Consider the following 57671-nt stretch of genomic DNA (forward strand, 5'->3'; position numbering starts at 1 on the left):
GCACTCGGTAAAGAAGCGGCGGCACATGCAATTAACGCGGCTCGTAAATCGGTTGCAGAGAAAAACAGAGATGGTTCTATTGGTGAAGCAAATGCAGTACAAGACGAAAGATCACAAGTTGCTGCGGCAAACGCACAAGCCGTAGAAGGAGAAAATACCGCAAAAATTGCCGTAGCAAACTCAGACTCTAAAAGAAGACAACGTGAAGCAGAAGCAGAACGTGTGGCAATTGCATCTGAAAAAGTACAATCGGCAAAAGCTCTAGAAGAATCATATGCAGCAGAACGTGAAGCGGAAGTTGCAAGAGCTGAAAGAGAACGATCTTCTCAAATGGCAGATATTATTGTTCCTGCGGAAATTGACAAAAAGAAAGTTGAAATTGATGCAGAAGCAGAAGCAGAACGCATCCGTAGAAAAGCAAAAGGAGAAGCAGATGCCATCCTATTTAAAGCACAAGCAGAAGCACAAGGTCAGTTTGAAGTATTAACCAAGCAGGCATCTGGTTTAGAGCAAATTGTAAAAGCGGCAGGTGATAGTGCAAAAGATGCGGTATTGCTATTAGTAGCTGATAAATTACCAGAATTGGTAAAAACACAAGCAGAAGCAATTAAAAATATTAAAATTGATAAAGTTACCGTTTGGGAAAATGGCGGCGGAAAAGATGGTAAAACATCTACATCAAACTTCATTTCAGGGATGTACAAAGCAGTTCCACCATTACAGGAAATGTTTAACATGGCAGGTATGGAGTTGCCAGAATACCTAAAAGGAAAAGATGTAACGAAAGAACTTCCAACTTCTGACGGAACGACATCAACGGAAACTGAAGAAAAATAAAACTTCATTACATAAAAAAATCCGCCATCGTGCGGATTTTTTTTATACAATTCAATATTTCTTTAATCAAAAACGTAGTATACATCATTTATAAAATGCCTTTATGAGTAATGACAAAATAGAATTCAAGCGAAAACCTCCAATCATAAAAACTATTTTTGGGGTTTTTATTTTTTCTATTGGAGCACTTTCAATACTTGTAGGCGGCTATTATGGATTTATAGTTTGTGGGATTTCCGTATTTTTTCTACACAAGGATGGAACCGAGATTGATCTAAAAATAGAAAAATACAGAACATTTATTGAAGTCTTAGGATTTCGATTTGGAAAATGGGAAGATTTACCTGAAATAGAATATGTTTCAGTATTTAGTACAACAGAAACAATAACTGTACGTTCTAGAACTGCGGAAGCAAATGTAAAAAGTGATGTTATAGTATTGAACTTATTTTACAATGGAAATCATCGCATCAAAGCATACACAACAAAAAACAAAGAAGACGCCTTCAAAGTAGCAAAACAAATGGCCGAAGTATTAAAAATTGATATTTTAGACGCAACAGAAGGAGAATCTAAATGGTTATAACTATTTTTGTCATCAAACTAACTTTTTTATGAACAACATTCGACACAATTGGACTAAAGAAGAAATCATAGCTATCTATAACAAGCCAATGATGGAATTGTTATACGAAGCCGCTACTGTGCACAGGTTACATCACGATCCAAACACAGTGCAAGTGTCTACATTACTCTCTATAAAAACTGGCGGATGCCCTGAAGATTGTGGCTATTGTCCACAAGCGGCACGTTACCACACAGATATTGAAGGAAACGATTTAATGTCGGTTTCACAGGTAAAAGCTCAAGCATTGCGCGCAAAATCATCAGGAAGCTCACGTGTATGTATGGGAGCCGCTTGGCGAAATGTAAAAGACGGACCAGAATTTGATCAAGTATTAGAAATGGTACGTACAATCAATAAACTAGATATGGAAGTTTGTTGTACCTTAGGAATGGTGACGGAAAATCAGGCAAAACGTTTGGCGGAAGCTGGATTATACGCATACAATCACAACTTAGACTCTTCAGAAGAATACTATAAAGAAGTAATCTCAACACGTGGATATGAAGATCGTTTAGAAACGATTGACAATGTTCGAAAAACAAATGTAACCGTTTGTAGTGGTGGAATTATTGGAATGGGAGAATCAGTAGCAGACAGAGCCGGAATGGTGGTTGCATTAGCTACACTAAATCCACAACCAGAATCTGTACCAATCAATGCATTAGTTGCTGTTGATGGAACGCCATTAGAAGATGAAAAACCCGTAGAAATTTGGGAAATGATTCGTATGGTAGCAACAACCAGAATTGTAATGCCCGAAACGCAAGTACGTTTATCCGCAGGAAGAACTAGCATGAGTAGAGAAGGACAAGCTATGTGTTTCTTTGCAGGTGCAAACTCAATATTTGCTGGAGACAAATTGCTAACAACGCCGAACCCAGATGTAAATGAAGACATGAAAATGTTTGAAATGTTAGGGTTAAATCCTCAAAAACCATTTACCAAAAAAGTACAACCGCAAACGGTAGAAGCTAAAGACTCTGAATATGAATCGTTAGGTGAAAAGCCAAAATGGTCAAGACCTGACCATAAAATTGATCGAAATGAACAAGCAAAAGAAAAAATGAAAGCGGCGGTATTAGAAAAAAAACAATAAAGAGTACCAAAATAGTAACATAAAAAGGGCTCAGAAATGAGCTCTTTTTTTAGCTTTAAAATATTTTTTCATAACAATTTATTAACTTAGCTAGAATAAACGTTAGAATTTTGAATTTGAATCTGCAAGAAATTCCAAGGGTTAAAACAATTACCAAAGAAGACTTTATCAAAAATTACTTTAAACCACAAAAACCTGTGGTTATAGAGAATTTTATTGAAGATTGGCCTGCGTATCAAAAATGGAGTTTAGACTACATGAAAGAAATTGCGGGCGACAAAGAAGTGCCTTTGTATGATGATAGACCTGTAGATTACAAAGACGGTTTTAACGAGCCGCACGCAAAAATGAAAATGGCTGCGTATGTAGATTTACTCAAAACTGCACCTACAAAATACCGTATCTTTCTTTGGAATATACTAAAAGAAGTACCGTCACTTCAAAATGATTTCTCATATCCAGATTTTGGTCTAAAACTAATGAAATCGTTGCCAATGTTGTTTTTTGGAGGAACCGATTCGCATACATTTATGCACTATGATATTGACTTGGCAAACATATTTCACTTTCACTTTGAAGGAAAAAAACAATGCATTCTATTTGATCAAAAACAAAACGACTTTATATATAAAATTCCACATTCATTAATCGTTCGTGAAGACATTGATTTCTCGAATCCCAACTTTAAAAAATGGCCTGCGTTGCAGAAAGCGAAAGGCTATATTACAGAATTAGAGCATGGAAATATACTATACATGCCTGAAGGATATTGGCATTATATGAAATACATAACGCCAGGTTTTTCAATGAGTTTACGATCAATTGCTAAAAACCCAAAAAACTTAGGGAAAGCAGTTTACAACTTATTTGTAATGCGAAACTATGACAACATGATGCGAAGAATGAAAGGTCAAAAGTGGATTGATTGGAAAAATGAACAAGCTATTTTGAGAACGCATAGAAAAAACAAAATATTTTGAAACCTTGGAGAAAATTTATAAAAAGTCATTTGGTTTTAATTTTCTCTCAAAAACAAAATGGAATTTACTTTACGAGTTCATTAATCTTCTCATACACCAAGTGTGATTCCCAACCTCTATAAAACAAATAATCGGCAATTTTTTTCTTTCGCTTAAACGAATTTGTCTCTTTCACAGCATTCGCACGCTTTCTAGCAAGTTCATCCAACGTATTCAAATAATCAGTTTCATCAATTTCTTTCAATGCGGAATCAATATTGTACTTAGAAATATGACGAAGTTTTAACTCTCTTACAATGCGCAAACGTCCCCATTTCTTAATCCGAAACTTGCCGCGCGCAAAACTTTTTGAAAAGCGTTCTTCATTCAAAAAATTATCTTGAATCAATTCAGAAACAATCAAATCAATTGCTTTCGGGATCATATGCATCTGCTTCAACTTATCCACAACTTCTTTATGACATCGATCTTGATAAGCACAATACTGCTGTAGTTTTTGGGTAGCTTCCTTAAGAGAATAAGATTTGTTTTCCATCGAGTTTACAAAAGAATAACTATTTGTTGATAGAAACAAATTTTCAGGTTCTTGATAATTAATCTTTTATCCGTTATATTAGTAGGCTTTAAAAAATGTAACGGTATGAAAAAAAAAATAACAACCCTAGTTTGCTTTTTTCTAATGTGTTTTGTTGGATACAGTCAAATATTGACTTTTGAATTCAATGGATTAGTAGGAAATGAAGCTTCAGCAACATCCAACTCAAATGACGCTAACTTATCAAATTCAACCATAACAAGAGGAAGTGGACTAACAGCTTCTAACAACGGAAATAGATTTAATGCCACTTCTTGGGCATCAACAAGCATTGCAAATGCAATTTCTGGAAACGACTACATGGAATTTACCATAACACCAAATATAGGTTTTGAATTTAGTGTCACAACAATGGTTTTTAATGTACAACGTTCTAATACTGGACTTCGTGGAATTGCTTTGCGAAGCTCCATTGATAGCTATGCTGCAAATATTGATACAGAAATGGCTATTGCCGATAATACAAGTGTACAAACGATTACATTCACGGTAAATCAAACAGGAAATACGGCTGCTGTAACGTATAGAATATATGGTTGGGCAGAAGGTGGAGCTGGATCTGGAGGATTTGAAGGTACTGGAGATGATATTACTGTAAATGGTACAGTAGTTTCTTCATGTACTGACGCTATGAATTTTACCAACGTACAATTCCCAACAACATCACAAACCATTACTTTTGGTGATAATTTTACGGTTTTCGCTCAAGGATACGAACCTGGAGTTACCGAAGCGGCAGGCGCTGGAACAGGTGTAGAAGCTTGGATTGGGTACAATACTATAAACAATGACCCAAGTGTAGACGCAGGCTGGACTTGGATTCCTGCAACATTTAACGTGCAAGCTGGAAATAATGATGAATTCAGTGCCGAAATTGGCTCTGGTTTAGCAACAGGAACTCACTATTACGCAAGTCGTTTTAGACTCAACAATTGCCTATTTACCTATGGAGGTTCTGGAGGTGATTGGAATAACGATTCTATTCAACTTACCGTAAATCCAGATATTGCCGATTTTTGTAATGTAGATTTTCCAAAAACAGCTACAACAACAGAAGGCGACACATTTAATGTATATGCACATGTGTATGAACCAGGAATTACAGATGCCGCCGGACAAGGCGCTAATGTAGAAGCTTGGATTGGGTACAACACAACTGACAATGATCCAAGTGTTGGAGCTGGTTGGACATGGGTAGCTGCTACATACGATACAGATGTTGGAAACAATGATCAATATACAGCAGAAATTGGCTCTGCAAGAACACCAGGAACATATTACTATGCATCACGTTTTAGAATAAACGGTAGCGATTTTACCTATGGAGGAATCTTAGCAGACAACATGGGGAATTTTTGGGATGCTGTCACATACAATTCAGGGATCTTAACGGTGAATGCACCACCAACGGCAAATGTTGTCATTACTGAAATCATGTACAACTCTACTGGTACAGATGATGAATGGGTAGAAATATGTAATAACTCTGGAAGTACACAAAGTTTAAGTTTATACACATTAGATGCTAACGGCTCCACGTTATATACGTTTTCGGGAGGACAAACCATTGCTGATGGCACATGTATTACCATTGGTGTTGGAAGTAATGGAGATGGAAACTTCAATCCAGGATGTAATTTTACACCAGATTTTGGCTTGAATGGAAGCATAAACAACTCAAACAACTTAGCAAACACAACGCGAACCATTACGCTATTTGCTGCTGACGGAACAACGGTAGCTGATGCAGTAACCTACGATAATGGAGATGGCGCTGACGGAAACGGAAGTTCGCTACATGTGACAGATATTACAATGGATAACTCTGATACAGGAACCAACTGGCAAGAAGTTACCGATGGTGGTTCGCCAGGAACAAATTCGTTAGTATCACCTTGTGCAACTACAGAAGTAGCATTTGTAGCAACAAGCTCAACACTAGCTGAAGATGGTTTATTTATAGATGTCTGTGTAGCAATTACAAATCCAAGTGGTTCAACAGCAACCACCGTTGAAATTGCCCTCGATGGCGCAAGTACAGCAACCAACGGAACAGATTACGACGATGGCGCAGGAATACCTGCGGCGATCTCATTTCCAGTGACACTTACATTTCCTGCAGGATCGACAGCAAATCAATGTTTAACAATATTTATATCTAACGATGACGCGGTTGTAGAACCAAGTGAAACGGTGATTCTAAACTTACAAAATGTTGCAGGTGGAACAACAGCGGCTATCGGAACAAATACAACACATACACTTACCATTACGGATAATGATGGCGCTGGTTCTAGTGATATTATGATTACACAATATTACGAAGGTACAATGACCAACAAATGGATTGAAGTAAAAAATATAAGTGGTGCAATAATTCCAGCAAATACCTATTACATTGTTGTATTAAATAATGCAGATGCAGATACTCCAGCTACGGCAGATCCGTCAGATAGTGGTTCATTATCATTCAATAATAATGTGTTAATTTCAACAGACATGGCTATTGATGAAGTCAGAAGATACAAACACGATACAGCTGTATTGCCAGCATATGCTTCTCCTGGAGAAACTGGATATGACGGAAATCCTACCACCGAATTCCCATCAAGCGCAAGCTTATTTAATGGAGATGATTTGGTAATTATTACCACAACAGTTGATAGTAATTCATGGGCAAATAGAGTAGATGTAATTGGTGATGGAACTTCTTGGGGATTGAATAGAACTTTTGTAAGAAACTCGTGTGTATCATCAGGGCCATCTGTTATTTGGAGCCCAGGTGATTGGGTAGAGTTTACAAATTCTGAAGTAGAAAATGCAGTTGTAGGAACAAATCCATACTTAGGTGAACATGAAGAAGGAGTTACCTCTTGGAACGGTTCTGCATGGAGTAACGGAACGCCAGAAAGATCAAGAATAGTTTCCTTAGCGGGAAATTACAATGCAACAACAGATGGTGATTTAGTTGTTTGTTCGTTAACCGTTGATAGTGGCGTTACACTCACAATTCCAAGTGGAGCTTACATTGATATTGAGAATGATTTAACAGTAAATACAACCGGAATTGTAAATATAAACCATGAAGGTTCACTTATTATGGTTGAAGATGCTGGAAGCGTAACACTAAACGGTACAGGAATTATAAATGTAGAAAAAACAACAACGCCATACGAACAATACGATTATACCTATTGGTCGTCACCAGTTGCAAGTACAACCTTTGCGGCAGGATTAAGTAGTTGGCGACTAGATCGTGCGTATAGTTATATTGCGGCAAACTATGCAGATTTAGACAATGATGAAATTGATGATGATAATAACATTTGGAATCAAGAAACAAGCACAAATACAATGACTCCAGGAGTTGGATATGCAGTCATGGGACCAACTACAGGAGTTTTTCCAAGAACAGAATCTGTCATGTTTAGTGGAGCAGTTAATAATGGAGTCATAACAACACCAATTAGTTTAAGCGCAGATGCTACAGATACAGATGACGATTGGAATTTTGTTGGAAATCCATATCCATCAGCAATAAGTGCTGACGATTTTGTTGCGTTAAATACAAATATTACAGGAACACTATATTTTTGGACGCATGTAAACGATGTTTCTGTTGCAAATCCAGGGCCAAACACGTTCAACTACAGTACAGACGATTATGCAATGTACAATACTGTTGGTGGTATTGGTGGTTCAAGTTCTACAAGTGGAAGCTCAGCACCAACAGGATTTATAGCTTCTGGACAAGGTTTTTTCTTGCAAGCAATTACAGCAGGAACAGTTACGTTTAACAACAGTATGCGAAGCAACACCTACAGTAACAATGATTTTTTCAGACCTAATGACGCTGAAGACGATACCACTGTTGAAAAAGATAGAGTTTGGCTACAACTTACCAACAATGATGGTGTTTTTAGCGAACTATTAATTGGATTTTTTGACGATGCAACGCTTCAAAGAGACAGATTATACGATGGAATTCGTATCAAAGGAGTCAACTATGTAAGTTTCTATTCAAAAGACGCTACTGCAGAATACGGAATTCAAGGTCGTCCAACATTTACGGTTAATGATATTGTTCCGTTAGGATACGATTCGCAAATATTAGGAGATTTAACTATTGGTCTTGGTGATGTAGATGGCGTATTAAACACAACAAATATTTACCTAAAAGATTTAGACTTAAATATCATTCACGATTTAAAAATATCTGATTATACATTTACAACCACAGATGGAGTTTTTCAAGATAGATTTCAATTGCAATTCGTTGATGAATCTACGTTAAGTGTTGATGAGGTTTTAAATGAAGATGCAATAGCAGTATACGTAAATAACAACAACGAACTTGAGATAAAACAACGTACACGCTTAGAAATCAATAGTGTTACGATATACTCTATGATAGGCGCAAAAATTATTTCGATTAACGATATGAATCAAAAAATATCATTAAACGAACAAGCTTCTGGTGTGTATATTGTTGTAATTGATACTGAAAAAGGTACGTTGACAAAGAAAATTACACGATAATTATTCGGAAAGCGATAATTCTATAAAATTATAACCAGTTCCATTGCTCATTTTTTCTCCTTGAATTACTTCTATAGGTTTGTTAAAAAGTGGGCAATCAAGAACAACTGTATGGAATTCGCCATTTTCACCGCAAATATCAACGCCTTTAGCATCAAGTAAATCAATAGTTTCTTGATTGATGATTCTACCCAAAAAATCTTTCCCTAAATGGTCGTTGCATGACACAATCATGGCTACAATTCCAGCGTCAATCATTTCGGTAACTAATGTTCTCCGATCTTGTTGCCAAAGCGGTAAGTTGCAGTTAATGTTTGCGGCTTTGCACACACTTTCTTCCCAATCGCGGTGTGATTCAATATCAATATCTCCAAAAACGGCATCTGTCAATTTGTATTCATTTGTAAGTGTTTTTAGCTCATCAATAAACTTCTCGGTATAATCTGCCCAAGTTGCCGAAATAAAGTGAATAGAAGCATCTAAAGCGGTTGCTTGCGCATGTAGCAAGGCTTTGGAAAGTCCGTGCGATCGACTAATTTCACCATTTTCATTCAAAGCATTCAATAACACAATTGGTTTCTGTTGTAACTGCATCAACGCGTAACAAGAATCTTTTCCGCCAGACCAAGAACAAAGTAGTTTCATAAGCTATTTTTATCAACATAAATTCGAAACAAAAATAACAAGTCACAATTACTTTTCACGAAGTAAGATCGTGAATTTTATAAAAGATTTCATTTCTAAAATTAGTATGCCGCATAGTAAATTTCGTCCATAGAAATACCAAGAGAATATGGTAAGTGCAACGCTTTATGAATGGTGATTTCGTCACCTGAGTTAATTTTTTGATAGACATCTTCTGAAACTTGAACAGATCCGTATGTAGTTTTTAAATTTCGCTTATTATGTTTTCTTCCATTATTAGAAACTGTTGTAAAAAGCTTATCAATAACTTGTGTCGTAATGAGTTGTTTTCTTCCTTCATTAACCGATTTTCTATATTTTGTATGAAATGAATAGAGTTTATATAATTGGTAAATAAATACAATTGGTAACGGAAAAATGAAGATTAATAATGATCCTAAACCATTCAGTATTAGTCCGAAAATTGGAAATGCAATAATGGCAATAGTAAGTAAACGAGAACGTATTTTTTGCGAATAAAATTTTTGGAGTGTATTCTTGTCTTCTCTAATTAACGGCGCTTTTCTAATTTTTGAATCAGGATATTTCGTTTTTGTATGACTGACAATATGTTTTGGTTCAGCAACTACTTCTTCTACAACTTCATAATGCAGTACAACAGCAGATTTTGGCGCAACTTCAAAATAAATATGATCGCCAACACTTACATATGAATACATATCATATTCCACTTTGTGTTCCGTACCATCTATAGTAATAGAGTAATCTCGTTTGGTGCTAGTTCTTCTTCCAGATGATCGTCCAACACCAGATCCGCCAGATGTACTATGACGTATATTTAGTTTTTTATCTTCTACAATACCATCAATACAATTTTTAACTCCTGTATTAATATCTTGTATAATTGCCCAAGCCATATAGCCGATTATACCTGCAAAAAAAAGTCCAAAAAGCCCAAAAATTATAAGCGGTATATAGCCAAAACCATCACTGTTTGAAGTGAAGCCTTTTAGTATAAAAAAATAAATGAAACTAAGAATAGCGATTGCAAATATTGCAAATACTGCGACAAATCCTATTTTTTTTTGAAGCTTTTTTCGATCTTTTTGTGTTAATTGTTTTTGCATAATTTAAATATTTCCAAATTGCTTTCAATGTAAAAATAATAGTCATCACAAGAAAAAGCAATACGAAGAGTTGCGTATTTATGATAAGTTAACTATAAAAATACTTTTCTTGAATTTACAGAAACCTTTTTTCGTGAAATATTAGAAGTATATTTCGTAAAGTCTGATGAGCGTTTATACTTTTTACAAGTACTTTGTGCCAAACAGAAATACGGCTACTACTGAAGATGCATTGCAACAATCAAGTTATTTACACTTCAAACTAAAAAACTATCAGTACGCTGTAGTTTTAGTTGATCGAGAAGAATATAAGATCATCAAAGGATATGGAAATACGATAATAGAAGCAGTAAATGACTTGCATAGTATATTATTTTAGATTGAAAAAGAATGTAAAAAACGACCGAATTCGATCGTTTTTTTTATTAAACTGCTGTATAATTTCCAGGTGTAAATAAAAATGTTTTCATCAGTCGATTCCACATATTTATTTGGGTAATTGAAAGTGTAAGTATGCAGATTTCTTTCTTATCAAAAAATTGCAATAACGGATTGTACACTGAATCCGGAATTGGCGCTCGTTGTAATTTGGTCAATGTGTCTGCAAATGTCAGTACTGCTCGTTCCTTTTCAGTAAAATAAGGCGTTTCTTCCCAAACACACACAGAAGAAAGTCTAAGTTCGGTTTCTCCAGTTTTTTTCAACTCTTTATAATGCATATCTACACAATAAGCACAACCGTTTTCTTGAGAAACACGCAATTTAATTAAATCTAAAAGTTGATTGTCTAAAGAAGATTCTCTTATAAAAGCTTCTATTTTATGTAAATGTTCAAACATTCCTTTTGGAATATCTCCGTATGAAATTCGTTCCATAATTTTTCGTTTTAATTATTTATACAAAACTACATTGGAACTGTATTGAAACTACTTAAGGTATCTTAAGAAAGAAAATAAATTAGCTGTTTTTTCTAATTTCGCTTAAATATTCGGGTGTAATATCTAAATAGGAAGCAATCATATATTGTGGAACACGTTGTGTAAAATTTGGAATTTGATCGACAAGACCATTATAGCGTTCTTTGCTACTTTGTTTCATGTAAATCTCGTCTTTACGTTGTATAGCAATCAACATTCGTTCCGTAATCAATCGAAAAGCACGTTCCAATTTTGGAACTTTTTCATATAGCAATTCCAAATCATTTTTTGAAATACATAAAACAATCGTTTTTTCTAGGGCTTGAATTGTATTGTGTGATGGAATTTCATTTACAAAACTATCTAAATTTGTAATCCACCAATTTTCAATTCCGAAAATGCTAATATTTTCATTTCCGTTGCTATCTGTTTTAAAATAACGAACCAAACCTTCTACGATAAAAAAGCGATAGGTGCAAACCTGATATTGCTCAAGTAAGTATTCTTTCTTTTGAAATATTTTTTGTGAAAGTGAATTAAAAATCAAATCAATTTCTTCCGAATCAAACGTTGTATATCTATTTAAATAATCTGCTAATTGTGATTTCATAGATTGAGATTAAACAATAAAATTTCGAATAAAAGTAGCCAAAACGGTGACATCTACTTTCTCAATTGGATGTTTTACGTCTTCAATAATTTTTAAAGTTCCGTTTGGCAATAGTGAAGCGGTATGAGTTGATTCTTCAATCGTGACCATAGTGTCTATTGAACCAATTCCGATACATATTTTATGTTCAATTTGCCGTAAATCGTCATCGGTAAGTTTTTTGCCGTTTGCTAATGCGAGCATCATTGTAGCAGTTTTGTACATCACTTCTTTCCAGTCATTTGGTTGATGCAACTCGTGTAATCGATTGGCGAACACGGGTACTTTTTCTTCAATCTTCTCAGGATTTAGCATTTTAATTTCTTTTTCTGCGGAAGCCAATGTCCAATCGAACTTTGTGCCCAATGTTACAATTGTATCTACCAACTCAGGATATTTTTTAGCTAAGGTTAACGCGACATATCCGCCCATACTGTACCCAAAAATATGTGTATTGGAAATCCCTAGTGTTTGAAGTTTCTCCACCACATTCTCTGCAAATCGTTCCATATCAAACTCATGATCAGAAGTTCGCCCACCGTGACCTTCAAAATTTAAAGTATGTACATTAAAATCGTTTGCTAATAACGTTTGTAATGGTTTTAGCTGTACTTTGCTTCCCAAAGCGCCGTGGAGTAGCAGTAGGTTGGTGTGTTTCATGGTGTAATTGTGAGTGAATTTAATCCGATAAGTTTAAAAACTCTTTAAAAAAAGAACTTATTTTTTCCATTAATCATTCCGTTCTACTTCGCTTTCAAGCTTCAAAACGTTTGTGCCGTCTTCTTGTTGTATCAAAAGCGCTTTATCGTCATCAGAGCCATTTCGGGTAACTTCGGAACCTTTAATAGTTTTCGTCACAGATTTTGTATAGGTTTCTTCAACTTTTCCTTCGGCGTGTCCATTTCCCCATTTCCATTTGACTACTGTTCCTTTTCGTATCATAATTTAATTTTTTCTTAAAGATAAAAGAAAAAGAAATTTTATGAAAGTGAATTGGTAGCATTGAAGTGAATGCGTTACTTTTTGTTTTGATTGAGTTTGAAATCAAGACTGAAAGCTAATAGTTTCTTTTTGCCACGAATTCACGAATTATTTTTAGTTGGTTTGAAGCAATCAGTACGTAATTCACAAATTTCTGATAGCGGAACTTCTAACGCTTGACTTATTCTGAACAAAGTATAAATTGTAGCATTTGTTCTTCCTTTTTTTAATTCTTGACATATATGACATTAAATTAACCAGAGATATATACTTTCTTCTTGTCACTTCTTTTTTCAGAATAAAGTTTGCTAAATTCTGACAATGAAAATCCTACAATTAATGTTATTAGTGAAAATATTGCACTTAGCCAATTCATAAAAATTTATATTGAAGTTAATTTATAAATATAAGAAAAACACCACAATATCAAATGCCCATAAACAAAAAAAGCGACCAAATATTGGTCGCTTTTCATTAATTGTAAACTTCATCGTTTTTATCTTTAAAACGATATTCTAGATACGTGTAAGCATCTCTAGGTAATATTTTTACCCATTTTTTATGGTTCATAAACCACTTAAAACGGATGGATGGAAATCCTTTTGTGAGATACGCCGCAATAAAAGGATGCGTGTTTAACGTAACTCCGTTGAAGCCATCTTTCTTGGCTAAAATTCTTTCTAGATCAGTTGTAATTTTATCAACGAGAACTATCGGAGCCTCTACTTCGCTTCCGCCACCATTAGGGTTTACTTCTCTCGTTTTAATATTTACTTCTGGTCGTACTCTTTGTCGTGTAATTTGTACCAAACCAAATTTACTAGGAGGTAATATTTTATGTTTCGCTCTGTCGTCTTTCATTTCTGTCTTCAAATGATCAAACAAAGTTCTTCGGTGTTCTGCATTGGTCATATCTATAAAATCGATGACGATAATTCCTCCCATATCGCGCAATCGGAGTTGCCTTGCAATTTCTTTTGCGGCAATCATATTGACTTCTAATGCAGTGTCCTCTTGTGTTCGGGCTTTGTTAGAACGGTTACCACTATTCACATCAACTACATGTAATGCTTCGGTGTGTTCTATAACTAAATAAGCGCCTTTACTCATGGAAACTGTTTTTCCAAAAGAGGTTTTAATTTGTCGTTCTACTCCATGTTTTTCAAAGATTGGAACTTTTGACTGGTACAATTTGACGATAGACTCTTTTTTAGGTGCAATATTGTGCACATATTCTTTAATTTCGTAATAAAGATCTTCATCATCTATATGAATTCCTGTGAATGACTCGTTAAAGATATCTCTCAAAATAGAGGATGCTTTGTTCATTTCACTTAAAACTTTCGACGGATGTTCTGCTTTATACAACTTTTTGCACATTGTTGACCACTTTGTCAACAAATTTTGCAAGTCTTGGTCCAATTCAGCTACTTTTTTGCCTTCAGCTACTGTACGTACAATAACGCCAAAACCTTTCGGTTTGATACTAAGTACCAAACGTTTTAATCGGTCTTTTTCTTCCTTACTCTCTATTTTTTGTGATATGGATACACGTTCCGAAAAGGGAACAAGTACAATATATCGTCCAGCAATAGAAAGTTCAGAACTAATTCTAGGACCTTTGGTCGAAATTGGCTCCTTTACAATTTGAACAAGTAAGGATTGATTGGCTTTTATGGCATCCATGATGCTACCATTCTTATCTATATTTGGTTCAAAAGGAAAGTTTTTTAATGTATAATCTTTTAATTTACCTGTGCTTACACGTTTTATAAACTTTAACAAGGAAGGAAGTTGCGGTCCTAAATCATGATAATGTAAAAAGGCATCTTTTTCATAGCCAACATTTACAAAAGCTGCATTTAGTCCAGAAACGGGTTTTCTTATTTTAGCAAGAAATACGTCTCCAACTGCAAAATCATTATTGTCTTCTTCCTTATGTAATTCTATAAGTTTTCCATCCTTTAGCAAGGCAAAATCTACTTCAGAGGAATTGGATCTAATTATTAATTCTTTATTCACTCTGATAAAATTTTTATCCATACAAATTGTATAGATGGATTAAACAATTTTCAACAGGTATTGTTTCTACCCAATAAAATATACATACGACAATGTAAGCACAAGACAGAAGTGCTTACATTATTGGTATGCAATTTTTTTTCAAAGAACGTTTTGTTTTATATAAATTATAAAACAAAGAAAAATAGTTTGTTATAAACTACTTCTTTTTGTGACGATTAGCTCTTCTTCTCTTCTTACGCTTATGCGTAGCCACCTTGTGTCTTTTTCTTTTTTTACCACTTGGCATAATGCTCTATGTTTTTTAAATTAATAAATTATTTTTTTAATTACTTTACTTCAACGTTGCTCTTTACGCCTTCTACAAAAACTTTTGCAGGTTTAAATGCAGGAATGTTATGTGCAGGAATCTTGATTGTCGTATTTTTAGAGATGTTTCTTCCAGTTTTCTCCGCTCTAGTTTTGATGATAAAACTACCAAAACCTCTTAGGTAAACATTGTCTCCACTCTCTAAAGAATTCTTAACTTCTTCCATAAAAGTTTCTACAGTTGCCTGTACATCACCTTTTTCCATTCCTAATTTTTCTGAAATCTTTGCTACGATGTCCGCTTTCGTCATTTTAATATATTTTATTTATTTTTTATAAAAATTAAGGGTTGCAAATATATAATTAATTAGATAATATTTATATTCTAATTGATTAAAATTTAACCATATAAAGATATATTTTTGCGTATTATTTTTATTTGATGAACTTTTCCAAAGAAATTATACAGTGGTATTTCCAAAATAAGCGCGATTTGCCTTGGCGAAAAACCAAAGATCCATACCGCATTTGGCTCTCAGAAATTATGCTACAACAGACACGCGTAGCACAAGGATTGCCTTATTATGAGAAGTTTACAACCGCGTTTCCTACAGTATACGATTTGGCAAAAGCCGAAGAATCACACGTACTGAAACTTTGGCAAGGACTAGGCTATTACTCGCGTGCGCGCAATTTGCACTACACCGCTAAAGATATTGTAAATAATTATAACGGGCAGTTTCCTACTACATATAAAGAACTTTTGAAGCTAAAAGGTGTTGGCGATTATACCGCAAGTGCTATTGCTTCAATTTGCTTTGATGAAGTTGCTCCAGTAGTGGATGGAAATGTGTACAGAGTATTGGCACGATATTTTAATATTGATACTCCAATAAATAGTACAGAAGGCATAAAATTATTTAAAAAATTAGCGTTTGAAGTCGTAGATCATGACGATCCTGCTAATTTTAATCAAGCAATTATGGAATTTGGCGCCGTACAATGCAAGCCACAAAGTCCATATTGTATTATATGTCCGATAGCTTCAAGTTGCGCAGGTTTGCAAAATCAACGTGTCGGAATGTTGCCAGTCAAGCTGAAAAAAACAAAGATAAAAAACCGCTGGTTTAACTATTTGGTTGTTATTTCAAACCAACAACAAACACTTTTAGAAGAACGTAAAGGAAAAGGAATTTGGCAAGGATTGTATCAATTTCCACTGTTTGAAACGACAAAGGAAGTAACCAGTATAGAGGTGCATCAAGCTGAAATACAAGAAATTATCAATATAAAAGACTTCTCAATCACACAATTCAACAAAAAAGTAATTATACACAAACTATCGCATCAGCATTTACACACAACATTTTGGATACTAGAAACTAGTAATATGTTAGAAAAGGGAATACCTTTGGGCACTATTAGAAAATATCCAGTACCAATTCTAATTGGAAACTTCATTGAAGCCTTCAATTTTTAATGGTTTTTTAGTACATTTGATATTGTAAGTTGAACTAACTCCGTTGAAGAACGGAGTCTGTATTTTACGATAAATAAATTTAAAATTATGAGTGGAACACTAAATAAAGTAATGTTGATAGGGCACTTGGGTGATGAGGTAAAAATGCATTACTTTGAAGGTGGTGGTTGCATTGGTCGTTTTCCAATAGCAACTAATGATTCCTATACAAACAAACAAACAGGAGAACGCGTTGTAAATACAGATTGGCATAATATTGTTGTTCGAAATAAAGCCGCGGAAGTCTGTGAAAAATATTTGAGCAAAGGTGATAAAGTATATGTAGAAGGTCGTTTAAAAAACAGACAATGGCAAGGCGAAGATGGAAACACACGCTATTCTACTGAAGTGCAAGTAACCGATTTTACCTTTTTATCTACCAAGCAAGAATCGCAATCAAATGCCGCGAATGCTACAAATGCTTCAGGCAATACTGATACAACTACGAATCATCAAGCTGTACAACCAGCAAAACCACAACAGCAAGCGCCACAAGCAACACCTGTTGAAGAAGACGATGATCTACCATTTTAATCGAAGTTTAATAAACCATTGAAAGTTTGGATCCAGAACCCAGTATAATCATCTTTACAACAGCCTTTGACGGACTTGTTATTTTTAAGATTGTTTTTTTTGGTATCTTATTGTGTTGCTCTGCCTTAATTTCAGGAGCAGAAGTTGCACTATTTTCTTTGTCGCCAACGGAAGTCAACGAAGCTTCAGCATCTGATGCAGCACGATTGCGATTGGTTGCAAAACTACTTCGAAAACCTAAAAAATTATTAGCTACTATTTTAGTGGCGAATAACTTTATCAATATTACAACGGTTTTACTATTTGCTTCCTTAAGTGATGTTTTCTTTTCAGGAATTACCACAGAATGGATTCGATTGGTCATAGAAATTGGTGTAGTTACCTTTCTAATTTTACTCTTTGGAGAAATTCTTCCAAAAGTATATGCGAGCCGAAACAAACACAAATTTTCGGCAATGATGGCATATCCACTACTTGTTTTAGACAAATTGTTTTTACCTATTAGCGGACCGATGAGTTTTGTGTCTGGATTAATTCAGAAAAAACTAGGAAAACAACGGACCAATCTTTCTGTAGATCAATTATCACAGGCATTAGAATTGACTTCTGAAGATGAAACGACAAAAGAAGAACAGAAAATTTTACAAGGAATTGTATCTTTTGGAAATACAGATACCAAACAAGTAATGCAACCACGAATGGATGTGTTTGCACTGAAAGAAAGTATGTCGTTTGAAACAGTTTTAAGCGAAATTACTAAAAAAGGATATTCGCGAATTCCTATATATAAAGAAAGTTTAGATGAGATTTCAGGAATTTTATATGTAAAAGATTTAATTCCATTTATTGATGCAAAAAACTTTCAGTGGACAACACTTTTACGTGACGCCTATTTTGTTCCAGAAAATAAAAAACTAGATGATTTACTGCGTGAATTTCAAGAAAAGAAAATTCACTTAGCCATTGTGGTAGATGAATATGGAGGAACATCTGGGTTGATTTCGTTAGAAGATGTCATTGAAGAAATTGTTGGCGATATAAGTGATGAATTTGATGATGAAGACCTAATTTATTCTAAAATTGATGATAAAAATTATGTCTTTGAAGGAAAAACCAATTTAAAAGACTTTTACAAAGTAATAGGATTGATTGATCCTACTGAATTTGAATCGCACAAAGGAGAATCGGAAACCGTTGCAGGATTTGTATTAGAGATATTTAGAGGTTTTCCAAAAGTAAAGGATAAAATAAATTTCGGTAACTACACGTTTACTGTAGAAGTAATTGATAACAAACGATTAAAACAAGTAAAAGTAACACTCAAATAATGAAGCTAGTTAAGTGTATAAGTATCATTTCAGTGCTAAGTATTTTATTAATTTCTTGTGGAGGAGAAGTGTTGCCAAAGCCAAAAGCATTTCTAAGTTTAGAATATCCAGAAGCAAACTATGCAAAAGTGCAATCTGATTGTCCATATACGTTTGAAAAAAATCAAATTGCGACGATTATTCCCAAGAAAAATTGTTGGATTGATGTTGATTACCCTGCATTAAACGCAACATTACACTTATCATATATAGCAATTGATGGAAATTTAAATAAGTTGTTAGAAGATGTTCAAAAACTCACGTATGAACATGCTGTAAAGGCAGACGCTATTGAGCCAACTGTTTACGAAAATGCCAAACAAAATGTATATGGAATGGTGTATGAAGTAGAAGGAAATGTTGCTTCGCAAGCACAATTTTATGTAACTGATAGCACAAAACATTTCTTAACAGGTTCGTTATATTTCAACACAAAACCAAACTACGATTCTATCTATCCAGCGGTTGTGTATATTAAAAAAGACATTCGCACATTGATTGAATCGTTGGAGTGGGAAGAGTAGATAGAGTTGCTTAGCTGTTGATGTGAAATGACTTGTTAACACCTGTTTTAATAGAGTTCAATGCGTTTTAAAGCAAGAAAAATTTATCAAGAACTTCACCTTCTTTAGTAGCTGAAAAATATAGTTCACCCAAATCAAGAGCAAATAATTCAGGAATTAAGCCTAGTGGTTTTTGACCAAGATAGCAATTTTCTAAGGGTGAAAAATCATTATCGTTTCCAATACTTTCTTGAGCAAAGACAGTGTTTAGTGATAAAGCAAATGTCAATATCAGTAATTTAGTTGTTTTAATGCTTTCTTCCTCTTTGTAATTTTGTTGAATATTAGTTTGATAACTGGTAGTTAAACTATGCGTACTTATTTTATGATTTATTGTTTGGGTCTGAGATTCTCAATAACCTGAGCATCCACCCACATTCTATCATAAGGGGGTTTACAACGGGGGCAATAGGAAAGGTATTTCCCGTCTGGGGTTACGTATCCTCCACCGTCTTCGCCTTCTGTGTTTATCTTATCCCCGAAGTTAATGGCGGGACCCCATGTTCCATCTGGCTGTTTAAAACTGATATACATATCACCATCACCATATCCACCCTCTCTTTCACAATCCCAAATAATGTAAGATTCATCTGGAGCAATGAAAGGGTGAGCCTTCCATTTACCCGTGTTTATCTCTTTGCCAAAGGGTTTCGGTGCTTCACGCTTGCCGTTTACTAATCGTGAATATCGAAGAACACCAGTTCCATCTCTCGTGAATTCATCAAAAACCAAGGTTCCTTTTAAAGAAGCTGTAAGGCGCATAATGGGAATTGTATCAAACGGGGAACCAAGACTTTTTATTTTTGACCAACCAGTGTTGGTTCGTTCTATATATTTATCATTCGTGTACAAAGTATCACCACCCAGAGAATAAAAATCGTATTGCTTCCAAACCCGGTTTTCATTACGGAAGACGGTAACGGTGGGATCAAGGGGTGCATCACCAGCATAGGTGGTAAAGTAAAACTCTTTCATGCCTGGAGTAAACACGCCTCCTAGCTTCCAGCCTTCTTTGGTGATGATACCTCGTTCTAACGGTTCTGACTCTAAGCCAGGCGGCTTTTGTCCAAAATAAGTGTGTTCTTTAGTTGGCAAATCATTGGCTTTTGAGTCTTGATTTTTAGTATTGCAGGCATTTAGAAACAGGACTAATACAAGTATTAAAAATATAAAGTTGTAATTTTTCATTGTTTTTTTACTTAAATGTTCAATAAATGTATACTATATTCAATGTATTGATTCATTAATAGGATAAACACAATAATTAAATGACAAAACCATTTCGTCATTGATATCAGGCTTTTGTATAATAATTAGGGAGGTTTGCATGTATAGATACTATCTTTATTAGAATTTAATAAATGTGTTTATGATTAAAAAATCTTTGAAGCATACCATACTTCTTAACATAGGAGCCTTTTTATTGGTAATAATACTTGAAATATTGGGTGGGTGGTTATTTAAAGATAACTTTGATACTACGTATTCTTTTTACTTACACAATCTTAGTTATACAGCTATTATTATGGCTGTTATATGGGTAAATCATTTTATTTTCATTCCTTTTTTTTTAGATAAGAGACGCTATTTTTTATATGGAATACTGCTAATTGGGAGCATATTTCTTGGTTCTTATTTAAAGGCATACCCTAGCTGGATTGGTGTTTATAAAATATTCTTTTTTCTTATTTATACAACTGGAACAGGAATGGCTGCCTTTTTTTTAAGAAGAAATATAATCATACAAAGAGAAAATGCTGAGAAAGAAAAATTACAAAAAGAGATGGAGCTTAATTATTTAAAAGAGCAGGTGAATCCTCATTTTTTATTTAACTCATTAAATAGTATTTATGCCCTTTCCAGACAGCAATCACCCGAAACTCCAGATCTTGTCATGCAGCTCTCAGAGTTAATGCGATATCAACTAGAGAGTTCTAAAAAAGAGACCGTTTTATTAAAAGAAGAACTTGAGTTTATAGAAAATTATTTGTTACTTGAAGAAAAAAGATTGAGCAAGCGTTGTACTATTGAATTTTTAATAAGTGGAGATTTATTGAACTTAAGGATTGCTCCTATGCTACTTATTCCTTTTGTTGAAAATGCTGTAAAACATGGTGCGCAAAGCACTAATGAACTCAGTACAATTGATGTTTCCGTAGCTATAAAAAATACTACGCTTCATTTTGGTGTGCTCAACTCAAAGCCTTCGATGATTTCCACATCGAAAAGAGAAGGAATGGGTCTTGAAAATGTAAAAAGACGTTTAAACCTTTTATATCCTAATTCTCACATATTAGAAATTGAAGATACCAAAGAAGAATATCGTGTAAATTTATCTATTGATTTAACAGTTTCAATATTAAAAAAATAATTAATGATGAAAATTGGCATTGTAGATGATGAAATATTAGCACGCAAAGTGTTAGAAGAGTATTGTTCTAAAATTAACAACTTTGAACTAGTAGTAAGCACAGGAAATCCACTTGAATTTGTCAATTTCATGCAGCAAAATGAAGTTGATCTCATCTTTCTAGATATAGAAATGCCTGAACTTAGTGGGATGGAAATTTTGCGTTCTATGATAAAACCTCCTAAAGTTATTTTAACTACAGCGTATTCTGAGTATGCATTAGAAAGTTATAACTATGATGTTGTAGATTATTTATTAAAACCTATAAAAATTGAACGCTTTTTGAAAGCAATAAACAAAGTTTCAGCTTCAAAAATAACACAGACTAAAAAAAATATAGGAAATGAAGAACTTCAAATAAAACATGATGGAATGCCTGTTAATATTTCATTTAAATCAATTCTGTATATTCAGAGTTTTGGGAATTATTTAAAATTATTTACAGATTCAAGAATGTACCTAATCTCTGAAACACTTATTAATATTACAACATTATTATCTGAGAATTTCCAACGTACACATAAATCATACATTTCTAATTTGGATAGAGTTACAAAAGCAACCAAAACACATTTATTCATTGAAAATAATAAAGTTCCAATCAGTGCTATGTATAAGGTTCTTGTTTTTAAAAAACTGGAAGGTTTAGCTAAATGATAAGAGTCTTAACAAAAATAAAAGTCAGTTGTAATTTTAAGACGCAATTAATTACATACTAATCTAAAGGAGTGAAACTCTAAAAGAATTTAGTATCGAGAAGTGCTAGTTTTCTAAATCATTCTGTAAAATCACAAATTCGTTTTATAGCTATTCTCGATACATTTTTTTGTCAAAAAACATTCGAACGGACATCTATACTAAAACCAAAAAATCCCCAATCATTACAATTGAGGACTCTTTAACTAAAACTTAAACAATACTATTTAAACGCGTACTGCAGTCCAAACGTCAACGTTTCTTTAGTTCGTAATTGAATTCCGTTCATGTTTTGGAATAATGGCAATGCCGCTTCAAATCCGAAACGTAGATTTTTCAATGAACCTTTAAATGCGTACAAGTTGAAGCCAAGTCCTGCATTTGCATAGGTCATTCCAGAATTTTGTGTATCTGCCGTAATCACCATCATCGGGTTTAAAGCTGGATTTGCACCTTCAATTCGATCAATCGCGCCAAGCTCAACTCTTCCCGAAAAACTTAGCCATTTTGTAGCTGTAAAAGCTGTCCAATTATTCAAACTGTACCGATTTCCCAAACGATAGTCATTGTCATTTGTGCCAAAACGAAGCGTGGTACGTGCTTGTGTTCCAAAAGACCATTTGTTCCATTGTTTTAAATATGTCAACGCTAATTCTCCATCAAACGTTCCACTTCCAATTTGCATAGGATACGGTAAAATAACTTCGTTTGGCGCAGAAGCTGGTATTGCATCTTGTTCGTCAATACTTCCCGTCGGAATAGAAACTCCAACTTGCGCATGAAGCTGTTGTTTGTCCTTGTTAAAGAACTTGTATATGGCGGCAACTTTAGTATCTCCAAAACCTGAAGCTTCTGTTGTAAATGTTCCGCCCATTCGTGTTAGGTGATCCATTTCACTTGTGAGGTAGTTTGCCATTACCATCAACGTAATTTTATCACTTGGAGCGTACATTGCGCCCAACATGTGCATTTGCATTGGCATGCGTGTCGGTGTCACCATATATTGGGTTAAAGCGTCTGCAAAAGAAGTATTTTCGCTTCCGCGATTTACATCTTCCATGTTCATATACATGAAGCGGTAACTAAACATAATTTCGCCTTTTCCATGTGTATGATCGCCCATAACTGAAATTGGCGCGTGTCCGTCTGGTCTACTTCCTGACCATTTTGCAGTAGCATCTTCTGTTTCTTGCGCATACGAGAAAGTTGCTGCCATAAGGATGATGGCATATATATAATTTTTCATCTGTACTATTTTAAATAAAGTTGTAGCACATCGGTTTAATGTGTTAAAATGTGCAACAAATAATGTTTAATTTTAATTCATAAATACGTGCTTTTAAATCGTGTATAAACCATCTAAAAACTTAAAAATGTGTATGTTATAAATTGAAGGTTGGCGGATGAAAAACCAAATTCAGGTATGAGAAAGTGTAGTTGTTTGTGTATTGAAAGTTTGTTTTTACTAATGTGTCAGTTGTTTGAATACTTTCAAATAAAGTGAAAGCTATAATTCCAATAGGATAATCCTTCATAGCAATAGCCGGAAGATTTTTTTCCTTTTCAGAAGAAGCTTCTTCGAGTTGTTTTGCTAGGTAACATTTACCATTACATTCGAGTTCAGGTTTATCTTTATTAATACATAAAAACTCAGCAATGTAATCTTGATTGATCAAGTAGTTTGCTAAAGGCATTACAGGACGCAACATGGCAGTTACGTATAGTAAAATGAAGATATGTGCCCAAATAGTTTTCACGTGTTCTAAAATCGCTGTAAAATTAGCTGCGAAAGTTTATTTAATCAAATAAAAAATCATAAAAAAAAGTCATCAACTCTTGACAACTTTTTGTAAATCATGTAGTTTGTGTATGTTATGCTTTTTTAGCTTCGTCTGTCTTTGCACAACACGCCATTTTACAGTCAGCGGCACATGCTTTTTTAGTTTCACCCTTTTTCGCACAGCAGTCCATTTTGCAATCAGCTTTACATGTTTTTGCAAAAGCTTCTACATTTTTCATTTCAGATATTTTATAATCTCCAGGAACTTTTGCAACCGTACTTGTTAATGCATCAAAATCAACTTTAGCTTCATTGTATTCAACCATTGCTAATTTCTGCTCAAAGTCTACCGTTGCAGATTTTACACCTTCCATAGACGCTAATTTGCTTTCAATACGTTTTGCACAACCAATTGCACACGTCATTCCGTCAATTTTGAATTCAGCTTTGTTATAATTAGCAGCAATATCAGTTGAGTTTGCTTCTTTTTTTACAGTTTCAATTTGCGTGTCTACTGTGATAGTTTCGGGCGTGGTGTTGTTTTTACAACTAACAATGGCTACTGCCATTGCAAAAACGAATAATATATTTTTCATCATGTTTGCATTTAATAATCTACTGAAAAACTCAGCATAGTTTTGTCTTATATAATTATTACAAAATTACACAATTATGGTCAAATTATTCAAAATAATTGTCGGACTTTTGCGCTGTAATTTTGAATCATTTGTATGGATGCGTCTAAGTTGAAGTGGTTTTATCTTGTGCTGTTATCATTAATTTGGGGAAGTTCTTTCATTTTGATTGACAAAGCCATGAACGGATTGAGTTCTATTCAAGTTGGAGCTTTGCGCATTGTGATTACCGCTATATTTTTGTTTTCGGTTGGTTTGAATAAAGTGAAATTGATCAAGCGTTCACAATGGAAATGGATTTTTTGGACGGCAATGGCAGGTTCGTTGTTTCCTGTGTTTTTATTTGCTATTGCTCAAGAACAGTTGGATAGTTCGGTAGCAAGTATGTTGAACTCATTAACACCTTTAAATACTGTTGTTTTCGGTGTTTTGTTTTTTGGAGTTGTGGTTACTAAACGCCAAGTTTTAGGCGTATTAATTGGTCTTGTTGGAGCGTTAGTGTTGGTTTTTGCTGGAGCAGATTTTAACCCAAGTCAAAATTATTGGTTTAGTATTTTTGTGTTATTAGCTACTATCGGATATGGTTTGAATGTGAATATCATCAAAAAGTATTTGAACGATGTAAATGCGCTTGCTATTGTAACGGGAAACTTCGTTATTATTATTGTTCCTGGAATTTTAATTTTAGCATATACTGGGTTTTTTGCTGAAGTTATGGAGAGTAAAGAAATGCAGCTAGCTATGGGCTATATTACAATTTTATCACTTTTCGGAACTGCTATTGCAAAAGTAATTTATAGCAGATTGGTTCAAATTTCGAGTCCAGTTTTTGCTTCTTCGGTAACCTATACAATGCCAGTTGTTGCTATTTTTTGGGGATTATTATTTGGAGAGCGTTTAAGTGTGTATCAAGTATTAGGAGGAATTATTATTTTAACGGGCGTTTATTTAGTGAATAAACGCGTTAAAACAACAACTAAATAATTGTGTAAAAAAAAGACCCTAAGAAAATCTTAGAGTCTTTTTAAATATATTTTAAAAATTGATTTTATTCAAAATCTGCTTTTGTTAAAGGTGCATTCACCTTTACAGATATTGTTGCAAATTCAATTTTTTGTCCAGCCATAGGAACTACCATTTCGTAAGGAAATTTAATTCCATCTACTTCTCTGTAATCTCCGTATGTTGTTTCTTGAGCAACTTCTTGTCCACCTGGACCTTTAGCCGTTTCAGATTTTTTCACTTTTAAACCAGAAGCAACACTATAATAGTTTGTCACTTTTTTTCCAGCAGCATTTTCAACAACAACAACATATGCATCTTTTCCTTCTACAGATTCGATACCTGTTAATGTTAATTTGCTATCAGTATAGTTTAATTCAGGAAATAAACCTTTTCTTGATTTCATTTCAGCTAGCATTTCAGCAGGCATCTCACGTTTATTACCTTGTTGTGACATGTATCCTTTTTCACCATCAAACGCTTGTTTGAAAACAGATCCCATACCTACCATACTTACATCTGTCATCATCATGTTAGGTGATTTTTGCTTTAATGTTGTGATCATGCTCATTCCTTGGAAAGAAGCTTCCATTTCTTGAACAGTTGTTGTTACAGCCATTAACTTATCTTTTCCACCAACGGCTTTGATATAGTTGTCAATTACAGATTGGGCAGTAACTCCAGCAGGAATTGGCTTTTTAAATTCAGGCTTTTTAGTTGCTACTCCATATTGATCAAAATATTTTACAGGAATCTTTTTTCCATCAAATGTTAAGTTTTCTAATGCACCAACAACTTCAGCTCCTTTTCCAGTAACTACAATTTTAAGATTGTCTTTTAGGAAATATTTTTTAGCGGCTCTTAATACGTCTTCTTTTGTAACTGCTTCTATTCTTTCTAAATACGTTTCGTAGAAATCTTTTGGAAGCTCTTCCGTGATTATATTTAATGCATAATTAGCAATGGTAGAAGGGCGCTCAATTCCTGTTACGAATCTTCCAACATATTTAGCTTTTACATTTTTTAATTCTTCATCAGAAACCAATTCTGTAGAAATCTTTTTAATTTCTTTTAAAATTTCAATAACAGCACTATCCGTTACTGCATTACGTACACTTGCACTAGCTCTGAAACGAGAAGTTGTTTTTCTGTTGTTTCCAATACTTGAGTATGATCCGTATGTAAATTTTTTGTCTTCACGAAGATTGTTGAATAAACGTGCTTCTCCACCACCACCTAAGATGTTGTTTGCAATTAAAACGGGGAAGTAATCATCGTCTTTCATTGTTAAGTTTACAGTGTTTTGAATACTTAATTCCGACTGAACAGCATTTTCCATGTTAATGAAGTTTACTTCTGTTGCAGTTGGGTTTTTTGCAGTATCAAACTGATCAGCAACGATCGTTCCTTTTTCCCATCCTTTGAAAAGCTTCTTTACTAATTTTTTAGCATCTTTAGCTTTTACGTCTCCAATGATAATTAAGTAAGCATTGTTTGGCTTAAAATATGTCGCATAAAAATTCTTAACATCATCAAGTGTTACATTCTTTACGGATTCTTCCGTAATAAATTCACCAAATGGGTGATTTGCTCCGTATGCTAATACTGATTCTACTCTTCTAGCAATTGCTTTTACGTCTTTCTTTTCAGATTTTAAATTTTCTAAAATTTTAGTTCTTTCAGTATCTAAATCTTCTTGTGTGAAGTTTGGATTCAAAGCTGCATCAGCCATTAATTCCATAACTCTTGGAAAATATTTTGAAAGTGAATTCGCGAAAGCACTTTGTGAACCAAAATTTAAAGAAGCACCTAAATAATCTACTTCTTCATTAAAGTCATCTTTAGCCATGGTTGTAGAACCATTTCCTAATAATGTACTTACTAAGCTAGTAAGTCCTGCTTTTTTTCCTTCTACTATTAATGGATTGTCAATACGTAACGTTGCAGAAACACGTGGTAATTTATTGTTTTCAACAATTAGTACGGTTAATCCGTTTTTCAATGTAAACGTTTCTGGTTTTCCAATATTAATTTTTGGAGCTGGACCAGGTTTTGGTTGTTTAGATCGGTCTATTTGAGCTTGCATTGTTAGCGTTGCTAAAAACAATACAAGAAGTGAATATATTTTTGTTTTCATGGTCTATCTTATTTTTTTTCTTCTTCTGTTGTTTTTTCAGATGGTAAATACTCTAATAATAAACGTTGGTTTGTTTTTAGGTACTTATTTGCAATCTCTCTAATTTCTTCTCTAGTGATTGATCTGTAAATGTCAATTTCAGTATTGATTAAGTTTGTATCACCATACAATACATTGTATCTCGCTAAAGAGTTTGCAATTCCTTGTACACTTGAATTTGAGTTTACGAAGTTATTCTCAAATTTGTTTTGAAGTTTTTGATAATCTTTCTCAGAAATTAATTCAGTTTGAATCTTCTTGATTTCTTCATCCATTTCTCTTACTAAATCTTCCAAAGTGTTTTCTCCTAATGGAAGTGCAAATAAAGCATACGTTCCATAATCTTCTTGACTAATATTTACAGCCTGAACTGCTAAAGCCATTTTCTTATCTTCAACCAAACGCTTGTAAAGTTTTGAACTTTTCCCACTACTTAAATACGAAGAAATCATGTCTAAAACTCGTGCATCTCTTGTTTTGAATGATGAAGTTCTGTAGGCTGCAATAATTGCTGGAATTTGGATATTTTGGTCATACGCTTTTGCGCTGAATTCCTTAGTGATAGGATCTTCTTTTGGAAAGCTTCTTACGATATCTTTTCCTCTTGGAACTGCTCCAAAATAATCTTTAATCATTTTTTTAGTTTTAGCAGTATTGATATCACCTGCAACAACTAATGTAGCATTATTAGGAACGTAATACTTTTTATTAAAAGCCATAAACTCTTCTAAAGTAGCCGCATCTAAATGTTCCATTTTTCCAATGGTAGTTCCTTTATATGGATGTTTTTTAAACATGTGTTTCTTGATTTCTTCAAGAATGTGTCCATATGGTTGATTGTCTACACGTTGTCTTTTTTCTTCTTTAACAACTTCATTTTGTGTATCAACACCAACTTGATTAATTACAGGATGTAACATACGTTCAGATTCCATCCATAAACCTAATTCTAAGTTGTTTGAAGGAAAAACTTCGTAATAATACGTTCTGTCATCTGTCGTGTTTGCATTGTTGCTTCCTCCATTAGAAGAAACGATTTTGAACCATTGTCCGCGTTCTATATTTTTTGTTCCTTCAAAAAGAAGATGTTCGAAGAAATGGGCGAATCCCGTACGCTCTGGATTTTCGTCCTTAGCTCCTACGTGATACATAACTGCTGTTGTAACAACAGGAGCAGAATTGTCTTGGTGAAGAATTACATGTAGACCATTGTCTAAATCATATTCTTCAAACTTAACTTCTTGTGCATGGGAAATGAATCCGATAAGCAGTAAAGAAGCTATTGAAAATAATCTTTTTTTCATTGCGTTTAAACTTTTTTTTACTTGAGTTATCTTGTATGTGACGCAAGTTCTATAAAAATGTTACACCATACAAATAATAAAACAACTTTAAGTTTATTTTGACATGTCTGTGAATTTTTGTAAGTTATTGATAATAAAATAATTACTAATCTTAAAAAATGTTGAACTATGGAAAAGAAAGCATTAAAATATGGAGGCTATATTGCATTAGGATTGATCGCATATTTCTTAACAGTACGATTGCTAGGATTGCATGAAAATCCTTGGTTACGCCTGTTAAATGGTGTAATTGTAGCATTTGGAATATATAAAGTTATCAAAGATTTAAAAGCAGCGCAAGGTGTCAAATTCAATTATTTTGAAGGATTCAAAGCAGGAATTTTGTCGGGTTTTGTTGCAACATTAGCATTTACACTCTTTATGGCAATCTATATTTTTCACATTGATACCGCTTTCGCAGAAAAAATAATGGCAATGGGATTAGGTAGTTATGCTACAGAACCTGGTATTTTACTCTTCATAATATTGATAGAAGGATTTGCTTCTGCCGTTGTTCTAAGTCTGTTATTTATGCAAAAATTTAAGCCTAGTTGGAATATATCTTAGAAAGTATTGTAGAAGTGTTTGTAGATTAATTAATTAGATGTATATTTGCGTCCATTTTTTGGACAAAATTAATTAATAAACGATACGCTATGTATGCAATTGTAGAGATGGCAGGGCAGCAATTTAAAGTTGCGAAAGACCAAAAAGTATTTGTTCACCGTTTAGCAGTAGAAGAAGGAAAGAAAGTTACTTTCGACACTGTTCTATTATTAGATGACAACGGACAAATTACGATTGGCGCCCCAGCTATAAACGGAGCCGCAGTAGAGGCCAAAGTTTTAAAACACCTTAAAGGTGATAAAGTAATTGTTTTCAAGAAGAAAAGACGTAAAGGTTACCGTGTTAAGAATGGTCACCGTCAGTCTTTAACAGAAATTGTTATTGAAAACATTGTAGCTTCAGGAGCTAAGAAAGCAGCTCCAAAGAAAGAAGAAGCTAAAAAAGAAGTTGCTAAACCAGCGGCAAAGCCTGCAGCTAAGAAAGCAACATCTAAAGGAGATGATTTAAAAAAGGTTGAAGGAATTGGACCTAAAATTGCATCAACTTTAAATGAAGCTGGAATCACAACTTTTGCTGAATTAGCAAAAACGGATGCAGCTAAAATTTCTGAAATCATTGCTGATGTACGTGGTAATCACGTTACAGATACTTGGCCAGAGCAAGCACAATTAGCTGCTGATGGTAAGTGGGATGAATTAAAGAAATGGCAAGACGAATTAGATGGTGGTAAAGCGTAATTGCATTATTACTTAAGTATAACAAAATAAAACCTTACTAAAATGGCTCACAAAAAAGGAGTTGGTAGTTCGAAAAACGGTAGAGAATCAGAATCGAAACGATTAGGAGTTAAGATTTTTGGTGGACAAGCGGCAATCGCTGGTAACATACTCGTTAGACAAAGAGGTACTACTCACAACCCAGGAGAAAATGTATATATGGGAAAAGACCATACATTACATGCAAAAGTTGACGGTCTTGTGAAATTCACAAAGAAATCTAACAACAGATCTTACGTGTCAATCGAACCATTCGAAGCATAGTTAAGATTCAAATCATAAAAAAAGCCTGAACGTTTGTTCAGGCTTTTTTTATGGAAAAGATTTACTATTCTGCAAATCCTTTTTTCTTTAATAATGGTTCAATTTCTGGTTCCGCACCACGGAAATTTTTATACAATTCCATTCCTGGTTGCGATCCGCCCATACTTAACATTTTTCTGTAACGCTTTGCCGTTTCAGGATCAAATATGTTTCCAGTATCTTTAAACACCTGAAAAGCATCAGCATCTAATACTTCTGACCATAAGTAACTGTAATATCCTGATGAATATCCTGTTGCACTTGAAAAAATGTGTCCAAAGTATGTATTTCTATAACGTGGAATAATTTCATCAATTAAGCCCAACTTATCCATAGCTTCTTTTTCAAAAGCATTTGCATCTGTTGGCATAGTGTCTTTTTTAGAATGCCAAGCCATATCTAAATATGCCGCAGCCATATATTCAACTGTAGCAAAACCGCCGTTGAAAGAGTTTGCATCTTTCATTTTCTTGATCATACTATCTGGAATTACTTCTCCAGTTTTGTAGTGTTTTGCAAAGAGGCGTAATACTTCTGGTTCGCTCATCCAGTTTTCCATTACTTGCGAAGGAAATTCTACAAAGTCTCTTGGAACATTGGTTCCAGATAATGATTCATATTTTACATTTGAGAAGAGTCCGTGTAAGGCATGTCCGAATTCATGAAATAAAGTTTCTGCTTCCGTAAATGATAGTAACGATGGCGAATCTCCGGAAGGAGCAGGATAATTGAAATTGTTAGTCACAATTGGCGTCACCATTCCGTTAACGTTCATTTGACTGCGTAAGGCATTCATCCAAGCACCACCACGTTTGCTTTCGCGTGCAAAGAAATCCATATAAATAATTCCTAAATGTTTTCCATCAGCTTCTAATACTTCAAATACTTGTTGGTCTTCATGCCATTTTGGAACGTTGTCCATTTCTTTAAACGTTAAACCAAATAATTTAGTTGCCAATGCAAACACACCATCTCTTACCGCTGTAAATTCGAAATATGGACGTGTTTGATCTTCATCAAAGTTGTACCGTTCTTTTCTAACTTTTTCAACATAATGTCTCCAATCGCTTCCAGCAAAAGTTCCAGAAACACCTTCACTTTTCATCTTTTTTGCTAATGCTTCCCGTTCTGATTTTGCCATTGCCAACGCAGAAGGCCATAGTTTATTCATAAAACCATATACAGCTTCTGGTGTTTCAGCCATATTATCTGAGAGAATGTATGCCGCATGAGAGTCGTAACCTAGTAAATTTGCTTTTTCTAAACGTAAAGAAGCCATTTCTATTAAAATTGCTTTGTTATCACTTTCATTGTCATTATTAGCTCTGTTTGCATAACCGTCAAATAGTATTTTACGCGCTTCTCTGTTTGGAGACGATTGTAAGAACGGATTGATGCTTGGACGCTGCAACGTAAACGACCAACCATCTTTGTGACCTCTATTTTTTGCTTCTGTAGCGGCTAACGCAACTAAACTTTCTGGAAGATTTCCTAAGTCTTTTTTGTCTTTAGTATGATATTCAAAAGCATTGGTTTCATCTAATAGGTTTTCGCCAAAATCGCCTCCGAGTGCGGCCAGTCGTGTGTTAATCTCGCGCAAGCGATCTTGTTTTTTTCCTTGTAAATTGATTCCAGAACGTACAAAACGTTTGTGTGTTTCGTTTAATAAACGCATTTCTTCTGAAGAAAGGTTTAGTTTGTCTTTTTGATCATAAACTGCTTTTACACGCTTAAATAATTGTGCGTTTAAGTTGATATTATCATTGTGCGTTGCCATGGCAGGTATAATTTCTTTGGCGGCTATTTTTAGGATACTGTCTGTATTTGCTCCATTTACCGCATAAAATATACGTTGCAATCTGTTTAAGTTTTTCCCACCAAATTCTAGTGCTTCAATGGTATTCTGAAAAGTTGGCGTTTCAGTATTTTCAGTAATTTTTTTAATTTCTTGTTTGTTTTCTTCTAGCGCAATTCTGAAGGCTGGCAAGTAGTCGCTACTTTTTATTTTGTCGAAAGGTGGTACTCCAAAAGGCGTATTCCATTCGGTTAATAAAGGATTATCATTCATAGATTCATTGGATTTTTTTTCAGGCGTAGCATCTTTGCAGGAAGCAAATAACAGAATGCTACTCATAATGGCTATTGAGGTACGTTTCATCTGTTTTTTATTTTATGAATTAGGTCAGTTAGAATTATTTACGATTCCATCATTATCAAATTAAAGTGAGTATCCGTGTTAGGTTTTACATATTAATTATGCTCATTTCATCGAATAAATAATTTGAACAACAAGATACTGTTTTTGTTTTAAAACGATAATAGCTTCCAAAACCTTAACATAGTATAAAGTCGCTTAAGTCAAGAAAATTGTATGATCTTTAGCTTTTTAAACAGTGTATAATTCCCCTAAACTTAATTTGTATTTATGAAGAAAGAAATTTCTTTTTTCCTGTTTCATTGTGAAGTAGAGAAAAAGTTAAGCCAAAAAACGCTTAAAGCATATGAAACTGATTTAAGACAGTTTGATGAATTTTTGAAGAAGGATGATATTTCAACAATTACAAAAGAAGATTTGAAATCATACTTAGGAATGCTTACAAAGCATGCTTCAAGGACGATGAAACGAAAAGTAGCGACATTGAAAACCTTTTTTTCTTTTTTAGAGTTTGAAGAATCTATTGAAAACAATCCTTTTCATAAAGTTCGAATTAAGATAAAGTTGGATAAGTTGTTGCCGAAAATTTTATCAATTTCTGAGATTAATTCCATTTTAAAGCATGCATATTTTGAAAAAGAAAGTATACAACTATTAGACTCGTATCAATATAAAGAAGCGATTCGAAATATTGCTGTGTTGGAATTATTGTTGGCGACAGGAATTAGAGTTTCAGAATTGTGTAGTTTGAAAAAAGAAAATATTGGTGACAATTTTGAAACCATTCGCATTTTAGGAAAAGGAAATAAAGAACGAAATATTCCAATAACGAATAAAGCTACCAAAGAAGCACTAAAGAATAATTACAAATCATTTAAAACGATTATTGATGCTTCTTCTTTTTTCTTTATCAACCGATTTGGGAATCCACTTTCTACACAGTCTGTTCGTTTGTTGGTAAAAAAGTATGCTTTAAAAGCTAGTATTCGTAGAAACATAACACCGCATGTTTTTCGGCATTCGTTCGCCACTTTATTATTAGAAGAAGATGTTGATATTAGATACATTCAGCATTTTTTGGGGCATAGTTCTATTAATGTTACTCAAATGTACGCACACGTGAATGAGAAGAAGAAAACAGCGTTGTTAACGATTAAAAACCCGAGGAATTTTGTGAATTTTTGATTTGGTTGGTTGTCTGAATGAATGATAACTAATTATTATGATTCTATGGCATGACCTAATAGTAGCACTTATAGGACTTTTTATAGGAACTCTTCTTGGTAACGAGCTAAATAGATTTCTATATAGACCTAATGTATTGATTAAATTTAGAAATATTAGTGTCTTAAGAAATGAAGATGGAGCATTTTGGTCAATATTAGTAGCTAATACTGGTAGAACCTGTGCGGAAAATTGTATTGGGTGTATAACTATATTCAACTTAAATAAAATGGACTTAATGGAGCAAAATGAAGCGTTAGCTGACGAGCAATTGCCGAGATATAAAAACGAGAACATTGATTTAGAGTATCCAAGATCTCAGCTGACTGCGCCTTCCAAATATAGAGATTTGAAATGTGCTTCCTTATGTTGGTCTCACCATGGAAATCCTTATGAATTAAATATAAATCCAGGAATGGTAAGGGGTTTAGATATATGTCGGATACAGTATCACGATAAAAAAAAATATTGGTACCTAATATTTCCTTCAGAAAAAGGCTGGAGAAAAATAAGATTAAGATGTAGACTTAAAAGTTACAAGGGAAGGCTATTTATCTGTCCTGCAAATGAATTTCCTAAAAGCATTGATTTCGAAATCTTTTTAAATAATAAAGATATACCTGTTTTCAAATTTATTAAAAGAACTTGGATTAAAAATATGAAATTCTTTTTAAGAAGAAAAAGTATGATACTAGATGACCACTAAATAGATGAGTTATATATACTATTATATTTCTTTGCACATTCTCTTAAATCATTATTTATTCTAAATCTAATCATCTCATTATTGATTTTTTTTGTATCTGAATTAGAAATATAATCGATTATGGCTTTAGCTAATGATGAAGGGTTCTCAGGTTCAAAGAAATATGCATGAGCGTAATTTAATGCAATCTCTTGATAAGTTGGAATAGCACTTAGGAATGTAGGGATTCCATAGGATAGTGATTCTGAAATTGATAATCCATAAGAACAAAATCTTTCAGCAGATATAACTATATCACACTGCTCATAGGCTTCTCTTATGTCAATATAATTTTTTATTTTCACCTCTGTTGTCAGATTATAAAAATTAACTTTTTCTAAGAATGAACTAACTTCATTTTTATAATGTTCTTTGACTCCCGTGAAAATTATTTCAAAATCAAAATCATTATCTTTCAGTATTTTGCATGCTTTCAAAGCTATTATGTGACCTTTTTGCGCCATTCTAAATCTTGATGGAAATAATAGCTTTATTTTTTCTTTAAAATTCTTGTTTCCTATACGGGTTATTTGAAAGTCCTCTAAGTGAATTCCCAACTTAATACTACTTATTTTTAAATCAAATAATTTACTAAAGAGCTCTGAGTAATAAATCGATGGAACGTAGAGGTTGTCATAGTTGTGTAAATAGGTTTTCTTATCTTTTATTAAACTACTCATAAAATTAAAAAAACCAACTCCCCATTTACTATCGTATTCTTTTTCATTTTCATGGTTAGTAACAAAATATTTTTTTTTAGCGGGAATATACAAATTTGAAGCGAAAGAATTAAAGTGAAATATGTCAGCCTCTATGTCGGCAATTTGAGCAAGACAATAATTAGAAAGTTCACGTAATTTTTCTACTGAATATTTATTATTTAAAATTTCTTTTGAAATGAAGTTAGAACTCGAATTATAGAGCTTATATTTATCAATATACTGTTGAGGAACTATTCCTAAAACCTTTATTCCTTCTATATTAATTTCTTTATTTAAACTGGAACACACGATAAAAACATCATGTCCAAGAGTTTTCATCTCTTTTGCATATTTAATCATGAATCTCTCGACTCCTCCTATGTAATTTTTATTTATTGTGTAAAGTGTGTGTAAGCAAATTTTCATAGTTATTATATTAACGAATATTTTCAACTGATATATAGTCTATTGAAACTGATATTCCTTTTACTTCTATATTTAATCTATACTCTAGAGTTTGTCTCAAATCTTGATATTCAAATTCAAGTCTAAATTCTTTATATTCTAGGGTAAGTTCTTCTAGTTTAATCTTTCTGATATTCAATAACGTATTCGTATCTACGTAATCAAAAATGTCAATAGTTAATACTTCAGTACTTAAATCTGGAAATTTTGAATACTCATTTTCATTGAGTCTAATACTATATCTTAATAAATATTTACTTTTAAATGGTAAACGCTTATATGGTCCATAAACTGCTCTGCCCTGTGTATCTAACTTCATAGCCGTTAAATTCATCCTGAGTTTAGCCTTAGGGTCTCTATGAATAATACCACACCTTGTTCTCATTGCAGATTCATCAAAAGGATAATAATATGCTTTAAATCGACCTATTTCTAGAGGGGTAAAAGAATCATTAGAAGGCTTGTTTATTATACTACTAAATTGGATGATACTGTCGGCGTAACTTTCAGTTTTAGAATCATGATTAATATCTATTATTTTTTTTGCTAGAACTTTTATATTTTCAATAGTTTCTCTCTCAAATTCTTTAACTTTTTTTAATTCGCGATTTGCATATATAGTATGTCCAAAAGAAATTACAATGATGATTCCAAAAACAACATTTAAATAATCCATAATAATTAGTTATCCTTTATTCAAATATAAACAAATAAATCACTTCCAACTAACTAAAGATAAAACTTACGGTTTTCCGTAAAAACTAACTGTTGAATACGAATCATCGATTCTTCCCGTTTTTACTCTATACATTCATATAAATCGCATTTTATGAAACAAATTTTTACTATCGTTTTCCTTTGTATGAGTTTTGCTGTTTTCAGTCAAAAGAAAATTCATGTGTTTGTGGCTTTGTGTGATAATGTAAATCAAGGAATTGTTCCAGTTTCGAAATCGCTGGGAAATGGTCAAAATCCGCGAACTAATCTGTATTGGGGCGCATTATATGGTGTGAAAACACATTTTAAACGTAGTAAGGATTGGGAATTTATAAAAATGATTCCTTCAAATAATTCAAAAATTTTAGAACGAATTTTATTTAAACATAAAACATCAAATACATATTTGCTAGCTGATGCGTACGATGGAAAATATATTAAGCAAACTACAATAGATTTTTTGCAAGCGAGTAGTGGAGAAGGTTCTGAAGAAATTATTGTGAATGATCAAAAACTAAATTTCAGCGGAAATTCAGACTTAGTTGCGTATGTTGGTCATGATGGTTTAATGGAATTTAACTTAAACATCAAACTAAAACCGAAAAATACCAAGAAGCGTGATGCAATTATGCTTGCGTGTATTAGTAAAGACTATTTTAAGCCGTATTTAGAGAAAACTGGCGCCAATCCGCTCGTTTGGTCTACAGGTTTGATGTCGCCTGAAGCATATACCTTAAAATGGGCAATTGACGGTTGGATTTTAAACGAATCGGATACAGAAATCCGAGAGCGTGCCGCAAAAGCATATCATGCATATCAAAAATGTGGATTGCGTGGCGCAAGAAGACTTTTGGTAACAGGATATTAAGTGTAAAAACTCTTTCCTCAAAAAAGAGAAAAGAGTTTCCTTACATGTTACCAAGTTGGAGCCCATACGTCCCAACATTCCATACATTCAGTTTTTGGTAAAGATAACCAAGCTGGTGGATCTGCTGGTCTTACAGGAGCATTTCCTCCATTATTTGGAGCGGCTCCACCATTTACATTTTCCAAGTTAGAGATTACATTTTTCTTAAATGTTAATCTGTTTACAATCTTCTTTTTCATAATTTAAAATTTTGTGATTCTACAGCTAAGTTCTGATTGTATTATTTTGTTACCCAAATTATCTTATGAATAAAAAAGTGCCTTACTCAGATGAGATAAAACACTTTCATTACTACTAGTTTATACTTTATATCTAAGTTTGGCATGTGTGTTTTTGTTACCCAACTATTTATAAAGAAGTAAAAAGGCTTTCGTAACATTAACAACTTTCTTTTGGCATCTTGTTGTTAGATAATTCATAACATCCATTTTAATTATTTTACACATATTGATTAAAACTTATGATGAAAGTTCTTAAAACGGATGTCTATTTAATTAAATTAAGGCTTCGTGTCACCATTACTAATACTATCCAACACGCCTCCAACACTAGAAGTACAGTCTTCAGTACATCTATCATATGATGGCGGTGTTTCTGACGGTGCGTGGCAACTCAATGTTCCTCCTCCGTATATCATATGGAAATTGGCAATTTTCGACTTTTTTAACTGCAATACAATTGATTTTTTTTTCATGCTAAAAATTTTAATGTTAATGACTGCAACATAAATGATATTGCTAAAGTTTCATAATGCAACTACCTTCGATTCATGAATTAGCGGTTATATTTTTGATAAAATAAGAAGGATAAATTCCTGTATATTTTTTGAATGCTCTGGAAAATGAACCTTCACTTTTAAAACCTAATTCTTCAGCAATTCCTTTAATACTATATGAACGAAACACTTTATCATTTTTAATGCGTTGCAATGCATAATTAATTCTCAACTCGGTAATATAATTTATAAAAGATTTGCCTTTATGCTGATTAATTATTTTTGATAAATAGTTGGTATTCGTATTTAATTTTTTAGCAACAAAATTTAAACTGGTTTTCGGATTTAAAAATTCAAGCTTAATTTCAAATTTTTCTAAGCTTTTCAATAGGTTATCAACCTTTTCGTTAGAAATTACACTGACAGCTTTTTGTTCAGTAATTGAATCTAGTTTTTTTTGTGTTTCTAATGTGTTGATATGTTTTAGAAGTTCGGTAAATCTTTTTTTATTAGTATGTTTATTATAGACAAATAAACTAATAAATATAAGTAGTAAAAGTGATAGAAAGCCTCCAACTATTTTTAAAATAGTATTATTCTTTTGTTCCTTAAAAGTAGCATTTTTAAGTTTTTGAATTTCTTGTTGATAATTAACGTTATCATATTGTTCCTCTATTTTTTTAGATACTTTTCTTTTAATTGTATTGATTCTATTTTGTAATGAAGCTGCTTTACTGTAGTTTTCAAGTGCTTTCATATGGTTATCAGTTTCTTTGTAACTTTTGGCAAGTGAAGAAGTAATATCATATTGTAATAAAAGTTGAGATTCTTTCTCTTGAGCTAAATTTTTAGCTTTTTCCAACACCTGAATTGCTTCTTTGTATTTACCTTCTTCACACAAACATTTTCCAGAAAATTGATAATTTAAGATCAAGTTGTTATAATTAGAGCCGTCAGTAGCAAGACGGTCTGCTTTGGAAAATGCTTCTTTTGCTGTTTGATATTGTTGTTGTTGACAAGCTATTTTTCCGCTAATCATATAATAATTTACAAGATATGTAGTATCATTTTGTATGAGTTCTTTTAGTATATTGTTATAATAAGTTGCTTTCTCTATGTCAGATTTAATATAAATTGCCGCAAGTGACATAATAGTCAATGTATAGATTTCCTTTGTTCTATTTGACGATAACGATTCAATCTTTTTTAAATTATCTAAAAAAATGGAAGTAGCTTCTTCAGTATTGCCCATTTGTTCTTTTATAAAAGCTATATTATGGTTAGATCGTATCTGCTGTAGTATGTCATTATTTTTTTTAGCAATAGAATCAACTTTCAAATGATAGTAAATTGAATTTTGATACGCGCCTAAGTTATTGTAAATGTTTCCTCTTATTTTATACGCAAATAATAAAATTGTTTCCTCTTTAAATTTAGCAGCATATGCAATACCAGTATCAGAATAGTTAATTGCATTGTTATAATCTCCAACACGGTTTTCAATATCAGTTAAAAACAAATAGGAAAAAGCTTTCTTCGTATTATTGCCTTCTACTGTAGCCTTTTTTAAAAAACTTTTTGCGTAAGCTTTTGCAAGCGAAGCATCTTTATTTCGATTTGCGTAATAGTTCGATTCTAAATATTCATAAGTTAATTGTACTACAGTATCTTGTTGTGCATTTAAAAAACATACACATAAAAATAGCATACAGCTTATAAAGTGTTTGAAGGCATTCATTTATGTAAAAGTTTTATTTTTAGAGGAAAAATATCGCTTGAGATATAATCAAGTAACACAAATTGTTAATTGTTACCCGAATATAACAAAAAAAGAAAGCGAATTACTACACAACGAATGCTTCAGTCATTAAATTGTCTTAAAAAAGGTCTTAAATCGTATCTGCCATTGTTTTCATCTAGTGTTCTACTAAATGTCTGCTACAATTTTTGAATGATATTTATTGTGTATGAACTGCCAAAAAATAAAAGTTTTCTGTAAGCGTGGTTGAAGAAATTTATAGTTATTTCAATTTTAAAAAGTGGTTAGATATGTAAATTGAAAAACCATTACCAAAATAATACTATTTTGATAATGGTTTTAAATGAAATTAAAGAGTCAAATTTTTAATGATCGCACACGCGAACAGTATTTTGACAACCTACGGTAAAACAATCCCACCAAGTTGCAGGAATTGGACAATGTGTATAACACGTATTATAATACTTATTTGTCAATTCGCAAGTACGTCCGGAAACACCACCTATAGTAGAATTAGCTTCTAAATTAGATATGTTTTTCTTGTTTAAACTAAGTTTAATTTTTGATTTTTTCATGATTCTATAGTTTTTTAGATTTGATTCTACTATTAATGATCACATACAAAAATAGTATTGCCACAATTATTTGTAACAGGAGGTGTAGGACATGCAGAATAACATGATTTGTAATACTTGTTTGTGTACTCACAAGTACGTCCAGAAACACCACCTATAATTGTATTACTTTGTAGGTTAGAAACATTTTTCTTATTTAAGCTAAGTTTAATATTTGATTTTTTCATAATTGTATAATTTAATTGGTATAACGTATTAACAGCAATGTGAATAAGGTAGACTCATCCATTCTTTTTCTTTACTTGGCGGGTAGCTTCCGTGTTGAGAACCCAATCCTCCATGTATCCAAAGAGTATTAAACCTTGAAATTGATTTCTTACTTAATGTTAAACTTTTTACATTTCTTTTTTTCATGATTTATGGTTTTAAATTTTAGTACTTTTTTGATGCATTAAATAATTTTTAGCTTTTACGATCCCAAAATGTATCAGTACTTGGAGGCCAGCAAAAACAATCTGTATGCGGTAATGAAATCCATCCCAAACCACCTTTTACTTTACTTAGTTTAGAAATCACTGTTTTCTTAACTTTAAGTTTTGCTAAATTCTTTTTTTTCATAATCGTATAATTTTAAATTAATTATTGACATGAAATTAGAATGAAATTTTAGCCAAAACAACTTGTGCAAGGTTCGTTTTATAAAAAAGAGGTGTAATTTTTTACAATCTAATATTAACTTTATCTTCCTCGGCTTGCAAGCTGTCAGGTCTTGTAGTTACTGTATGCCAACAAAGTGGAGGCTTGGAACAACAGTTCGTTTTTTCACTTACATTTGGGCCAGCTCCGCCAGTAACCACAAGATTTGCGATGTTAATTTTTTTAAGTTTTAAAGAAATTGAAGTAAATTCTTGTTTTTTCATGATCAAAAATATTTATAATAATTTTTTACCTAATATAGAGAATACGTAGGCTTGAAGGAAAAATACTTGCCTTCATTTTATAAAATAGAGGTTAGGTTTTTTATAAAAAATGAAGGGTAAATTCCTGTTTGTTTCTTAAACGCTCTCGAAAATGCACCTTCACTCTTAAAACCTAATTCTTCGGCAATTGCTTTGATGCTATACGAACGCAAAACACTATCACTTTTCAATTTGTGAAGTACATAATTGATGCGTAATTCTGTGATATAATTTTTAAACGTGACTCCTTTTTGCTCGTTCACAACTTGTGATAAATAGGTAGTATTTGTATTTAATTTTTTAGCGACAGAAACCAAACTTGTAGTTGACTTTAAAAATGAATTGGACTTTTCAAGTTTTTCAAGACCATCCAGTATTTTTGAAATTTTTTCATCTGAAATCTGAAACTTATTTGTTGGTTCGGGTAATGTGCTTTTTGAGGAATCAATAGCGAGTTGTTTCACCAATTGATCAAATTTTCTTTTATTAAGTCGTTGTTGTTTTCTATACAAAAAAAGTAAAATTGCAAACGCTGCCAACAAACTAATACACACAATTACTAATGAAGTATTTAGACTTTCTTTTCTTTTCGATTTAATTTTTAAAGATGAAATTTTACTTTCAAGTGTCTTTTTATCGTATTCTTTTAAAATTGTATACCGAATGGCTTTTTGTATGGTATCTGTATATGAAAAATTATGCGCTAAGTTGTAGTTTTCTAATGCTTTTTCAGTATCGCCAATTTGCTCATAACTATTTGCTAGTAAGGAAAGTACTTCTCTGTATTTAAAATCGTCAAAAGCAATCTCTTTTTGCAATGTTTTGATGGCTTCAAAAGCAACTATAGCTTCAGAAAATAGTTGTTGTTCGTAATACGATTTTCCGCGAAAGCGATATACAGAATATAAATTTCGTTTTGTGCCTAATGAAGAAATTAAACTATCGGCTTGTTGTAACACAGCCAACGCTTTGTCATATTCCTTTCGCTTATAATCTACAATTCCTTGTAATGAAAAATAATAACTCAGCGCATCCATGTCATTTTTTTCAAGACTCATTTTTTTAAGTTCAGGCAAGCAATCTGCGGCTTTGTCAATATCAAAATAGGTATATGCCGAGCACAATCCGATCAACGTATTTAAATACAGCGTATGGTAATTTTTCGATTCAATGAGTGGAGTTATAATTTCTTTATTTTTTAGAAATAATTCCGTGGCGCCTTCATGATCGCCCATAATATTTTTGATAGATCCAATACTGTGATTCGTATAAATTTGATACCGTACATTTTGCGTTTTTCTAGCTAAGGAATCTAATTTGAGATAATACGTAATTGCTTCGTTATACTTTCCGAAGGTAAAATATGTTTTTCCTTTTTGACTAAGCGCTTTGATAAGTAATGAATCGTTTTTCTTGTCTGTAGCATATGCAATGCTATACTCAATGTATTTTAGAGAAGCAGGCATGTTTCCAAAATAATTTTCGGAAGAAGCTATTAATAAAAATGCCAAATGCTCTTCAAGTTCATCACCTTCTTTTTTTGCTTTAGAAAGCAATGCTTCAGCATATATTTTAGCAGTTTTCGGATTGGTGTATTCTAAATTTTTATAGTGATTTTTTAAGTCTTTATATGAAATTTGCATCAAAGAATCTTGCTCTTGCGCAAGTATGCTTTCAAAAAAACATAGCATAAAGAAGAATGAAATACAGCAACGGAAACTCATGAGATGGTAAATTTAAGAATTAGAAAATTCTACTAGATAGTTCTTCAAATAAAACTTCTGTTACCCAATATAACAAAAAAGAAAACCCTTTGCCATATGACAAAGGGTTTCTAAACTATTTTTTACTTTCAGATTTTTTAGTATCTGTAGTATTCTGGCTTAAAAGGTCCTTCAACCGTTACACCAATATATTCTGCTTGGTCTTGAGAAAGCTCTTCTAACTCAACTCCAATTTTTGCTAAGTGTAAACGTGCTACTTTTTCATCTAAATGCTTTGGTAACATATACACGTCATTTTCGTACTTGTCAATGTTTTTCCAAAGTTCAATTTGAGCTAACGTTTGGTTTGTAAATGAATTACTCATCACAAAACTTGGATGACCTGTAGCACAACCTAAGTTTACTAAACGTCCTTCAGCTAATAAGATGATATCTTTACCGTCAATAGTATATTTATCAACTTGTGGCTTAATTTCAACTTTCGTATTTCCGTGAGTATCGTTTAGCCAAGTAACGTCGATTTCATTATCGAAGTGTCCAATATTACAAACAATCGTTTTGTCTTTCATTGCTTCAAAATGCTTTCCAACAACGATATCTTTATTTCCAGTAGTTGTAATTACGATATCTGCGTTTCCAACAACATTTTCTAATTTCTTCACTTCAAAACCGTCCATTGCAGCTTGTAACGCACAAATTGGATCAATTTCAGTAACTGTTACAATACTTCCAGCACCTTTAAAAGAAGCAGCAGTTCCTTTTCCAACATCTCCGTATCCACAAACAACAACTCTTTTTCCAGCTAACATAACATCTGTAGCTCTACGAATTGCATCTACAGCACTTTCTCTACATCCGTATTTGTTATCAAATTTAGATTTAGTTACTGAATCATTAATGTTAATTGCTGGCATTGGTAACGTACCATTCTTTACTCTTTCGTATAATCTGTGAACTCCAGTAGTCGTTTCTTCAGACAATCCGTTGATTCCTTCAACCAATTCAGGATATTGATCCAAAACCATATTTGTTAAATCTCCACCATCATCCAAAATCATGTTTAAAGGCTTACGATCTTCACCAAAGAATAACGTTTGCTCTATACACCACTCAAATTCTTCTTCATTCATTCCTTTCCATGCATATACTGGAATTCCAGCATCAGCAATAGCAGCAGCAGCTTGATCTTGTGTTGAGAAAATATTACAAGAACTCCAAGTAACTTCTGCTCCAAGTGCTTTTAAAGTTTCAATTAAAACGGCAGTTTGGATTGTCATGTGTAAACATCCTGCAATTCTTGCACCTTTTAATGGTTGTTCGTCTTTATATTCTTCACGAAGACTCATTAATCCTGGCATTTCTGCTTCGGCTAACTCAATCTCTTTTCTTCCCCATGCTGCCAAAGAAATATCTTTAACTTTATACGCTACGTAAGGAACTGATTTTGTGCTCATACTTTTTCTTTTTTTATAATTTGAATAAATATGGGTTGTGACCCAAAATATTTTTAAATTCGCTTTGTAACTTTACAACGCTTGCCACGTGCTAAAAGTTTGCGAGTGCAAAGGTACTAAATAACTTTTTAATATAATGTCTCTTTACAAAACTATAACAGTAAATAAACATACTAAAGTGCTGATTTGGAAGATAGAAGAATCTTTTGAAGCGCTAAATAAAGTTGTTACACTAACAAATCATTGTCAAGAACGACTTCATAAAATGCGTTCTGAAATTCATCAACGTGGATTTCTGAGCGTGCGTCATTTGTTGGCTGAGTTAGGATATACAGATTTTGATTTGTATTATGATTCAACTGGAAAACCACATTTAAAAGACGGAAAACATATTTCTATTACACATTCGTTTAACTTTTCAGCAATTATTGTAAGTGATTCAATTCCGGTTGGAATAGACATAGAAATGCAACGTGACAAAATATTACGAATTGCTCATAAATTTACACCATTACAAGAATACAATACGATAGCCAATCATGAAGCATTGGTTCGAAAAGTAACGATCGTTTGGGGCGGAAAAGAATCAATCTATAAAGTATTTGCCAAAAAAGGACTAAGTTTTCTAAAACATATAGATATAGACGATTTTTCTATAGAAGCTTCCAAAACCAAAGGAACCGTATATTACGGAAAAGAAATTGCAACCTATTCACTAGATTTTTTAGAGTTTGAAGGATTTACGTGTGTATATGCTTTAGAAGAAAATCGTTAAAACAATCGTATTGAAAACACTATATAACGACATCATTCAAGCAAAAAAAGACAAGCGAAAGTTAGTTGCTGTTTTGGTTGATCCTGATAAGATTGAAATTGATCACATTCCTAAATTTTTCAAAAAAGTACACAATGCTATCATTACACATGTGTTTGTTGGTGGAAGTACCGATGAAGAAAAAAAGATGGAAAACGTTACAAAAACCATCAAGCAACATACCCATTTACCAGTGTTAATTTTCCCTGGAAGTCATGAGCAAATAACGGAAGCTGCAGACGGAATTCTATTCTTATCTTTACTTTCTGGACGAAATCCTGAATACTTAATAACACAACAAATACAATCGGTTTCAAAACTAATTGATATCAACTTAGAAATTATTCCAACTGGTTATATATTAATAGATGGTGACGTAGAAACGGCTGTGCAACGTGTGAGTAACACACAACCAATATCGCAAGAAGAAAAAACTGTAATTTTGCACACAGCATTAGCAGGACAATTTTCGGGAAAGCAACTCATATATTTAGAAGCAGGAAGTGGCGCTAAAAAAATGGTTGCGCCAGAAATTATAAAAAAAGTATCCGATCAATTACAAATTCCGTTAATAGTTGGTGGCGGAATTCGATCAAAAGAACAGGTAAACAAGGCATTTCGAGCAGGCGCAGATTTAGTCGTAATCGGAACTGCTTTTGAAGAAAATGAAGACTTTTTAATAGAATTGAGTCCTTAGTATTGAGAAGTGACATTGCAATTTGAAACTTAAAACGTCACATCGAGCGCAGTCGAAATAGATAGAAAATTGTATCGAGAAGTACTTTTGAAACGAATAAACAGATACACAATAATTAAGTTTAACTAAAAAAAGATTCCTGCCTTCGCAGGAAATATTATGAACATATCAGTAGAACTAACCTTAACACCATTGCAAGATGACTTTGAAACACCAATTATCAACTTCATCAAAAAACTCAGAACTTCTGAATATACCGTTTTGGAAAATTCATTAAGTACACAAATTTATGGTGATTATGATGGAATAATGAAACTACTAACGTCTGAAGTAAAAACTGCATTTGAAAACGAAAACAACATTCTATTAACAATGAAAATTGTAAAATCTGACAGAAGTAACTATGAGCCAACTTTTTGATTTTTTCCTAGAACCTTACAAAGAAGCTATTTGGTTAGACATATTCTTGGAATTTGCCGCTGCTGTATTCGGAATTGCGAGCGTTTGGTTTGCCAAAAAAGAAAAAATTTGGGTATATCCAACAGGAATAGTTAGTACAATTATTTATATATACCTATGTTATAAATTCATACTCTATGGCGACATGATCATCAATATATATTACTCTATTATGAGTGTGTATGGTTGGTATTTATGGACGCGCGTTCGCGAAGATTCACAGCTCGAAATCTCACGAACCAACTTTTGGGACAAACTAAAAACGATAGGAATTTTCATATTTACGGCTGTTTTCACTTATGTTGTATACGTGCAATATGAAATGATTGACACACATTTAGACGTGCAAGAAACGATAGATTTAGTGTTGTCAAACCTTGGTTCAATTGAAGAAATAAGAAACATTACGCCATATCTTGACATGTTTACAACAGGAATTTTCTTTGCAGGAATGTGGTTAATGGCGAAGAAAAAAATAGAAAACTGGCTCTTCTGGATCTTTGGAAATATCATTTCAGTTCCGCTATATTTTGTAAAAGGACTTGGGTTTACAGCAATACAATTCACAATTTTCTTAATTTTAGCCATCTTTGGTTACATCGCATGGAGAAAAACCTTGAAAAACAAAGCAATAGAAGCTTCAAAATAGTTGTTTTTGGACCTGAATCTACAGGAAAAACAACGTTGGCAAAGCAACTTTCAGCACACTACAATGCTGTGTATGTGCCTGAGTATGCACGCATCTACGCGGAAGCGAAACAACAAAAAGGCGAAACACTAACTTCAGAAGATGTATTGCCAATTGCAAAAGGACAATTGCGTTTAGAATGCAAAGCGTCAGGAAATCCAATATTAATTTGCGATACCGACATCCTTGAAACACTAACCTATGCACGTATATATTATCCTAAATTTGAAAGCGAAACACTCAAAAAATATGTGCTAAAAAATAATGCAAATTTATATTTTTTAACTTATATTGATGTGCCTTGGAAAGCAGATGGAATTCGAGATTTGCCCAACAAAAGAGAAACTGCATTTTTAGAATTTCAAGCAACCTTAAAAAACTATAACCAACCATACATGTTGCTCACAGGAAATCCTATGGTACGATTTCAAAAAGCTGTTACAGCAATAGACAAACTACTAGAAAACTATTGAAATTCTCAGACAAACACATTCAACAAATAGAAGCAAAAGGACTTACAGTGCTTCAAGTGGAAGAACAAATAAATAAGTTTGGCAGAAAAATTCCATATGTAGATATTACTGAACATGCAAGTATAGATCGTGGAATTCTAAAACTAGATCAAACTGCCGAAACAACGTATGTGAGGATCTATGAAAAAGAACATGAAAAACTAGATATTCTAAAATTTACGCCAGCTTCCGGAGCGGCAACGCGTATGTTTAAGTTTCTATACAAATTCTTAGATACATACAATCCAAAAAAAGATTCCATTAATTCATATATCAATAAAGAAAAAGCACCTGAAATCCGATTATTTTTCATTGGTTCAGAAAAATTGCCTTTTTACGATGATGTTTTGAAATTTATGAATAAAACGGAATTAGATCGTATCAAAAATGGAGATATTTTTAACTATGACTTTGCTCGAACTTTAGTAGCAGAAGCAGGATTAAATTACGGAAACTACCCAAAAGGATTACTGCCTTTTCACAAATACAAAAATCACACATCTACACCTTTTCAAGAACACTTATTTGAAGCTGCAAGCTATGCGTGTCAAAATGGAAAATCGAAACTTCATTTTACAATATCACAACAGCACTATGATAAATTTATCAAAAAAGAACAGGAAATAATAAATCATATAGAAGGAAAAACGAAGTGTACATTTGAAATTTCATATTCCTATCAATCTGAAAGTACAGATACAATAGCTGTTGATTTGAAAAACAGACCTATTTTAGATACTAATGGCGAATTAGTATTCAGACCTGGCGGACATGGCGCTTTAATAGAAAACTTAAACGCAATTGATGCCGATTTAATCTTCATTAAAAACATTGATAATGTAGTAGTAAATACATATGAGGATGAAATTTCGCGTCATAAAAAGATTTTAGGTGGAAAGCTCATTGAGTTGCAACAAAAGGCATTTAAATTTATAGAAATGCTTCACAATGGCGTTTCTGATGAAGAACTTAATACTATTTTACACTTCCTTTTTGAAGCTTTAAATGTGCAAATCAGTGAAGAATTTGAAAAATATTCTCGAAAATATCAAATAGAATATCTCATCGAAAAACTAAACAGACCTATTCGTGTGTGTGGAATGGTAAAAAATGAAGGTGAACCTGGTGGCGGACCATTTTGGGTAAAACATGAAAATGGTTCAATTTCATTACAAATAGTAGAATCTGCACAAATAGATCGAAAAAACGATTACCATCAAAGTATCTTAAAAAAATCAACGCATTTCAATCCTGTAGATATTGTTTGCGGTGTAAAAGATTATCAAGGAAACAAATACAATTTAACACAATTCATTGATAAAAAATCATACTTCATCGCTTCAAAATCGAAAAGTGGTAAAAAAATAAAAGCCTTAGAATTGCCAGGCTTGTGGAATGGTGCAATGGCGTTTTGGAACACAATTTTTATTGAAGTTCCATTAGTTACATTCAATCCTGTAAAAACCATCAACGACTTATTAAAACCAACACATCAAATAAAATAGCGCAACCGAAAAGTAAACTGTTTTTTAAATCTCGACTGCGCTCAATTTGATATTTGTACTAAACTATATTCTCTTTAAAAAGTACATGGATTACCATTTCCATCTTGTCCATTTCCGATAGTATGTGTACAACGAATAGCTTCCGTAAGTTTAATAGGTTCTGTGACGGTTTGGCACGTATTCATATCTGAAATAATACACGGATTCTCAGTCAGTCGTATTGGAATATTTCCTCCAACGGCAATATTTCCCCCAAAAATTGCATTAGGATTTGATAAATTTGAAATTTGAGTTGTTTTTAACATCAGTTTTTTTTGAAAATTTTGTTTTTTCATAATTAAAATATTTTGGTTATGTATTAAAAGTACTGATTTTCAGTATATAAAAATGTTAAAAAGAAATTTTTCCTACAACATGTGTGTAATTTCAATAAAGTTATAATTGAAATAAATGAATTAGATATTGTGTAATAAATGTTTAAAAAAAACAATGCAGAATTCAAAAAACTAAATTACTTTTGCACCATCTCAAAGGGGTGCAATTTGAATCATATTCAAAACGCTGAGATTATACCCAATGAACCTGGGCAGGTAATGCTGCCAAGGGACAAACTAAAGCTTTCCTTAGAAAGGTTTGGTATGCCGACAGTCATAGTCTGTCAAAAATAATTTATTAATTTTAATCAAGAATAATTACCCCTTTTATTCGTAACAAAACGTATTACGAATATGAAGAATTTATTCGCTTTTTTATGCCTTTTTGTACTCTCAGTCAGTATGCAGGCGCAGAATTTTACACTATCAGGAACCATCTCAGATGAATCAGGACAACCAGTGTCTGGTGCCACTGTTTTGGTAAAAGGAACAACCAACGGAACCGTTTCTGATATTGATGGAAAGTATGCTTTAAAACTTTCCAATGGAACATACACTATTACAGTACGTATGCTTTCACAACCTATTGAAAAAACAGTAACTATTACAAAAGATACTGTTGTAAACTTTACATTTGGCGCAGAAAATGAAGCCTTGGACGCTGTATTAATTTCGGCTGTTCGTGTAAATGCCGATTCTCCAATTACGTATTCAAATCTTGAAAAAGAAGAAATTGAAAAACGAAATCTTGGACAAGACATTCCAGTTTTAATGAACTTTATGCCTTCTGTAGTTACAACGTCTGATGCTGGAGCTGGTGTTGGATACACAGGAATTCGTGTGCGTGGTAGTGATGCTTCACGTGTAAATGTTACCATTAACGGAATTCCGTTTAATGATGCAGAAAGTCAAGGGACATTTTGGGTAAATTTACCAGATATGGCTTCGTCTACAGAAAGCATTCAGTTGCAACGTGGAGTTGGAACATCTACAAACGGTTCAGGAGCTTTTGGAGCAAGTTTAAGTTTGTTAACAGATGCAACTTCTGAAAAAGCAAACGGAGAAATTTCAAACACATTTGGAAGTTTCAATACAAGAAAACACACCGTAAAATTTAGTACAGGAAAACTAAATGACAACTTTGAGTTGGCAGGTCGTTTATCTAAAATAAAATCTGACGGATATATTGATCGTGCAAGTTCAGACTTAAGCTCGTACTTTTTGCAAGCTTCATTTGTAGATGAAAATACCTTACTAAAAGCACTGGCTTTTGGCGGACATGAAATTACATATCAAGCTTGGAATGGAATTGATGAAACAACATTACGTGAAAACAGAACATTCAATCCTTCAGGACAATATACAGACGAAAATGGAAATGTGCGTTTTCATGACAATGAAGTTGATAACTACAGACAAGATCACTATCAATTTCACTGGAATCAAAAACTTTCAGAAAACTGGACAACAAATCTAGGTTTAAACTATACAGAAGGAAGAGGTTTCTTTGAGCAATATAAAGAAGATGAGCCTTTTGCTGAATATGGTTTTGAAGAAATTGTAATGAACGGAACTACAATTAATGAAACAGATTTAATTCGTAGACGTTGGTTAGATAATGATTTTTATGTGGTAAATGCAAATGCAAACTACAAAAAAGGCAGTCTTGATATGGATTTTGGTGCGTTTTTAGGAATCTATGATGGAGATCATTTTGGAGAAGTAATTTGGGCGCGTTTTGCAAGTGATAGCGAAATTAGAGATCGTTATTACGAAGGAAATGCAAAGAAAAACGAACTCAGTTTCTTTACAAAAGCGACAATTCGTGTAAACGACAAAGTAAGCTTATTTGGTGATTTACAATTACGTACCGTAAGTTACAAAACGACAGGAATAAACTCTGATTTAGTGGCATTTAACATTGATGAAGATTTTACATTCTTCAATCCAAAAGCTGGGATTAATTACAGAATGAATTCTAGCAATAGCTTATACTTTTCGTATGCAAGAGCAAACAGAGAGCCAAACCGAAGCGATTTTGAAAACAACAATGCTGTAAAACCAGAACAATTAGACGACTTTGAATTGGGTTGGCGTTGGAAAGGCGAAAACTTTACGGTAAATACAAACGCATATTATATGTTGTACAACGATCAATTAGTATTAACAGGCGCGTTGGACGATACAGGAACACCTTTGCGTACCAATAGTGGTAAAAGTTACCGTTTAGGTTTAGAAATTGATGCTTCAATAAAACTAAGCGAGCAACTAACAGTACGTCCAAATGTGGCAATAAGTACGAATAAAAACAAAGACTTCGTAACATCTAAAGATGGAAGTTTGGTAAATTTAGGAAATACAAATATTTCTTTTTCACCAGATTTCGTAGCAGGAAATATCTTAACATATGTGCCATCTGACGACTTTCAAGTATCTTTATTGTCTAAATATGTTGGAGAACAATACATGGGAAATATTGATTCGGATGTGTCAAAATTAGACAGTTATTTCATCAACGATTTAAATTTAACATACGAAATCAAAGTAAATTCAATTTTTGAATCGATTACTTTTTCAGGATTGATAAATAATATTTTTGGTGTAGAATATGTGTCAAATGGATACTTTTTTACGTTTGATGATACTTGGACAAACCCAGGAACGACAATAACTCAAGAAGGCGCTGGATTTTATCCGCAAGCTACCAGAAATTTTTTAGTAGGGATGACCTTGAAATTCTAGAAAAACACAATCATATAAACTATAAAAGCGACTTGAAAGAGTCGCTTTTTTTATACGTAAATGTAACGATATATATAAATCACGACTAGCCTTTATTTGAATGTTCAAAAAATGAAAGTAGCTTTATTCCATTAACTTTAAAATATAGAAAAAATGAAAAAAAAGTCAATTAAAAATTTATCGTTAAACAAGATAAAAGTATCCAAAATCAATTCGCCAAAAGAGATTGTAGGAGCAACAACAGGACCTTGTGTAGTTACTACTTACATCATAAGTCGAGTAGCTTGTTCATATATAGCAGGATCTTGTGGTTGTCCGCCACCGCCATCGGACAATTGTGATCATACCAGAGGTTGTCCATCATGGAATGTTGCTTGTAATCAGTAATAAAGGGGATAAAGAGTGACTTTTCAAAAGCGTTTTTGGGAGTCACTTTTTTTATGGAAAAAAATATAAGAAATTCATAAATCCCGAGAACTGTTTATTGGATGATACTTGAGAATCTTATAGCTGTAAAATTATTAACTATCAAAAACGTATTACAATGAAAAAAAAGAAATTTAAAATTTAACATTAAATAAAATAAACATCTCAAGGATAGATGATGTAGAAAAGGTAAAAGGAGGAGATACTGCTACTATTAGTACAATACCAATCACGACAGGGTTAACAAGTCAATTAGTTTGTTCATTTGTTGGTTTATGTGAGTCAGCTCCAGAGCCAGGAGATCCTGATAACTCAAGAGGTTGTTCTTCTTGGAATGTAGCTTGTTAAAAACAAAGAAAAGCGACTTGAAAGAGTCGCTTTTATAGTTTATATATTAGTTAGAATATCTCAATACTATGTCTATATCTTAATTATTCGAAACCGTTAATACATTACCAGATTTAGAAATACGATAATTAACCATCGGAAAACTATCTGCGCCTTCAACAGGATTTAGTAACTGACCATTTGCCAAGCTGTATTCATAATCTTCACAGTCGCACATTGCCAATACGCCATTAATTTCCATAGTTGAACAACTACTTGGAATATGATTTGGGCAACTTGCTTCCCAAGCTAAAAATTGATCTCCAGATAAATTAAACACAAAAAAGCCACGAACGCCGCCGCCATTTCCAATATATGTAGATCCGCCAGCGAAACTCAAATTATCAAATTGTGGTAAATTTAAATTTATCTGAAATTGAACCAAAGCATTTGGTATGTAAGGATTGCTGTTAATTCCTCCATCATCATTGTTACAAGAAAGGAAAGTTGTGAGTACACAACATAAAATCAAGAAACGTTTCATCTATTTGTATTAAATTATATTTTTAATTAGGTTGTAAAAAAAGTCAAAAGCGAGTATTTGCAATATTATTTTTACATAACGTCAAGCAAGTGCAAAAATTACGTCTCGCAAGTTACATAAAATCATTTTTTAAAAATCACAATCGCAAGGACTTTAAATATTTTCTTATATTTGTATTTACAAAATCCCGTGTTCGATGGGATTTTTTGTGTTCTATAACTAAAAGCTTATCTACTTATATTATGGATTAGTTACATGTGAATAGATAGAAAACGAAGAAATTATGAGTAAAGTATCTTATTATACACCAGAAGGATTAAAAAAATTAAGAGACGAGTTAGATCACTTAAAAAATGTTGAAAGGCTTAAAGCTTCTCAAGATATTGCTGAAGCACGTGACAAAGGCGATTTAAGTGAAAACGCAGAGTACGATGCGGCAAAAGAAGCACAAGGACTGTTAGAGATGCGAATTTCTAAAATGGAAGAAGTGTTGGCAGGTGCACGTATCATTGATGAAAGTCAATTAGATACTTCAAAAGTATTAGTACTTTCTACAGCTCGTATCAAAAATACACTGAACGGAATGGAAATGACTTATACGTTAGTTGCTGAAAGTGAAGCTGACTTAGCGAATGGGAAAATTTCGGTAACGTCTCCAATTGGAAGAGGCCTATTAGGAAAATCTGTTGGAGAAATTGCTGAGGTAAAAGTGCCAAACGGAACAATGAACTTTGAAGTGCTCGAAATTACTAGAGGCGAATAAAGAATCAAAACATAATCATAAAAAATCCTTTCTTACATGTTAAAAAAGGATTTTTTTGCATTTATACAAAGAACTTTTTTATCTTAGAACCACATAAAATTACTGCCCATGCCTTCGATCTTCACTAAAATAATAAATGGAGAAATTCCATCATACAAAATCATAGAAGATGAAAACTATTTTGCGTTTTTAGATATCAATCCAAATACAGTTGGACATACATTGTGTATTCCAAAACAGGAAGTGGATAAAATATTTGATCTGTCGGAAGAAACATATATGGGCTTAATGCGTTTTTCGCGAAAAGTAGCCATTGCCATAGAAAAAGCAATTCCGTGTAAACGTGTTGGTATGACGGTTATTGGACTCGAAGTGCCACATACACATGTACATTTGATTCCGTTACAAAATATGCAAAGCATGGATTTTAGGAACAGTCAAAAATTAACTCCAGAAGAATTTCAAGAAATTGTAGCAAAGATTCGTGCTGAACTTTCGTAATATAGTATGCTACATGTTAAATTTTAAATGTAAAAGTATTTCTTCCAAACAATCAAAAAAGTATATCTAAGAGCAAACTTATAAAGTCGAACTTTTTGAAAGCTATTGGCTTATTTATAAAAGAACATTCCGTTTTATTAATTGCGTCTTAAAATTACAACTGACTTTTATTTTTGTTAAGACTCTTATCATTTAGCTAAACTTTCCAGTTTTTTAAAAACAAGAACCTTATACATAGCACTGATTGGAACTTTATTATTTTCAATGAATAAATGTGTTTTGGTTGCTTTTGTAACTCTATCCAAATTAGAAATGTATGATTTATGTGTACGTTGGAAATTCTCAGATAATAATGTTGTAATATTAATAAGTGTTTCAGAGATTAGGTACATTCTTGAATCTGTAAATAATTTTAAATAATTCCCAAAACTCTGAATATACAGAATTGATTTAAATGAAATATTAACAGGCATTCCATCATGTTTTATTTGAAGTTCTTCATTTCCTATATTTTTTTTAGTCTGTGTTATTTTTGAAGCTGAAACTTTGTTTATTGCTTTCAAAAAGCGTTCAATTTTTATAGGTTTTAATAAATAATCTACAACATCATAGTTATAACTTTCTAATGCATACTCAGAATACGCTGTAGTTAAAATAACCTTAGGAGGTTTTATCATAGAACGCAAAATTTCCATCCCACTAAGTTCAGGCATTTCTATATCTAGAAAGATGAGATCAACTTCATTTTGCTGCATGAAATTGACAAATTCAAGTGGATTTCCTGTGCTTACTACTAATTCAAAGTTGTTAATTTTAGAACAATACTCTTCTAACACTTTGCGTGCTAATATTTCATCATCTACAATGCCAATTTTAATCATCTACAATTTTTTTAATATTGAAACTGTTAAATCAATAGATAAATTTACACGATATTCTTCTTTGGTATCTTCAATTTCTAATACGTGAGAATTAGGATATAAAAGGTTTAAACGTCTTTTTACATTTTCAAGACCCATTCCTTCTCTTTTCGATGTGGAAATCATCGAAGGCTTTGAGTTGAGCACACCAAAATGAAGCGTAGTATTTTTTATAGCTACGGAAACATCAATTGTACTGAGTTCATTAGTGCTTTGCGCACCATGTTTTACAGCATTTTCAACAAAAGGAATAAGTAGCATAGGAGCAATCCTTAAGTTCAATAAATCTCCACTTATTAAAAATTCAATAGTACAACGCTTGCTCAATCTTTTTTCTTCAAGTAACAAATAATTTTCTACAAACTCAAGTTCTTCTTTTAATAAAACGGTCTCTTTTTTAGAACTCTCTAGTTGATATCGCATTAACTCTGAGAGCTGCATGACAAGATCTGGAGTTTCGGGTGATTGCTGTCTGGAAAGGGCATAAATACTATTTAATGAGTTAAATAAAAAATGAGGATTCACCTGCTCTTTTAGATAATTAAGCTCCATCTCTTTTTGTAATTTTTCTTTCTCAGCATTTTCTCTTTGTATGATTATATTCCTTCTTAAAAAGAAAGCGGCCATTCCTGTTCCAGTTGTATAAAAATGAAACAAAAAAGTTTTAGTAACACCGGACCAGTTGTTTTTATCATAAGCTTCTAAATATGCCACAATAAATATACACCCAATGAGTAAGAGTCCGTATATAAAATATTTTTTCTTATCAAAAAAGTAAGGAATGAGAACAAAATGATTTACCCATATAACTGCCATAATATTAATGGCATAGTTAAGTGCCCATAAAAAAAAAGAAAAAGGCGTATCATATCGATCTATAGATATCCATCCGCTCATTAGTTCAAGAATAAGCACTAAGAAAAAAGCGCCTATGTTTATAAGGATTGTATTCTTTAATGACTTTTTAATCATAAACACATTTATTAAATTCTAATAAAGATAGTATCTATACATGCAAACCTCCCTAATTATTATACAAAAGCCTGATATCAATGACGAAATGACTTTATCATTTAATTATTGGGTTTATCCTATATAATCGATTAAACAGGGATTATACTATATTTTTATCTAACCATTGAATTATAGTAAAGCCTTAATAATTCAGTTATTCAATTAAAAAAAGAAGGAAACATGAAAATTACTAAATTATCAATATTGACAATAATCTTGTCTTTTAATACTGTCTTTGCACAGGAAAATAGTGTAAAAGAGTTCACAT

Annotated in this window: 62 protein-coding genes (2 of these 62 running past the window's edge); 30 read left to right on the forward strand and 32 right to left on the reverse strand. The window is 32.8% G+C overall.

All coding sequences use genetic code 11. From position 1 onward, the window contains the following. The 4 genes from ACQ654_RS16420 to ACQ654_RS16435 all read left to right on the forward strand — a co-directional run. On the forward strand, positions 1–837 hold the 3' portion of the coding sequence (locus tag ACQ654_RS16420; RefSeq protein ID WP_430411434.1) for a flotillin family protein. It extends 606 nt beyond the left edge of the window; 837 of the gene's 1443 nt are visible here — the last part of the coding sequence; its start codon lies off the left edge, out of view; its stop codon occupies positions 835–837. Between the two features lie 103 nt (positions 838–940). After that, positions 941–1423: a hypothetical protein gene (locus ACQ654_RS16425; RefSeq protein ID WP_430411435.1), complete on the forward strand. Its 483-nt coding sequence runs from the start codon at positions 941–943 to the stop codon at positions 1421–1423. A gap of 28 nt (positions 1424–1451) precedes the next feature. After that, positions 1452–2561 carry a biotin synthase BioB gene (gene bioB / locus ACQ654_RS16430; RefSeq protein ID WP_430411436.1) on the forward strand — a complete coding sequence of 370 codons (1110 nt, stop codon included), beginning with the start codon at positions 1452–1454 and terminating at the stop codon, positions 2559–2561. A 110-nt stretch (positions 2562–2671) separates the two neighbouring features. After that, positions 2672–3541 carry a cupin-like domain-containing protein gene (locus tag ACQ654_RS16435; RefSeq protein WP_430411437.1) on the forward strand — a complete coding sequence of 290 codons (870 nt, stop codon included), beginning with the start codon at positions 2672–2674 and terminating at the stop codon, positions 3539–3541. 64 nt (positions 3542–3605) lie between these two features. On the opposite strand, the gene ACQ654_RS16440 is transcribed toward ACQ654_RS16435, so the two are convergent. Next, complete coding sequence (locus tag ACQ654_RS16440) at positions 3606–4076, reverse strand: regulatory protein RecX (protein WP_430411438.1); 471 nt, start codon at positions 4074–4076, stop codon at positions 3606–3608. A 105-nt stretch (positions 4077–4181) separates the two neighbouring features. Here ACQ654_RS16440 and ACQ654_RS16445 point away from each other — a divergent pair, with 105 nt between their 5' ends. Next, complete coding sequence (locus ACQ654_RS16445) at positions 4182–8675, forward strand: lamin tail domain-containing protein (protein ID WP_430411439.1); 4494 nt, start codon at positions 4182–4184, stop codon at positions 8673–8675. Here ACQ654_RS16445 and ACQ654_RS16450 read toward each other — a convergent pair whose 3' ends face one another. Then, positions 8676–9320, reverse strand: coding sequence for a diphthine--ammonia ligase (locus tag ACQ654_RS16450; protein ID WP_430411440.1), 645 nt, complete (start codon positions 9318–9320; stop codon positions 8676–8678). A 101-nt stretch (positions 9321–9421) separates the two neighbouring features. Then, positions 9422–10447 (reverse strand): hypothetical protein, encoded by a 1026-nt coding sequence (locus ACQ654_RS16455; RefSeq protein ID WP_430411441.1) that lies wholly within the window; start codon positions 10445–10447, stop codon positions 9422–9424. A 196-nt stretch (positions 10448–10643) separates the two neighbouring features. On the opposite strand from ACQ654_RS16455, the gene ACQ654_RS16460 reads away from it, so the two are divergent. Next, on the forward strand, positions 10644–10826 hold the full coding sequence (locus ACQ654_RS16460; protein ID WP_430411442.1) for a hypothetical protein: 183 nt from the start codon (positions 10644–10646) through the stop codon (positions 10824–10826). Between the two features lie 46 nt (positions 10827–10872). Here ACQ654_RS16460 and ACQ654_RS16465 read toward each other — a convergent pair whose 3' ends face one another. The 6 genes from ACQ654_RS16465 to ACQ654_RS16490 all read right to left on the reverse strand — a co-directional run bounded on the left by ACQ654_RS16465 (position 10873) and on the right by ACQ654_RS16490 (position 15636). Continuing rightward, positions 10873–11322 carry a carboxymuconolactone decarboxylase family protein gene (locus ACQ654_RS16465; protein ID WP_430411443.1) on the reverse strand — a complete coding sequence of 150 codons (450 nt, stop codon included), beginning with the start codon at positions 11320–11322 and terminating at the stop codon, positions 10873–10875. A gap of 82 nt (positions 11323–11404) precedes the next feature. Next, positions 11405–11974: a Crp/Fnr family transcriptional regulator gene (locus tag ACQ654_RS16470; protein ID WP_430411444.1), complete on the reverse strand. Its 570-nt coding sequence runs from the start codon at positions 11972–11974 to the stop codon at positions 11405–11407. 9 nt (positions 11975–11983) lie between these two features. Continuing rightward, positions 11984–12673, reverse strand: a complete 690-nt coding sequence (locus tag ACQ654_RS16475; protein ID WP_430411445.1) for an alpha/beta fold hydrolase — start codon at positions 12671–12673, stop codon at positions 11984–11986. Between the two features lie 69 nt (positions 12674–12742). Beyond that, positions 12743–12955 carry a DUF2945 domain-containing protein gene (locus tag ACQ654_RS16480; RefSeq protein ID WP_430411446.1) on the reverse strand — a complete coding sequence of 71 codons (213 nt, stop codon included), beginning with the start codon at positions 12953–12955 and terminating at the stop codon, positions 12743–12745. Between the two features lie 513 nt (positions 12956–13468). Beyond that, on the reverse strand, positions 13469–15016 hold the full coding sequence (locus tag ACQ654_RS16485; RefSeq protein WP_430411447.1) for an Rne/Rng family ribonuclease: 1548 nt from the start codon (positions 15014–15016) through the stop codon (positions 13469–13471). Between the two features lie 329 nt (positions 15017–15345). Further along, positions 15346–15636: an HU family DNA-binding protein gene (locus tag ACQ654_RS16490; protein WP_007095511.1), complete on the reverse strand. Its 291-nt coding sequence runs from the start codon at positions 15634–15636 to the stop codon at positions 15346–15348. A gap of 131 nt (positions 15637–15767) precedes the next feature. On the opposite strand from ACQ654_RS16490, the gene mutY reads away from it, so the two are divergent. The 4 genes from mutY to gldD all read left to right on the forward strand — a co-directional run bounded on the left by mutY (position 15768) and on the right by gldD (position 19269). Beyond that, positions 15768–16805, forward strand: coding sequence for an A/G-specific adenine glycosylase (mutY, locus tag ACQ654_RS16495; RefSeq protein WP_430411448.1), 1038 nt, complete (start codon positions 15768–15770; stop codon positions 16803–16805). 87 nt (positions 16806–16892) lie between these two features. Further along, positions 16893–17378 carry a single-stranded DNA-binding protein gene (locus tag ACQ654_RS16500; RefSeq protein WP_430411449.1) on the forward strand — a complete coding sequence of 162 codons (486 nt, stop codon included), beginning with the start codon at positions 16893–16895 and terminating at the stop codon, positions 17376–17378. Between the two features lie 26 nt (positions 17379–17404). Continuing rightward, on the forward strand, positions 17405–18706 hold the full coding sequence (locus ACQ654_RS16505; protein ID WP_430411450.1) for a gliding motility-associated protein GldE: 1302 nt from the start codon (positions 17405–17407) through the stop codon (positions 18704–18706). Continuing rightward, a complete protein-coding gene (gene gldD / locus ACQ654_RS16510; protein ID WP_430411451.1) occupies positions 18706–19269 on the forward strand; it encodes a gliding motility lipoprotein GldD in 564 nt (187 codons plus the stop codon). Before ACQ654_RS16505 ends, gldD begins: the two co-directional genes overlap by 1 nt. Before the next feature lie 67 nt (positions 19270–19336). Here the strand turns inward: gldD and ACQ654_RS16515 are convergent, their stop codons facing one another. Both ACQ654_RS16515 and ACQ654_RS16520 read right to left on the reverse strand, forming a co-directional pair. Then, positions 19337–19537, reverse strand: coding sequence for a hypothetical protein (locus ACQ654_RS16515; RefSeq protein ID WP_430411452.1), 201 nt, complete (start codon positions 19535–19537; stop codon positions 19337–19339). A 101-nt stretch (positions 19538–19638) separates the two neighbouring features. Further along, positions 19639–20496, reverse strand: coding sequence for a hypothetical protein (locus tag ACQ654_RS16520; protein WP_430411453.1), 858 nt, complete (start codon positions 20494–20496; stop codon positions 19639–19641). 181 nt (positions 20497–20677) lie between these two features. On the opposite strand from ACQ654_RS16520, the gene ACQ654_RS16525 reads away from it, so the two are divergent. Both ACQ654_RS16525 and ACQ654_RS16530 read left to right on the forward strand, forming a co-directional pair. Beyond that, positions 20678–21679 carry a sensor histidine kinase gene (locus tag ACQ654_RS16525; RefSeq protein ID WP_430411454.1) on the forward strand — a complete coding sequence of 334 codons (1002 nt, stop codon included), beginning with the start codon at positions 20678–20680 and terminating at the stop codon, positions 21677–21679. A gap of 3 nt (positions 21680–21682) precedes the next feature. Further along, the gene (locus ACQ654_RS16530) at positions 21683–22375 is read left to right on the forward strand and encodes a LytR/AlgR family response regulator transcription factor (protein WP_430411455.1); all 693 of its coding nucleotides are present in this window, start codon (positions 21683–21685) and stop codon (positions 22373–22375) included. Positions 22376–22637: 262 nt separating this feature from the next. On the opposite strand, the gene ACQ654_RS16535 is transcribed toward ACQ654_RS16530, so the two are convergent. From ACQ654_RS16535 to ACQ654_RS16545, 3 genes are all read right to left on the reverse strand, one after another. After that, positions 22638–23660, reverse strand: a complete 1023-nt coding sequence (locus ACQ654_RS16535; protein WP_430411456.1) for a transporter — start codon at positions 23658–23660, stop codon at positions 22638–22640. A gap of 136 nt (positions 23661–23796) precedes the next feature. Beyond that, positions 23797–24171: a hypothetical protein gene (locus ACQ654_RS16540; protein ID WP_430411457.1), complete on the reverse strand. Its 375-nt coding sequence runs from the start codon at positions 24169–24171 to the stop codon at positions 23797–23799. 115 nt (positions 24172–24286) lie between these two features. After that, positions 24287–24790: a heavy-metal-associated domain-containing protein gene (locus tag ACQ654_RS16545; protein ID WP_430411458.1), complete on the reverse strand. Its 504-nt coding sequence runs from the start codon at positions 24788–24790 to the stop codon at positions 24287–24289. A gap of 135 nt (positions 24791–24925) precedes the next feature. Here ACQ654_RS16545 and ACQ654_RS16550 point away from each other — a divergent pair, with 135 nt between their 5' ends. Then, entirely contained in the window at positions 24926–25813 is an 888-nt protein-coding gene (locus ACQ654_RS16550) for a DMT family transporter (RefSeq protein WP_430411459.1), read from the forward strand. A 64-nt stretch (positions 25814–25877) separates the two neighbouring features. Here the strand turns inward: ACQ654_RS16550 and ACQ654_RS16555 are convergent, their stop codons facing one another. Both ACQ654_RS16555 and ACQ654_RS16560 read right to left on the reverse strand, forming a co-directional pair. Next, positions 25878–27968: a M16 family metallopeptidase gene (locus ACQ654_RS16555; RefSeq protein WP_430411460.1), complete on the reverse strand. Its 2091-nt coding sequence runs from the start codon at positions 27966–27968 to the stop codon at positions 25878–25880. 8 nt (positions 27969–27976) lie between these two features. After that, positions 27977–29311, reverse strand: a complete 1335-nt coding sequence (locus ACQ654_RS16560) for a M16 family metallopeptidase (protein WP_430411461.1) — start codon at positions 29309–29311, stop codon at positions 27977–27979. 168 nt (positions 29312–29479) lie between these two features. On the opposite strand from ACQ654_RS16560, the gene ACQ654_RS16565 reads away from it, so the two are divergent. The 3 genes from ACQ654_RS16565 to rpmA all read left to right on the forward strand — a co-directional run bounded on the left by ACQ654_RS16565 (position 29480) and on the right by rpmA (position 30957). Next, complete coding sequence (locus ACQ654_RS16565) at positions 29480–29917, forward strand: DUF4199 domain-containing protein (RefSeq protein ID WP_430411462.1); 438 nt, start codon at positions 29480–29482, stop codon at positions 29915–29917. Positions 29918–30006: 89 nt separating this feature from the next. After that, entirely contained in the window at positions 30007–30654 is a 648-nt protein-coding gene (gene rplU, locus ACQ654_RS16570; RefSeq protein ID WP_430411463.1) for a 50S ribosomal protein L21, read from the forward strand. Between the two features lie 42 nt (positions 30655–30696). Continuing rightward, positions 30697–30957 carry a 50S ribosomal protein L27 gene (gene rpmA / locus ACQ654_RS16575; protein ID WP_405302421.1) on the forward strand — a complete coding sequence of 87 codons (261 nt, stop codon included), beginning with the start codon at positions 30697–30699 and terminating at the stop codon, positions 30955–30957. A gap of 64 nt (positions 30958–31021) precedes the next feature. Here the strand turns inward: rpmA and ACQ654_RS16580 are convergent, their stop codons facing one another. Beyond that, positions 31022–33154: a M3 family metallopeptidase gene (locus tag ACQ654_RS16580; protein WP_430411464.1), complete on the reverse strand. Its 2133-nt coding sequence runs from the start codon at positions 33152–33154 to the stop codon at positions 31022–31024. A 267-nt stretch (positions 33155–33421) separates the two neighbouring features. Between ACQ654_RS16580 and ACQ654_RS16585 the strand changes: the two genes are divergently transcribed. After that, positions 33422–34336, forward strand: coding sequence for a tyrosine-type recombinase/integrase (locus ACQ654_RS16585; protein WP_430411465.1), 915 nt, complete (start codon positions 33422–33424; stop codon positions 34334–34336). A gap of 37 nt (positions 34337–34373) precedes the next feature. Continuing rightward, the gene (locus ACQ654_RS16590; protein ID WP_430411466.1) at positions 34374–35081 is read left to right on the forward strand and encodes a hypothetical protein; all 708 of its coding nucleotides are present in this window, start codon (positions 34374–34376) and stop codon (positions 35079–35081) included. Here ACQ654_RS16590 and ACQ654_RS16595 read toward each other — a convergent pair. Together ACQ654_RS16595 and ACQ654_RS16600 are read right to left on the reverse strand one after the other, a co-directional pair. After that, entirely contained in the window at positions 35078–36247 is a 1170-nt protein-coding gene (locus tag ACQ654_RS16595; RefSeq protein ID WP_430411467.1) for a glycosyltransferase family 4 protein, read from the reverse strand. The two genes, ACQ654_RS16590 and ACQ654_RS16595, sit on opposite strands and share 4 nt — an antisense overlap. A 10-nt stretch (positions 36248–36257) precedes the next feature. Next, entirely contained in the window at positions 36258–36962 is a 705-nt protein-coding gene (locus ACQ654_RS16600; RefSeq protein ID WP_430411468.1) for a hypothetical protein, read from the reverse strand. 153 nt (positions 36963–37115) lie between these two features. On the opposite strand from ACQ654_RS16600, the gene ACQ654_RS16605 reads away from it, so the two are divergent. Continuing rightward, positions 37116–37871, forward strand: coding sequence for a hypothetical protein (locus ACQ654_RS16605; protein WP_430411469.1), 756 nt, complete (start codon positions 37116–37118; stop codon positions 37869–37871). Between the two features lie 47 nt (positions 37872–37918). Here the strand turns inward: ACQ654_RS16605 and ACQ654_RS16610 are convergent, their stop codons facing one another. The 9 genes from ACQ654_RS16610 to ahcY all read right to left on the reverse strand — a co-directional run bounded on the left by ACQ654_RS16610 (position 37919) and on the right by ahcY (position 45117). Beyond that, positions 37919–38110 (reverse strand): hypothetical protein, encoded by a 192-nt coding sequence (locus ACQ654_RS16610; RefSeq protein ID WP_430411470.1) that lies wholly within the window; start codon positions 38108–38110, stop codon positions 37919–37921. Between the two features lie 320 nt (positions 38111–38430). After that, a complete protein-coding gene (locus tag ACQ654_RS16615; RefSeq protein WP_430411471.1) occupies positions 38431–38625 on the reverse strand; it encodes a hypothetical protein in 195 nt (64 codons plus the stop codon). 73 nt (positions 38626–38698) lie between these two features. Further along, positions 38699–40384, reverse strand: coding sequence for a helix-turn-helix domain-containing protein (locus ACQ654_RS16620; RefSeq protein WP_430411472.1), 1686 nt, complete (start codon positions 40382–40384; stop codon positions 38699–38701). Positions 40385–40770: 386 nt separating this feature from the next. After that, positions 40771–40980, reverse strand: a complete 210-nt coding sequence (locus tag ACQ654_RS16625) for a hypothetical protein (RefSeq protein ID WP_430411473.1) — start codon at positions 40978–40980, stop codon at positions 40771–40773. Positions 40981–41235: 255 nt separating this feature from the next. Then, complete coding sequence (locus tag ACQ654_RS16630; RefSeq protein WP_430411474.1) at positions 41236–41394, reverse strand: hypothetical protein; 159 nt, start codon at positions 41392–41394, stop codon at positions 41236–41238. A 48-nt stretch (positions 41395–41442) separates the two neighbouring features. Continuing rightward, positions 41443–41598, reverse strand: a complete 156-nt coding sequence (locus ACQ654_RS16635) for a hypothetical protein (protein ID WP_430411475.1) — start codon at positions 41596–41598, stop codon at positions 41443–41445. A gap of 101 nt (positions 41599–41699) precedes the next feature. Further along, complete coding sequence (locus ACQ654_RS16640) at positions 41700–41900, reverse strand: hypothetical protein (RefSeq protein WP_430411476.1); 201 nt, start codon at positions 41898–41900, stop codon at positions 41700–41702. A gap of 77 nt (positions 41901–41977) precedes the next feature. After that, complete coding sequence (locus ACQ654_RS16645; RefSeq protein ID WP_430411477.1) at positions 41978–43663, reverse strand: helix-turn-helix domain-containing protein; 1686 nt, start codon at positions 43661–43663, stop codon at positions 41978–41980. A 137-nt stretch (positions 43664–43800) separates the two neighbouring features. Beyond that, complete coding sequence (gene ahcY / locus ACQ654_RS16650) at positions 43801–45117, reverse strand: adenosylhomocysteinase (RefSeq protein ID WP_430411478.1); 1317 nt, start codon at positions 45115–45117, stop codon at positions 43801–43803. A gap of 136 nt (positions 45118–45253) precedes the next feature. Between ahcY and ACQ654_RS16655 the strand changes: the two genes are divergently transcribed. From ACQ654_RS16655 to ACQ654_RS16680, 6 genes are all read left to right on the forward strand, one after another. Beyond that, complete coding sequence (locus tag ACQ654_RS16655; protein ID WP_430411479.1) at positions 45254–45892, forward strand: 4'-phosphopantetheinyl transferase family protein; 639 nt, start codon at positions 45254–45256, stop codon at positions 45890–45892. Between the two features lie 10 nt (positions 45893–45902). After that, complete coding sequence (locus ACQ654_RS16660) at positions 45903–46628, forward strand: geranylgeranylglyceryl/heptaprenylglyceryl phosphate synthase (protein ID WP_430411480.1); 726 nt, start codon at positions 45903–45905, stop codon at positions 46626–46628. A gap of 159 nt (positions 46629–46787) precedes the next feature. Beyond that, positions 46788–47048, forward strand: a complete 261-nt coding sequence (locus ACQ654_RS16665) for a YkoF family thiamine/hydroxymethylpyrimidine-binding protein (RefSeq protein ID WP_430411481.1) — start codon at positions 46788–46790, stop codon at positions 47046–47048. Next, positions 47032–47736, forward strand: coding sequence for a nicotinamide riboside transporter PnuC (pnuC, locus tag ACQ654_RS16670; RefSeq protein ID WP_430411482.1), 705 nt, complete (start codon positions 47032–47034; stop codon positions 47734–47736). The genes ACQ654_RS16665 and pnuC overlap by 17 nt, the downstream gene beginning before the upstream one ends. Further along, complete coding sequence (locus tag ACQ654_RS16675) at positions 47691–48248, forward strand: AAA family ATPase (RefSeq protein ID WP_430411483.1); 558 nt, start codon at positions 47691–47693, stop codon at positions 48246–48248. The genes pnuC and ACQ654_RS16675 overlap by 46 nt, the downstream gene beginning before the upstream one ends. Then, positions 48245–49792 (forward strand): DUF4301 family protein, encoded by a 1548-nt coding sequence (locus ACQ654_RS16680; protein WP_430411484.1) that lies wholly within the window; start codon positions 48245–48247, stop codon positions 49790–49792. Before ACQ654_RS16675 ends, ACQ654_RS16680 begins: the two co-directional genes overlap by 4 nt. A 74-nt stretch (positions 49793–49866) precedes the next feature. On the opposite strand, the gene ACQ654_RS16685 is transcribed toward ACQ654_RS16680, so the two are convergent. Next, positions 49867–50127 carry a hypothetical protein gene (locus ACQ654_RS16685; protein WP_430411485.1) on the reverse strand — a complete coding sequence of 87 codons (261 nt, stop codon included), beginning with the start codon at positions 50125–50127 and terminating at the stop codon, positions 49867–49869. 393 nt (positions 50128–50520) lie between these two features. Here ACQ654_RS16685 and ACQ654_RS16690 point away from each other — a divergent pair, with 393 nt between their 5' ends. Together ACQ654_RS16690 and ACQ654_RS16695 are read left to right on the forward strand one after the other, a co-directional pair. Then, the gene (locus tag ACQ654_RS16690) at positions 50521–52908 is read left to right on the forward strand and encodes a TonB-dependent receptor (protein WP_430411486.1); all 2388 of its coding nucleotides are present in this window, start codon (positions 50521–50523) and stop codon (positions 52906–52908) included. A 153-nt stretch (positions 52909–53061) separates the two neighbouring features. Next, positions 53062–53295: a hypothetical protein gene (locus ACQ654_RS16695; protein ID WP_430411487.1), complete on the forward strand. Its 234-nt coding sequence runs from the start codon at positions 53062–53064 to the stop codon at positions 53293–53295. Between the two features lie 466 nt (positions 53296–53761). On the opposite strand, the gene ACQ654_RS16700 is transcribed toward ACQ654_RS16695, so the two are convergent. Next, positions 53762–54205 carry a hypothetical protein gene (locus tag ACQ654_RS16700; RefSeq protein WP_430411488.1) on the reverse strand — a complete coding sequence of 148 codons (444 nt, stop codon included), beginning with the start codon at positions 54203–54205 and terminating at the stop codon, positions 53762–53764. Between the two features lie 283 nt (positions 54206–54488). On the opposite strand from ACQ654_RS16700, the gene greA reads away from it, so the two are divergent. Next, a complete protein-coding gene (gene greA, locus ACQ654_RS16705; RefSeq protein ID WP_430411489.1) occupies positions 54489–54968 on the forward strand; it encodes a transcription elongation factor GreA in 480 nt (159 codons plus the stop codon). Positions 54969–55076: 108 nt separating this feature from the next. Next, on the forward strand, positions 55077–55469 hold the full coding sequence (locus ACQ654_RS16710) for an HIT family protein (RefSeq protein WP_430411490.1): 393 nt from the start codon (positions 55077–55079) through the stop codon (positions 55467–55469). 188 nt (positions 55470–55657) lie between these two features. On the opposite strand, the gene ACQ654_RS16715 is transcribed toward ACQ654_RS16710, so the two are convergent. Together ACQ654_RS16715 and ACQ654_RS16720 are read right to left on the reverse strand one after the other, a co-directional pair. Continuing rightward, the gene (locus tag ACQ654_RS16715) at positions 55658–56350 is read right to left on the reverse strand and encodes a LytR/AlgR family response regulator transcription factor (protein WP_430411491.1); all 693 of its coding nucleotides are present in this window, start codon (positions 56348–56350) and stop codon (positions 55658–55660) included. Then, on the reverse strand, positions 56351–57361 hold the full coding sequence (locus ACQ654_RS16720; RefSeq protein ID WP_430411492.1) for a sensor histidine kinase: 1011 nt from the start codon (positions 57359–57361) through the stop codon (positions 56351–56353). A 222-nt stretch (positions 57362–57583) separates the two neighbouring features. Here ACQ654_RS16720 and ACQ654_RS16725 point away from each other — a divergent pair, with 222 nt between their 5' ends. Beyond that, positions 57584–57671: the 5' portion of a serine hydrolase gene (locus tag ACQ654_RS16725; RefSeq protein ID WP_430411493.1), read on the forward strand. Its footprint extends 1901 nt past the window's final position; 88 of the gene's 1989 nt are visible here — the first part of the coding sequence; it begins with the start codon at positions 57584–57586; the stop codon falls past the right edge of the window.

The sequence above is a fragment of the Kordia sp. genome (assembly GCF_965283645.1).
In the GTDB taxonomy this organism is placed as follows: domain Bacteria; phylum Bacteroidota; class Bacteroidia; order Flavobacteriales; family Flavobacteriaceae; genus Kordia.

Coding starts and splice junctions, on each gene's coding strand:
- ACQ654_RS16425 (WP_430411435.1), top strand. CDS start 941: ATGAGTAATGACAAAATAGAATTCAAGCGAAAACCTCCAATCATAAAA.
- bioB (WP_430411436.1), top strand. CDS start 1,452: ATGAACAACATTCGACACAATTGGACTAAAGAAGAAATCATAGCTATC.
- ACQ654_RS16440 (WP_430411438.1), bottom strand. CDS start 4,076: ATGGAAAACAAATCTTATTCTCTTAAGGAAGCTACCCAAAAACTACAG.
- ACQ654_RS16445 (WP_430411439.1), top strand. CDS start 4,182: ATGAAAAAAAAAATAACAACCCTAGTTTGCTTTTTTCTAATGTGTTTT.
- ACQ654_RS16450 (WP_430411440.1), bottom strand. CDS start 9,320: ATGAAACTACTTTGTTCTTGGTCTGGCGGAAAAGATTCTTGTTACGCG.
- ACQ654_RS16455 (WP_430411441.1), bottom strand. CDS start 10,447: ATGCAAAAACAATTAACACAAAAAGATCGAAAAAAGCTTCAAAAAAAA.
- ACQ654_RS16465 (WP_430411443.1), bottom strand. CDS start 11,322: ATGGAACGAATTTCATACGGAGATATTCCAAAAGGAATGTTTGAACAT.
- ACQ654_RS16470 (WP_430411444.1), bottom strand. CDS start 11,974: ATGAAATCACAATTAGCAGATTATTTAAATAGATATACAACGTTTGAT.
- ACQ654_RS16475 (WP_430411445.1), bottom strand. CDS start 12,673: ATGAAACACACCAACCTACTGCTACTCCACGGCGCTTTGGGAAGCAAA.
- ACQ654_RS16480 (WP_430411446.1), bottom strand. CDS start 12,955: ATGATACGAAAAGGAACAGTAGTCAAATGGAAATGGGGAAATGGACAC.
- ACQ654_RS16490 (WP_007095511.1), bottom strand. CDS start 15,636: ATGACGAAAGCGGACATCGTAGCAAAGATTTCAGAAAAATTAGGAATG.
- mutY (WP_430411448.1), top strand. CDS start 15,768: ATGAACTTTTCCAAAGAAATTATACAGTGGTATTTCCAAAATAAGCGC.
- ACQ654_RS16500 (WP_430411449.1), top strand. CDS start 16,893: ATGAGTGGAACACTAAATAAAGTAATGTTGATAGGGCACTTGGGTGAT.
- gldD (WP_430411451.1), top strand. CDS start 18,706: ATGAAGCTAGTTAAGTGTATAAGTATCATTTCAGTGCTAAGTATTTTA.
- ACQ654_RS16520 (WP_430411453.1), bottom strand. CDS start 20,496: ATGAAAAATTACAACTTTATATTTTTAATACTTGTATTAGTCCTGTTT.
- ACQ654_RS16525 (WP_430411454.1), top strand. CDS start 20,678: ATGATTAAAAAATCTTTGAAGCATACCATACTTCTTAACATAGGAGCC.
- ACQ654_RS16530 (WP_430411455.1), top strand. CDS start 21,683: ATGATGAAAATTGGCATTGTAGATGATGAAATATTAGCACGCAAAGTG.
- ACQ654_RS16535 (WP_430411456.1), bottom strand. CDS start 23,660: ATGAAAAATTATATATATGCCATCATCCTTATGGCAGCAACTTTCTCG.
- ACQ654_RS16545 (WP_430411458.1), bottom strand. CDS start 24,790: ATGAAAAATATATTATTCGTTTTTGCAATGGCAGTAGCCATTGTTAGT.
- ACQ654_RS16550 (WP_430411459.1), top strand. CDS start 24,926: ATGGATGCGTCTAAGTTGAAGTGGTTTTATCTTGTGCTGTTATCATTA.
- ACQ654_RS16555 (WP_430411460.1), bottom strand. CDS start 27,968: ATGAAAACAAAAATATATTCACTTCTTGTATTGTTTTTAGCAACGCTA.
- ACQ654_RS16560 (WP_430411461.1), bottom strand. CDS start 29,311: ATGAAAAAAAGATTATTTTCAATAGCTTCTTTACTGCTTATCGGATTC.
- ACQ654_RS16565 (WP_430411462.1), top strand. CDS start 29,480: ATGGAAAAGAAAGCATTAAAATATGGAGGCTATATTGCATTAGGATTG.
- rplU (WP_430411463.1), top strand. CDS start 30,007: ATGTATGCAATTGTAGAGATGGCAGGGCAGCAATTTAAAGTTGCGAAA.
- rpmA (WP_405302421.1), top strand. CDS start 30,697: ATGGCTCACAAAAAAGGAGTTGGTAGTTCGAAAAACGGTAGAGAATCA.
- ACQ654_RS16580 (WP_430411464.1), bottom strand. CDS start 33,154: ATGAAACGTACCTCAATAGCCATTATGAGTAGCATTCTGTTATTTGCT.
- ACQ654_RS16585 (WP_430411465.1), top strand. CDS start 33,422: ATGAAGAAAGAAATTTCTTTTTTCCTGTTTCATTGTGAAGTAGAGAAA.
- ACQ654_RS16590 (WP_430411466.1), top strand. CDS start 34,374: ATGATTCTATGGCATGACCTAATAGTAGCACTTATAGGACTTTTTATA.
- ACQ654_RS16595 (WP_430411467.1), bottom strand. CDS start 36,247: ATGAAAATTTGCTTACACACACTTTACACAATAAATAAAAATTACATA.
- ACQ654_RS16600 (WP_430411468.1), bottom strand. CDS start 36,962: ATGGATTATTTAAATGTTGTTTTTGGAATCATCATTGTAATTTCTTTT.
- ACQ654_RS16605 (WP_430411469.1), top strand. CDS start 37,116: ATGAAACAAATTTTTACTATCGTTTTCCTTTGTATGAGTTTTGCTGTT.
- ACQ654_RS16610 (WP_430411470.1), bottom strand. CDS start 38,110: ATGAAAAAGAAGATTGTAAACAGATTAACATTTAAGAAAAATGTAATC.
- ACQ654_RS16615 (WP_430411471.1), bottom strand. CDS start 38,625: ATGAAAAAAAAATCAATTGTATTGCAGTTAAAAAAGTCGAAAATTGCC.
- ACQ654_RS16620 (WP_430411472.1), bottom strand. CDS start 40,384: ATGAATGCCTTCAAACACTTTATAAGCTGTATGCTATTTTTATGTGTA.
- ACQ654_RS16625 (WP_430411473.1), bottom strand. CDS start 40,980: ATGAAAAAATCAAAAATTAAACTTAGTTTAAACAAGAAAAACATATCT.
- ACQ654_RS16630 (WP_430411474.1), bottom strand. CDS start 41,394: ATGAAAAAAAGAAATGTAAAAAGTTTAACATTAAGTAAGAAATCAATT.
- ACQ654_RS16635 (WP_430411475.1), bottom strand. CDS start 41,598: ATGAAAAAAAAGAATTTAGCAAAACTTAAAGTTAAGAAAACAGTGATT.
- ACQ654_RS16640 (WP_430411476.1), bottom strand. CDS start 41,900: ATGAAAAAACAAGAATTTACTTCAATTTCTTTAAAACTTAAAAAAATT.
- ACQ654_RS16645 (WP_430411477.1), bottom strand. CDS start 43,663: ATGAGTTTCCGTTGCTGTATTTCATTCTTCTTTATGCTATGTTTTTTT.
- ahcY (WP_430411478.1), bottom strand. CDS start 45,117: ATGAGCACAAAATCAGTTCCTTACGTAGCGTATAAAGTTAAAGATATT.
- ACQ654_RS16655 (WP_430411479.1), top strand. CDS start 45,254: ATGTCTCTTTACAAAACTATAACAGTAAATAAACATACTAAAGTGCTG.
- ACQ654_RS16665 (WP_430411481.1), top strand. CDS start 46,788: ATGAACATATCAGTAGAACTAACCTTAACACCATTGCAAGATGACTTT.
- pnuC (WP_430411482.1), top strand. CDS start 47,032: ATGAGCCAACTTTTTGATTTTTTCCTAGAACCTTACAAAGAAGCTATT.
- ACQ654_RS16675 (WP_430411483.1), top strand. CDS start 47,691: ATGGAGAAAAACCTTGAAAAACAAAGCAATAGAAGCTTCAAAATAGTT.
- ACQ654_RS16685 (WP_430411485.1), bottom strand. CDS start 50,127: ATGAAAAAACAAAATTTTCAAAAAAAACTGATGTTAAAAACAACTCAA.
- ACQ654_RS16690 (WP_430411486.1), top strand. CDS start 50,521: ATGAAGAATTTATTCGCTTTTTTATGCCTTTTTGTACTCTCAGTCAGT.
- ACQ654_RS16695 (WP_430411487.1), top strand. CDS start 53,062: ATGAAAAAAAAGTCAATTAAAAATTTATCGTTAAACAAGATAAAAGTA.
- ACQ654_RS16700 (WP_430411488.1), bottom strand. CDS start 54,205: ATGAAACGTTTCTTGATTTTATGTTGTGTACTCACAACTTTCCTTTCT.
- greA (WP_430411489.1), top strand. CDS start 54,489: ATGAGTAAAGTATCTTATTATACACCAGAAGGATTAAAAAAATTAAGA.
- ACQ654_RS16710 (WP_430411490.1), top strand. CDS start 55,077: ATGCCTTCGATCTTCACTAAAATAATAAATGGAGAAATTCCATCATAC.
- ACQ654_RS16715 (WP_430411491.1), bottom strand. CDS start 56,350: ATGATTAAAATTGGCATTGTAGATGATGAAATATTAGCACGCAAAGTG.
- ACQ654_RS16720 (WP_430411492.1), bottom strand. CDS start 57,361: ATGATTAAAAAGTCATTAAAGAATACAATCCTTATAAACATAGGCGCT.